Source organism: Pseudoalteromonas sp. GW168-MNA-CIBAN-0100, from assembly GCF_040309225.1.
Lineage (GTDB): Bacteria > Pseudomonadota > Gammaproteobacteria > Enterobacterales > Alteromonadaceae > Pseudoalteromonas > Pseudoalteromonas arctica.
The window spans coordinates 55846-113516 of the sequence record NZ_JBEOOL010000005.1; the positions used below are offsets into that span (position 1 = coordinate 55846).

Sequence of the window (57671 nt, forward strand, 5' to 3'; positions counted from 1 at the left end):
TCGATGGTAAGGGCATTGAAGGCATTGAAAAGCTATACGAAAACGCTTTAACGGGCGAGGAAGGCCGCCGTACCATTCGTAAAGACGCACAAGGGCGTGAGGTAGAAGTACTTGACGAGCGTGAACGTGTAGAGCCAGAAAGTATAGAACTAAGTATTGATCAACGAATTCAAGCCATTGCGTACAAGGCCGTAAAATCAGCTGTACTGACTTATAAAGCCACATCGGGCTCAGCTATGGTAGTTGATGTTAAAACCGGTGAAGTACTGGCAATGGTAAATAGCCCTTCATTTAATCCAAACAACTTAAGCGATGCTGCACCTCATAAACGTCGTAACCGCGCAATTACAGATTTGTTTGAACCAGGCTCAACTGTTAAGCCTCTAGCCATTTTGGCTGGGCTAGACTACGGCGCCATTCAGGCAGATGACACGATTGATACCTACCCAGGTTGGATGCGTTTAGGTGGTAGTTTAGTGAGAGATACCCGTAATCACGGCGAACTAACACTGCGCGAAATACTAAAGTACTCCTCAAACATGGGAGTTGCGAAGGTTACTCAGTTAGTGCCTAAAGATTACCTTGTTGGTTTATACCAAAAAGTAGGCTTTGGTAGTGATACTGGAACAGGCATGGTCGGTGAAAGCAGCGGTTTGTTTTATCCAAATCGTCGTTGGTCTGACTTTGAAATTGCCACTTTATCATTTGGTTATGCGATTTCGGTAAGTACTGCGCAAATGGCGCGCTTTTATACCATGTTAGGCGCTGGTGGAGTTAATCGACCACTGACTATTTTAAAGCAAGACAATATACCTGAAGGCGAACGTATTTTTAAACAAAAAGACGTAGAAGCCGTAGTGCACATGATGGAAAGTGTATTTGAAAAAGACGGTACTGCTCGCAACATAAAAGTTGATGGGTATCGTGCAGCTGGTAAAACAGGTACATCTAAAAAAGCCGTAGCAGGTGGTTATGGTGATGAATATGTAGGTTATTTTGCAGGTGTAGCGCCGGCAAGTAATCCTCGTTTAGCCGTGGTAGTTATGATTAATGAACCAGGTGGTGATGTGTACTATGGAGGTGCCACCGCTGGCCCTGCATTTGCAGAAATCATCTCTAACGCATTAAGAATATTAAACGTAGCGCCTGACAAGGAAGAGGTTGCGTACGTACAAGGTAAAGATAACGATGCGTGATTTAAAGGATATTTTAAAATACATCGAAATAGATGCGCCCTCGCAACTGGTAAAACATTTACGCCTTGATAGCCGTGAAGTAACGCCAGGTGATGTATTTGTTGCTATTAAAGGCCATGCACTTGATGGCGGTCAATTTATTAATAAAGCAATTGAAAATGGCGCAACAGCTATTATTGCTGACAGATTATGTGAATTTGAAACAAGTTTTGAGCCACTATATTTAGTTTCGGAGCTTGATAAAAAGCTTCCAGAATTAGCAAGTCGCTTTTATAGCCAGCCAAGTCAGGCTCTTGATTTAATTGGTGTGACAGGTACAAACGGTAAATCGACAACCACAGCAATGATTGCCCACTTAGCGCAGTTTTGCAGTACTGATTCGGCTATTATTGGCACTTTGGGTTATGGTCATCCTGATAACTTAATTCCACTGATTAATACCACACCTTCAACGGTTGATTTACAGCATATTTTGAGCGATTTAAATTCGCAGCATAAAAAGCTGGTAGCCATGGAAGTGTCATCTCATGGGTTAGTGCAGCAGCGTGTTGCTAAATGCGCGTTTAAAGCGGCTGTGTTTACTAATCTTTCGCGCGATCACTTAGATTACCATGGTGATATGGCAAGTTACGGTGATGCGAAACTAATGCTTTTCCGTGATTTTGAGCCGCAAGTTGTAGTGCTTAATCAAGATGATTCTCAAGCTGAGCAATGGCTTGAAAAGTATGATTTTAATAACCTAATCTGTTATGGCCGCAAAAACTTAGCCCCTAAGAATGCTCAGTACGTTTATTTTTCTGATGTTGAATATTCAAGTGAAGGTATTTCGGCGCAGTTGTCGACTAGTTGGGGTGATATGTCGATTAAATCGCCTCTGTTTGGCGAATTTAATTTATATAACTTAACGGCCGCGATCGCTACATTACTAGGGCTTGGTTATCCGCTTGAGCAATTAGTTTCAGGTTGTGCGCAGTTACAGCCAGTAGCTGGGCGAATGCAAGCATTTAGCCAAGCAGGCATGCCGACGTGTGTTGTTGATTACGCACATACACCCGATGCACTTGCACTTGCATTACAAGCATTACAGCTGCATGTGCCAGGTGGTGTAAGTTGTGTATTTGGTTGCGGTGGCGACAGAGATAAAGGTAAGCGTGCATTGATGGCGCAAGCTGCAGAGCAAAACGCTAATAAAGTTATTATTACCAGTGATAACCCTCGCTCAGAAAACCCTGATGACATTATTGCAGATGTAGCAGGCGGTTTAACCCATCCTCAAAATGCACATTTAGAGGCTGATAGAGCAACTGCAATTCGTTTTGCTATAGAAAATGCTACAGCTGATGACGTTATTTTGATTGCAGGTAAAGGCCACGAAGATTATCAAATTATAGGCGATAAGCGAATCGACTTTTGCGATCGCCGGTATGTACAAGAACAACTAAAAAAAGCAGTAAGAGGGATAACACAATGATCCCAATGGATTTTGATTGGTTAGCTAATGTGCTAACAACCGATTATCAAGGTGATAATCAACACGTGCTTAATATAAATACTGATACTCGTACAGTGTGCGATGGTGAAGTGTTTTTAGCACTGAAAGGGCCAAATTTTGATGGTCATAAATTTATAGCTGAGGCTAAACAAAAGGGCGCTATTGGCGTTATTGTTCAGCACAAAGTTGATGTAGATATTCCACAATTTATAGTAAGCGATACACGTATTGCACTAGGTGCAATTGGCACCGCTGTTATGGCACAAGTGGCGCCTAAAACAATTGCAATTACAGGGAGTGTAGGCAAAACCACCGTAAAAGAAATGTGTGCGGCAATTTTGTCGGTTCACGGTGATGTATTAGCTACTAAAGGTAATTTTAATAACGATATTGGCGTCCCACTTACGTTATTGCGCTTAGAGCCTCAACATCGTTTTGCGGTTATTGAACTGGGTGCAAATCACTTAGGTGAAATTGCTTACACCACTGCAATGACAAAACCAGATGTAGCCGTTGTATGTAATGTTGCAGCAGCCCACTTAGAAGGTTTTGGTAGTTTAATGGGCGTCGCAAAAGCTAAAGGTGAGATTTTTGATGGCCTTAAAGATGATGGCGTTGCGATTGTTAACTGCGATAGTGAATTTAGCCAATATTGGTTAGATAAGCTTGAAGGGCGTAATGTTAAACGTTTTTCTACAACTGAAAAACTAGATATTTGGGCAGAGAACATCACGCTTGATGCCAATGCGCGTGCAAGCTTTACGCTTTGCACTAAAAACAAGCAAGTACCTGTTACCTTGGCACTTCCGGGTAAGCACAATATTAGTAATGCACTTATCGCTGCTGCACTGACCAGTGAATTTAACGTAACCCTTGAAGAAATAGCCAATGCACTTGCCACAATGGCTGATGTAAAAGGGCGCGTTAATTTAATTGAAGTGTCTGATTTACTCACCGTGGTTGATGATACCTATAATGCCAATGTTAAGTCTGTAAAGGCTGCGATTGACTTGTTAAGTGATATGCAAGGTCACCGCATTTTAGCACTTGGAGACATGGGTGAGCTAGGTGAAGATGCACGTAAGTACCATCAAGAAGTTGGCGAGTATGCACTTGAGCAAGGTATTGATGAGTTATTTACATTAGGTGTATTAAGTAAATACGCAAGTGATGTGTTTGAACTACCTAATCGCCACTTTTCGAGCCGCGAACAGATGCAGCAAAAAATTCAAGAAAGTATTAATAAAGTGAATACTAAAACAACAATAGTAGTGAAAGGATCGCGCAGTTCTCGCATGGAATTATTAGTAACCGATTTAGTTAATGGCCAGCAACAAGCCATCAATGGAGTATCATAATGTTAGTTTGGCTGGCAGAGTATTTAACACAGTATTTTAGTGGTTTTCATGTTTTTTCGTATTTAACGCTACGTGCCATTTTAGGTATTTTAACTGCGCTAATTATGTCTCTTTATTTAGGACCTAAGTTAATTCGTGGTTTGCAACGTATGCAAATAGGCCAAACAGTTCGAGACGACGGTCCGCAATCGCATTTGTCTAAGTCGGGTACACCGACTATGGGCGGCTTACTTATTTTAGCGGCCATTTTTACCAGCACGCTACTTTGGGCCGATTTATCAAATAAATACGTATGGGCAACACTGTTTGTAATTGGCTCTTTAGGTATTGTTGGCTTTGTTGATGATTACCGTAAAGTTATTCGTAAAGATCCAAAAGGCTTAATTGCTAAGTGGAAGTACTTTTGGCAGTCGGTCATTGCATTAGTTGTAGCTACTGCTTTGTATTTTACCAGTGCACAAGCATCTGAAACATCACTTGTTGTTCCATTTTTTAAAGACGTATTACCGCAATTAGGTTTGTTTTATATCGTGCTTACGTATTTTGCCATAGTAGGTACATCAAACGCGGTAAACCTGACCGATGGTTTAGATGGCTTGGCGATTGTGCCAATTATTTTAGTGGCTTCGGCATTGGCAATTATTGCTTACTTAACAGGTAATATTAACTTTTCGGCTTACTTACATATTCCACATTTACCGCTGGCGAGTGAGCTTGTGGTTGTATGTACTGCCATTGTGGGCGCAGGGCTTGGCTTTTTATGGTTTAACACTTACCCAGCACAAGTATTTATGGGCGATGTGGGTTCATTAGCACTTGGTGGCGCATTAGGTATTATTGCTGTTTTAGTACGCCAAGAGTTACTGCTTATTATTATGGGCGGTGTATTTGTAATGGAAGCGCTATCGGTAATATTACAAGTGGGGTCGTATAAATTACGCGGACAACGCATTTTTAGAATGGCGCCGATTCATCATCATTATGAATTAAAAGGTTGGCCAGAGCCTCGCGTTATTGTGCGCTTTTGGATTATTTCTGTTGTGCTAGTGCTTGCTGGCTTAGCTACTTTAAAGATTCGATAAATGCAGTATTTAAACGAGATAAAAAACAAACAAATAACAGTGCTCGGACTCGGTGTAACCGGTCTGGGCATTGTGCGTTTTCTATTATCTCATGGCCTAACACCAAAGGTCGTTGATAGCCGAGTAACCCCGCCGGGGATTGATTGGTTAAAAGAGCACGCGCCAACTCTAGATACCCACTTCGGTAATTTGGATGACGTAGAGCTTTGTTCAAGCGATATGATTATTATAAGCCCTGGGCTTAGCTTAAAAATACCAGCTGTTGCAGATGCAATTAACGTAGGTGTTGAAGTGATTGGCGACGTTGAGTTATTTGCACGTATTAATTCAAAACCTGTTGTTGCAGTAACGGGCTCTAACGGTAAATCAACCGTGGTTACGCTCGCTTATGAAGTGTTAAAAGAAGCCGGCTATAAAGTTGCTTTGGGTGGGAATATTGGCACAGCGGTACTTGATTTACTCAATGATGATTTTGATGTGTATGTGCTTGAGTTATCGAGTTTTCAGTTAGATACCACAACGAGTTTAAAACCAGTAAGTGCAACGGTATTAAATGTGTCAGAAGATCACCTTGACCGCTACGACAGTTACCAAGCTTATATAGACTCAAAGCTAAGTATTTATAATTTCGCAGAGCTTATTGTTGTCAACGCAGACGATAGTCAAACACATCCAGTTGAACGCGGTACAACCCCTTTAATTAGCTTTGGTGCTCAACAAGGTGATTACCATTTAGCGCAGCACAATGGCGAAACTCACTTTATGGTTAAAGGCGATGCCTTTTTACCTGTTGATACGCTTGCGGTAGTGGGTAAGCACAATTATTTAAATGCGCTTGCAGTAATGGCGCTCTTAAGTCCGTTTGAAGTCAGCAAAGAGCAATATAAAAATGCGTTAGATCAATTTAATGGATTGGCTCATCGCTGCCAATTTGTAGCTGAGCTTAACGGTGTAAAGTATTTTAACGATTCAAAGGCAACTAATGTTGGAGCGACCATTGCTGCAATAGATAGTTTAGCTAGTGACGGTGAAAATCTGATTGTTATTGCTGGTGGCGATGCCAAAGGTGCTGATTTAAATGCGCTTAAACCCTACATAGAACAGCATGTAAAAGCATTAATTTGTTTTGGTAAAGATGCAAGTGACTTAGCTGCGATTACCAATAAGAGTTATTTAACTAACAATATGGAAGAAGCCGTTACTTTGGCCAAAGTACTTAGTAGTACAGGCAATATTGTTTTATTAGCACCCGCATGTGCCAGCATTGATATGTATAACAACTATATGCAACGCGGTGATGACTTTGTTCAGTGTGTAATGGCAGGGGCGTTATGATTGCTTTTGCCGATATAAGAGACGCATTAACACCTAAGCCTTCGGCGCAGTTATACGATGTACCGCTATTGTACTGCGTAATAATGCTAATTGGTGTTGGTTTTATCATGGTGACCAGCGCATCAATGCCTACCGCAGAGCGGTTATTTGATGACCCGTACCATATTACCATTCGCCACAGCATGTTTTTAGCAATGGCTTTTGTGCTTTTTTGGATAAGCGTTTGTGTGCCAATGGAGTGGTGGAAACGATCAAACCCTTATCTATTAATACTAGGCATGGTGCTATTAATAGCGGTATTGATTATTGGGCGTGAAGTAAACGGCGCTAAACGATGGATACCTATTGGACCTGTTGGTTTTCAGGTGGCTGAGGCCGCTAAGTTGTACTTTTTTAGTTATATTGCGGGTTATTTGGTAAGAAAACGCGAAGAAGTACAAGAAAATATTAAAGGCTTTGCAAAGCCAATTGCTGTATTTGCAGTGTATGCACTGCTTATTCTGCTGCAGCCAGATTTAGGCACAGTGGTTGTTATGTTTGTAACAACGGTTGGTTTACTGTTTTTAGCTGGCGCTAAATTATGGCAGTTCTTTGTACTTATTCTAACTGGCGTCGGTTTGGTTGTATTACTGATTATTGTTGAACCATATCGAATGGCGCGTGTTGTCGGCTTTTTAGACCCTTGGGATGATCCTTTTGGAAAGGGTTACCAATTGGTTCAATCGCTAATGGCTTATAGCCAAGGTGGTTGGTTTGGTCAAGGCTTAGGTAACAGTGTACAAAAACTACAATATTTACCTGAAGCACATAACGATTTTATTTTTGCCGTTATAGGTGAAGAACTTGGCTTAATAGGCGTTGTAAGTATTTTAACGGTATTAGCTACTTTAGTATTTAGAGCCTTATTAATAGGCCAACAAGCCCTTAAGTGCGGCAAGGAATACGAAGGCTACTTTTCATTTGCCATTGGTATTTGGTTTGCATTTCAAACCATGGTGAATGTAGGTGCGAGCGCGGGTATTTTACCGACGAAGGGTTTAACCCTGCCGTTTATTTCTTATGGCGGCTCAAGCTTATTAATTATGACTATTGCCACGGGTATTTTATTACGCGTAGATTTTGAAACCAAAATGGCAACCAAACAAGCCACCTCACGCGGAGGTAAGCGATGAGTAAAAAATTAGTAGTAGTGGCTGGTGGAACTGGCGGACACATTTTTCCCGGTATTGCAGTGGCCGATTATTTAAAACAGCAGGGCTGGCAAGTTAGCTGGATCGGCACACCAGATCGAATGGAAGCGAGCGTTGTACCTAAGCACAATATAGATATTGATTTTATTAACGTTAAAGGTGTTCGTGGTAACGGATTAAAGCGTCTTATTAAAGCCCCATTCATGGTAATTAATGCAGTATTGCAGGCGCGTAAGGTATTGAAAGAGCAGCGTCCTGATGTAGTACTTGCAATGGGCGGTTATGTTACGGGTCCAACGGGAATTGCAGCAAAAAGTTTAGGTATCCCGCTGGTTATTCACGAGCAAAACGCTGTAGCGGGTATGAGCAATAAACTGCTAGCCAAGGTGGCTACACGAGTATTAGCTGCATTTCCAAATGCTTTTGCACAGGGTCAAGCCGAGCTAGTAGGTAACCCAGTTCGCCAAAGCGTTATGAATATAGCCAAACGCGATGTATCAAGCCCTATTAATATTTTAGTAGTGGGCGGCTCGCTTGGTGCACAAGTGCTTAATCAAACATTACCAGAAGCATTTAAAGTACTAAATAATACAGCTCCAATAAGTATATGGCATCAAACAGGTAAGGGTCATTTAACTACCGTAGAAGCAGCTTATAAAATGCATGCTTTTACAGGCAGTAATACAAAAATAGCTGAATTTATTGATGATATGGACGCAGCGTATAGCTGGGCTGACATTGTTGTTTGCCGTGCTGGTGCGTTAACTGTTAGCGAAATTGCAGCGGCAGGTAAAATGGCCGTTTTTGTTCCGTTTCCACATGCCGTGGACGACCATCAAACAGCGAACGCACAATATTTAGTGATGGCTAATGGCGCATTATTAATGCCACAAGGGCAGTTTAATAAACAATCAATTGTTGAACTATTAAGCCCGTATTTAGCCCAACCTTCATTAATTACTGAAATGGCTACAAATGCAAAAAAACAAGCCATTTTAGATGCCACAGCAAGCGTAGCAACGCACTGTGAGCAAGTAACAAATAAGAGAAAATAAGTGAAAGAAACGTCAGTACAAGAAAAACACACACGCCCTGCAATGCGCCGAATAGAAACCATTCACTTTATTGGTATTGGTGGAGCAGGTATGGGCGGTATTGCTGAAGTACTCGCTTTTGAAGGCTACCGTATTACAGGTTCTGACATTGCCCATAGCGCTATGACAGATCGTTTAATTAAAGCCGGTGCAGAAGTATTTATAGGCCATCATGAAAATAACGTGAAAGATGCCAATGTAGTCGTTGTTTCAAGTGCGATTGATGAAACAAATCCTGAAATTATTGCAGCTAAAGCCGCAAGAGTTCCTGTTGTTCGCCGCGCAGAAATGTTGGCTGAATTAATGCGTTTTCGCCACGGTATAGCCATTGCGGGTACGCATGGTAAAACAACGACAACAAGCTTAATTGCGAGTATTTATGGACAAGCAGGGCTTGATCCAACCTTTATTATTGGTGGCTTGTTAAATAGCGCAGGTAGTAACGCAAAAGTAGGCAAAAGTGATTTCTTAATTGCAGAAGCTGATGAAAGCGACGCGTCGTTTTTACACTTACAGCCAATGGTATCAGTGATCACAAATATTGAAGAAGATCACATGGATACTTATGGCGGCAGTCTTGAAAAAATGAAAGACACGTATGTAGATTTCATCCATAACTTGCCGTTTTATGGTTTAGCTGTTGTATGTATTGATTCTGAAGTTGCTGCTGAACTTATCCCGCGCTTTGGTCGCCCAGTTATTACGTATGGCGAATCGAAGGATGCTGATTATCGCATGAGCGACTTTAGCCAATCAGCTAATACATGCACATTTACAGTAACTAACAAGCAAGGTGAGTGTTTAACTGCCACGTTGAATATGCCAGGTAGACACAACGCACTTAATGCAACCGCTGCGATTGCTGTGGCAAAAGATCAAAATATTGCGAATCATGCAATTTTAGAAGCGCTGCAGAAGTTTGAAGGTATTGGTCGTCGTTTTCAACACTATGGTGAATTCGAAAACGAGCGTGGCAATGTCATGTTAGTTGATGATTACGGGCATCATCCTTCAGAAGTTGCAGCAACAATTGCAGCAGTACGTGAAGGTTGGCCTGATAAGCGTTTAGTAATGGTATATCAACCTCATAGATTTTCCCGTACACGCGACTTATACGAAGATTTTGTAAAAGTACTTGCTGATGTAGATCAGTTGCTACTGCTTGATGTGTATAGCGCTGGTGAAGATCCTATTGTTGGCGCAGACAGCAAAAGCTTATGCCGTAGCCTTCGTCAACGTGGCAAAGAGCCGCTGCATGTAGCAACAAATGCAGAGCTTGCAGGCGTTTTGGCCGCAAATTTACAAAATAATGATTTAGTATTAACCCAAGGCGCTGGTAATATAGGTCAGTTAGTTAAAACATTAGCTGCGACGGGTATGTCGATAGAAAAACTTAAGCAAGGTGAAGTATGACTCAGGTAAACACACAATTTGGTAAAGTAGCGGTACTGCTAGGTGGTAACTCAGCAGAACGTGAAGTGTCTTTACGATCGGGTCAGGCTGTTTTAAATGCGCTGCAAAATAGTGGCATTGATGCAATTGCATTTGACCCGCAAAGTCGTTCTTTGTGGGAGTTAAAAGAATTAAATGTAGAGCGCGTTTTTATTGCTTTGCATGGTCGTGGTGGCGAAGACGGAACTGTACAAGGTGCGCTTGAATTTATGAACCTGCCTTACACGGGCAGTAATGTACTGGGTTCAGCACTTGCTATGGATAAAGTACGTTGTAAGCACTTATTTAAATCAGCGGGTTTAAGCACTGCACCTTATGCCGTAGTTGACGCTAAAAAAGGCTTTGATGCTGCAGCTATTATGGGTGAGTTTAAAAAGGTAATGGTTAAGCCATCGCACGAAGGCTCAAGCATAGGTATGGCGCAAGCAAGTACAGCACAAGAACTTGAAGACGCACTAGCTAATGCATTTAAATTTGATAATCAAGTGCTTGTAGAGCAGTGGATCACGGGACGTGAATTCACAGTTACAGTGCTTGGCGACGAAGTACAACCAGTCATTGAGATGACTACACCTAATGGTTTTTACGATTACCAAGCTAAGTATCAATCAAATACAACGCAGTATCATTGCCCTGCAGATTTATCAGAGCAAGATACTAAGTACTTACAAGCTATATCGCTAGATGCATTTGATTTAGTGGGCGCAAGTGGTTGGGGCCGTGTTGATGCGATGCAAGACGAGCAAGGTAACTTTTACCTGCTTGAAGTAAATACAGTACCAGGCATGACTGAAAAGTCGTTAGTGCCAATGGCGGCAAAAGCGAATGGGGCAACTTTTGAACAATTAGTTGTTCGCATTTTAGAGCAAACGCTTTAATATGCATCCCCTTTTAGAAAAAGCTCAGGAAATCAAACTGAAACTTAATTGGTCTCTGATTTTTGGTGTGAGCTTTTTTCTGATAGTTGTAATTGGCTTAGTGCAAATTACAACAGGTGTATCGGATTGGTTAGTTGAAAACAAAGATGCTCAAATTAAGCACCTTACAGTGCAAGGGCAGCCTAAATACACAGATGAAACGGCAATTATAAAAGCGATTAAAAAAGCCGATTTAAGTAGTTTTTTTGAACTCGATGTCAAGCATGTGCAGCAGCTAGTTCAAGACTTACCCTGGGTTGCTACCGCTTCGGTGCGTAAACAATGGCCTGATACTATACAAGTATATGTTGTTGAACATGAAGTAGTAGCACATTGGAATAGCGACTTATTGCTCAACCAAAGTGGTCAGGCATTTCAAGCCAGCAGCGATAAGTTAGATCATGACTTACCGCAGTTATACGGCCCAGAAGGCAGCGAAGAAGAAGCGTGGATTGCTTTTAAGCAATTTGATGAAATGCTAAAAGTTAACGGCTTAACGTTAACAAGTTTGGCATTGTCGGAGCGCTTTTCGTGGCAACTATGGTTAGATAACGGAATACGTTTAAATTTAGGACGTAAAGATAAAGCCAAGCGTGTACAACGTTTTATAGACGTTTATCCACGAATGGAACAACGTGCAGATGCACAAGTAGATACAATAGATTTACGGTATGATACCGGCCTTGCAGTCAGCTTTAAGCCAGTGCAAGAAGAACAATTACAAAATAAGAGTAAGGCATGACTAAGTCAGCAGAAAGAAACCTAGTAATAGGGTTAGACGTTGGCACCTCGAAAGTGGTTGCCACGGTAGGTGAAATCACCGCAGATAACAAGCTCAGCATTGTTGGTGTGGGCAGCCAAGTATCTCATGGTATGGATAAAGGCGGCGTTAACGATTTAAACTTAGTGTCTGAGTCTATTCGCCGAGCAATAGACGAAGCCGAGTTAATGGCTGATTGTCGTATTAGCTCTGTGTATTTGGGTATTTCTGGCAAACATATACAGTGCCAAAACGAAAGTGGCGTGGTGGCAATTAATAATACCGAAGTCACTGACGAAGACATTGAAAATGTAATTCATATTGCGCGTTCTGTGCCTATTTCGGCAGAGCGTAAAATGCTGCATGCATTGCCGCAAGAATACAGTATCGACATGCAAGAGGGCATTAAAAACCCACTTGGTATGAGTGGTGTTCGTATGGAAGCGCGTGCACACATTATTACGTGCTCAAACGATATGGCAAAAAATATCGAGAAATGCGTAGAGCGCTGTGGTCTTGAAGTCGATCAACTTATCTTTACTGCATTAGCGTCATGTTATTCTGTACTAACAGATGACGAAAAAGAGCTAGGTGTTGCAGTACTTGATATTGGTGGCGGCACTATGGATATCACCATTTATATTAATGGCGCACTTCGTCACTCTGCGGTTATTCCAGTGGCGGGTAACCAAGTTACTGGTGATATTGCAAAAATATTTCGCACACCTATATCACATGCCGAGTCACTCAAAGTACAATACGCATGTGCTAGTAGCCAAATGGCAAGTAGCGAAGACACAATTGAAGTACCAAGTGTAGGCGGACGACCAGCAAGGTTAATGTCGCGCCATACATTATCTGAGGTGGTAGAGCCTCGTTTTAGAGAATTATTTGAGCTTGCGATGGAAGAAATTCGTCGTTCAGGCTTAGAAGACCAAATTGCGGCAGGTCTCGTTATTACAGGCGGAACTGCTAAAATGACTGGCGCGATGGAGGTGGCAGAAGACATCTTCCAAATGCCAGTAAGAATAGGCAAGCCAATCGGGATGGTTGGTTTGACAGACTATGTAGATGATCCTTCGTACGCAACCGCTGTTGGTTTGTTACAATACGGGCGTACCATGCAATCGATGAATGCACAAAAGTCGAAAGCAGAGGATAACAATAATTGGTGGAACCGCATTACTAAATGGTTCCAAGGCGAGTTTTAAGACTCAAGTCGGAGAGTAAACATGTTTGATATAATGGAACAACACAGCGAAGAAGCTGTAATAAAAGTAATCGGCGTGGGCGGTGGTGGCGGTAACGCTGTTGAGCACATGGTTAAACAACAAATAGAAGGCGTGCGTTTTATAGCCGCTAATACGGATGCGCAAGCATTACGTAACTCTGCTGCCGATATTACAGTTCAGCTAGGCACGCAAATAACCTCTGGGTTGGGTGCGGGCGCAAACCCTGAAGTAGGCCGTAAGTCGGCTGAAGAAGATGCAGATACAATTCGTGCCAGCCTTGAAGGCGCCGATATGGTATTTATTGCAGCCGGTATGGGCGGAGGTACAGGTACTGGTGCAGCACCGGTAGTTGCTAAAATTGCTAAAGAACTCGGTATTTTAACCGTTGCAGTTGTAACACGTCCTTTTGATTTTGAAGGTAAAAAACGTGCAGCAGCCGCTGAACAAGGTATTAACGAATTGTCAGAAATTGTAGATTCACTTATTACAATTCCGAACAATAAATTGCTTAAAGTTTTAGGAAAAGGGACTACACTTCTAGATGCCTTCGCTAAAGCTAATGACGTATTATTTGGTGCGGTACAAGGTATAGCAGAGCTAATTACACGTTCTGGTTTAATTAACGTGGATTTCGCCGATGTTAGAACTGTAATGTCTGCAATGGGTACTGCAATGATGGGAACGGCGTCCGCGTCAGGTCCTGATCGTGCACAAGAAGCAGCAGAAGCGGCTATCTCAAGCCCACTACTAGAAGACGTTGATTTAACAGGTGCTAAAGGTATCTTAGTTAATATCACCGCAGGTATGGACATTGCGATTGAAGAATTTGAAATTGTTGGTAATCACGTTAAAGCACTTGCGTCAGAAAACGCAACGGTTGTTGTTGGTGCGGTAATCGACCCAGAAATGACTGATGAGCTACGTGTAACGGTTGTTGCAACTGGCTTAGGCGGCGATCGTCGTCCACAGTTTGGTATTGTTGATAACGGCTTTAAAAAAGCATCAGGTTCTGATGTTGCAAGCACATCAAACCAAACGAGCAGTATGTACGTACCAAGCTTTGCAAGCCAAGATACAAACACTGAAGAAAACACTGCTAAAGCGCAAACGCAAAGCAAAGAAAAAGCGCCTACAACTAGTTCAAGCAGTGCATCAAGCTCTTCAGCACAAAATAGTAAAAAAGCGGATAAATCAGAAGGTGGTGATTATTTTGATATCCCCGCTTTTTTACGTAAGCAGGCTGATTAACATTTAATAATACTTTTGTTTGAAATATGTACAAATATTGAAAGACAAAAGGATTTATGTTAAAATCCGCCATATAACTGTAACTGATTTAAAAGTGAGCATACCTATGATTAAACAGCGTACGATTGCAGAAGTAGTCAAAGCCATAGGAATTGGACTTCATAAAGGTGAGAAGGTCACAATAACTCTCCGACCTGCGAGCGCAAATACTGGGATTGTATTTCGTCGTGTCGACCTTGATCCGGTTGTTGATTTTGAAACAACACCTGAAGCCGTTGGTGATACGCAGTTGTGTACCTGTTTAATTAACAAAGATGGTGTTCGCTTATCGACTACTGAGCATCTTATTGCAGCTGTTGCTGCAATGGGAATTGATAATCTAATTGTAGAATTAGATAGCTCAGAAGTGCCGATTATGGATGGTAGTGCATTACCATTCATATATCTGTTACAAAAAGGCGGAATTGAAGAGCAAAACGTTGCTAAACGCTTTATCCGTATTAAAGAAAAAGTACGCATTGAAGAAGGTGATAAGTGGGCTGAAGTTGAACCATATGATGGTTTTCATATCGACTTTGAGATTGCATTTAACCACCCAGCTATCAATGAAAGTCGCCAACGTATTGGGTTGGATATAACAACGCAAAGCTTTATTGAAGAAATTAGCCGTGCGCGTACTTTTGGATTTATGAAAGATATTGAATACATGCATGCAAACAACCTAGCGCTAGGTGGTAGCATGGATAGTGCTGTGGTACTTGATGAGTTCAAAGTTTTAAATCCTAACGGTTTACGTTATAGCGACGAGTTTGTTAAGCACAAGATATTAGACTGTGTTGGTGACATGTTTATGACAGGCCATAACCTTTTAGGTAAAGTAACTGCATTTAAATCGGGTCATGATTTAAATAATAAATTACTTCGTAAAATTATGGCTACAGAGTCAGCATGGGAGTGGGCAACATTTGAAACGCCTGTGACGATGCCTGCACCCGGTCTTGAGTTAGCTCCAGCCTAAAAGCAGTAAAAGAGCAGCTCGAAAAACAGTTATAAAAAATGACGCTAATTAGCGTCATTTTTTTGCGTGAAATTTAATAGCTCTATACTTTATTATAACTCCAAAAGAGCTTGTAACTGATTTAAACTAGCTACGGTATAGGTTGGCTTTATTCCGTCGGCTAATTGCTCACCAGGGTGCTGTAACCAGCAAGTATCAATACCAACATTGTTGCCGCCAAGTATGTCACTTGCAGCAGTATCACCTACCATAAGTATCTCGCTTTTATCTGGGTTACCCATTAGCTCAAATGTGTGCTCGAAAATCGCTTTATTCGGTTTTGCTATACCTACAAGTTCAGATATAACTAACCATTCAAACATATCTTTTAAGCCAGTATGCTCAAGGCGTACGGTTTGTAAGCGGGCAAATCCGTTAGTAATAATACCTAATCTAGCATTTGGCTTAAGTTTATTTAAAAGCTCAATAGCACCAGGTAATGGCTCGCAAATTTGCGCCATAGAATCTAAAAAAGCATCGTTTAGCTCTTTTGCTGGCACATTAAGTTTTGAAGCCCACTCATTAAAGCGTGTTACTTGTAAGTAATCTGCGCTAATAGTGCCATTTTGATAATCAACCCACAGCTGCTTATTGGTTTTTTGATAATGAATATAATCGTCTTGGCTAAAATCTACGTTGTAAGCTTTAAACATGCGAGTCATGCCCGCTAAAATATCAAACCTAAATAAGGTTTCGTCTGCATCAAACAATACATAGTTATACTTCATTAAACTTCCTAAATTAATTTGTTTGGCCGTATAGCTCAGGGTGTAAAAAAGGCGCCATAGCTAAAGTGAGTGCTTGTGTATAGGTACTTTCGCGCGTGGCATGATTGTTGGTAAGTAGACCAATAGCGCCACCTTTTTGTTTAACGTTGGTGGTATTAAATGCTTTGTCCATTACATCGCCAAGTTCTTCACCTTTAAGTAATGCATTATAAAGTACTTGGGGTAGAGGAAGGTTGCTGCTACGCCCTACAACTTGATTTAAGGCATTATCAATAACAACGTAAGCAAAGGTTGCTGCACCATAGCTAAATTGCTCTGCACCGCCTTCCATTGCAACGTAATAGTGAGCTTGGTGGTGCTTTTTGCAATAATTAACACGGTTTTGCGCGCCAATACGTGTTTCGTCTTCGCCAATAGGCTGATCGGGCACGCCTGAGGGAGCATTCACACCTTCACAGTCAATGATACATTCTGGAAAATACATAGTAAAAATATGTTTAGCGGCATTTATTTTTACAGGATTTTTAGAACCGACAATAATTTTTAATTGTTGTGACATGCTGATCTCACCTTGAGCAAAATCAGCAGTGTACGTGAGTTAGCTTTAACAAAAAAGAGTCGGTAATCAAATAGGTAAATCGAGTGGTGCTAGGTTTTCCAGTGCACGCTTTTTCAAAATAATATCTTTAATTAATGGGGTAAGTACAAGCTCCATAGCTAAGCCCATTTTACCGCCTGGTACTACAAGTGTATTTATACGAGACATAAAACTGCCTTCGATCATCCGTAAATAATAAGGAAAATCAACATCATCAATACCCCTAAAGCGAATAACTACAAAGCTTTCATCAAGAGATGGAATATCTTTGGCGCTAAATGGGTTTGATGTATCAACAGTAGGCACGCGTTGAAAATTAATATGGGTACGAGAAAACTGCGGGGTAATATGATTTATATAGTCATCCATACTGCGCACAATAGAGCCCATAACCGCTTCGCGAGAATGGCCTCGTTCGGATGTGTCGCGTATTAATTTTTGAATCCACTCAAGGTTAATAATTGGAACCATGCCTATTAATAAATCGACATGCTTTGCTACGTCTACATCTTGATCAACTACGCCGCCGTGTAACCCTTCATAGAACAATATATCAGTATTACTATCAAGGTCTTGCCAAGGAGTAAATGTACCCGGTAATTGATTATATGGGACGGCTTCATCAAAGGTGTGTAAGTATCGGCGTAACTTACCTTGGCCTGTTTCACTATAGTTTTCAAACAACGCTTCTAAAGCACCAAAGTCATTTGCTTCTCGGCCAAAGTAACTAATGTGTTTATTTTCTTGTTGTGCTTCACGTACTTTTTTATCCATTTCAGGGCGAGTGTAACGATGAAAGCTATCTCCTTCGATAAAAGCCGCTTCAATATTAAGGCTACGGAAAATATGTTTAATTGCATTGGTTGTGGTGGTTGTACCCGCACCAGAGGAACCCGTAATCGCAATAATAGGATTTTTAGCTGACATGTTAATTCTCTTTTTTAGGACCAGGTTTTATAACCAGACTAAACTTAACATTATTTTAAGCCGTTTGGGTATCTTAAGAGTTGACTGATTTAGCTCAAGTGACGTCATCAGCAAATAACGTTATCATGAGGTGCTTAAAATTAAAACGAGAGAAAGCATGAAACTTATTAAACCATTACTTGGGATATTTTCTATAGCAGCGCTTAGCCCAATTATGGCACAGGCTAGCATGCCAAAAAGCCAAGTATTACTTGCTGATTTAAATACGCCTTATGGGGTACAAGTTAATATAGTGAGTGATAAAAACAGTTATAACAACCAACCGTACTTAACAAGTACAGGTTTATACTTTACTCATGAGGTGATTGCAGATGAGCAGAGCCAAACCGATATTGCTTATTATGATTTAACATCAAAAAAAGTTATTAATATCAGTAACTCTCCCGTAAGCGAATATTCACCAACGATTGTGCCAAGTGGTGATGCAGTATCAGCGATTGTTGTAGAGGTAGATGGTAAGCAAAAACTGTGGCAATACCCACTCAAAAGCGAAGATGCGCCAAGTCGTATTTTTGATTGGATTGAACCTGTTGGGTACCATGCTTGGGGCGTTCAAAATGATTTAGTGATGTTTATTTTAGGAAAGCCTCATACTCTTCAATATACTTCTGTTGCACAAGCGAAGGGAAAAATAGCTGCCAGCAATATTGGCCGAACGCTTATTTATAACAACTCTACGGCTGCATTTTTATTTAGTTACACTAAAAACGAGCAACATATTTTAGCGAGTTTTAATCCACAAGATAAACAAGTTGAAGACCTACTAAGGTTACCTGCTCAAGTTCAAGATTTTATTTTGAAAGATGATGCAACTATCGCTTATGCTATTAAAAACCGCGTTTATCAGCGTAAACTTGATGGAAGTGATGAAGTATCGCAATGGCTTAATTTAAGCACCTACTGCGAAACAAATATAACAAGAATGAGTTACAACAATGAAAAACTCGCTTTTGTATGTGATATAACTCAGTAAAGCAGACAAATAAATTCAGATTTTATTGTGTGTATGCGTTAATCTAATACGCAAATTAACTAATAGGGATTACACGTGGCTTATAGTGCAGACGAGCTGACAGAACAGCTCATTAAATTACAGTGCAGAAGTAATTTTAAGATTAAAAATATTGCAGAGTACATGTTAGTAAACTCTAAAGAAGCATTTTATACCCACAGCGAAAGCGGCAAGGGTAAAATAGTAATTCGCCCAGCATTTGAGGTGTTTAGCGATGACTTTAGTGATATTGATGGCGTAACTCGTGCGCAAGGGTACTTCCATAGCAGTGAGATGACACGCTTTCCTACGCGCATTTTTAAAAGCGCCCAACCTATTCACTATGGTGTTGCGTTTAAAATAAATTCTGAACAAGCAGCCAAAGATTTTATAGCTAAACTTACGATGATTATTGGTAATTAAATAAAGCAAAAATATAAACGTAAACATAAACGTAAAAAGCCGCTGAATTTATATTCAGCGGCTTTTGTGTTTTTATAGCTCAATAAGCCTAATAATTATTTACTTTTTAAGAAGCTATTAACCGATTCTAGTTCACGTGTTTTAAGCGCGATACAATCGTTTGTGCTTTCTTCAAGCTTACTTAATGTACGCGCGTAGCCTGCTACATCAGCTACTTTTTCGTTAAAAAAGGTCTTTGTTTTAGCTAAGCTTTCTGCATTACAACTCGCCGTTGTAAAGTACGGCAAGTTAGGAATAAAGAAAGGCGGTAAGCTTGCTGTTACTTTATCGTAGTTACTGTAAACCCAGTCAATAAATAACGCTTGGCGCTCATCTGTATAACTTTGACCTGACAAAATAGTACGCATGTCAGATGCAGTTACTTCATCCGTTAAGCTATAAGCTAATACCGCTTTTTGTAATTCAGGTTTGCCAAAAAAGCCCATTGCAGCAAGCATGTTAGTGCGTACTTGTGGATCTTTCGTTGTTTTAAACGTTGTCATGAATTGATCAAGCAGCGCTTTGTCACCATGAAAAGCAGCAAGAGTTAAGTACGTACCGGCTAAGTAAGGGTCTACTTTTTGTGGATCATTTAAATAAACTTGTGTTTGTTCTTTCGCTTTACTGATTACGTTTTGATCTTCACCATCAAAACCTAAGCGTGATACAACGGCCGCACGAAGTTGTGCAATAGCTCCGTTTTCTCTCGCTTTAGCTTCTAAACCATATTTTTTAGCTGCAGGCGTTACTGCACCGCGAATAAATTCAGGCCATAGGTCTTTATTGCTATCGTCTTTAAAAGTACGTTGTTGCGATACTAAGTAACCTAGCGCGGTATTTGCTACGCGAGGGTGGCTATCGCTTACGAACACTTCAAGTGTTTGCATTAACTTAGCAGCAGATATAACACCAGCGTCAAGTAGTGCATCAGTAGCCGATAATAACGCTAAGCGTTCACGGTCACTCAGTACGCTTGGCGCCTTTTTAACAAGTGCGCTAAATTGTGCGTCATCCATTACCCAGCGGTAGTAGCCTAGTGCACCCTGATCTGGATAAATCCATTCTGGTTCAAAGTCTAAGTCTAGTGTTTGGCTTTGTTTATTAAGTAATACATTTGCTGTTTTTACTTTATCGCCAGCACCATATTTAATTGCAACCGGTACATTCCATAACTGCTCTGGCGCATCAACGCCTGCATTTACAAAGCGGCTTTGTGAAATAGTTACTTTGCTACCTTGTTGAGTTACTTTAACTAGTGGGAAAGAAGACTGTTCAATAAACGATTTTAAAACACTCGCTACGTCTTTATTTGATGCTTTACCAAGTGCTTCCCATAAGTCGGCCGCTTCAGCATTTTTATATGAAAACTCTTTTAAGTAGCTTTGAATACCTTTTTGGAATGCATCTTCGCCAATCCAGTTTTCAACCATAGCAAGTACTGAGCTGCCTTTACTGTAAGCTAGACCTAAACCGTCCATAATGTCGGCTTCGGTTTTAATTGGCTTACGAATAGGCTTGGTGCTTAGGCGTGCATCAAGTGCCATTACGTTATTTTGCGGCAGGTCTAAGTGCGATTCAAACTCAGGGTTAAGCTGCTTAGTAATTTTTGCAGCCATCCAGCTAGCAAACGCTTCGTTTAACCATAAGTCGTTCCACCATTTCATGGTTACTAAGTTACCGTACCATTGGTGAGCAAGTTCGTGAGCAATAATTGATACATTACGTTGTTTCTTATTGCGTGTTGCGGCAGCTAAATCAACCAATAAAATATCTTCTCTGTAGGTCACTAAGCCTGAGTTTTCCATTGCGCCAAATGGAAATTCTGGTACAGCTACTGAGTCTAATTTTTTGTAAACGTAAGGGATACCAAAATACGCTTCAAGTGCGCCCAGTACTTTTGGCATATTTTCTTTTGCGTATTGGGCTAAGTGAATTTTACCTTGAGGGGTAATTACACGACCAGGAATTGGCATGCCTTTAATTTCTAATTCTTCAAACGGGCCAACAGCCATCGCTACTAGGTATGAAGGGATTGGCGGTGTTTTATCAAAAAAGTGTGTGGTCATATCGCCATTAACTGTTGTTTTTAACTCTGGCGTATTTGAATATACTTTTTGTGATGTAGGCGCAGTAATCGTTAGCTGAAATGGAATTTTGTAACTTGGCTCGTCAAAAACAGGAAATGCACGGCGTGCATCACTCATTTCAAATTGAGTAAATAAGTAAGGAGTGCCTTGGTCTAATGTTTTGTATAAACCAACACTTTGACGGTTATATGGCGCTGAAAAATCAACTTTAAGTGTGTATTTACCTGGTTGAATTTGCTCATCACAGCTAAATTTTACTTTACCTGTTTTAAGCATTTCATTGTTTAAATCACAGTTTTCATCACCAAGCAGTTGCGCCATTTTAACAGCGTAAGCTACGCCATTTAACTCAATGTATTTTGTTGGTTTTAGTACTTCTAGGGCAATCTCAGTCATCCCTGTGAATGTATCTTGGCTCGGGTCGAGTGTTAACGACACCTGTTGTGAACTTGGTTTTGCGAGTTTTTCAATAACGAATTCGTTAGCGTTTGCAGCACCCATTGCCAAAGCAACGCTCACTGTTAAGAGGCTTTTAAGAAACATAGTGATCCCTAGATTGTTGTTGTTAGAAACTACCCTAAATAGGCTTTTTTATGCTCATATAATTAGGGGGTTAGATATCCTAACAGTTTTTTTAAATAGAGTAATTGATTATAACGGTGACTTTAAGGGGAAATAGTAACAAAGTTTGTCAGTGGCTTTCGCGCGTTATAAAACGCTGCCAATGCAGGTGTGAGTTAATAATACGTATTTGTTGGACAACGGTATTTAATAAGTGGGTATCGCTAAACACATCGTGTGGATACTCGTTAAAACCCATCAAGTAATTAAAGGCGTCTTTAGAGTTAGCTTGTAGGGCGTATATACGCACTTGTTGCTCAAAGTTAAGACGAAGACTGCTTATTGCTGTTTTCATACCGAGTTGATCTACGTTTGGTATATCACATTTTTGCAGATAACCGGCTCGCTCACCTTCGCCTGAAAACCAAATGCGGACTTTTTCACTGTACCTGCCAGTTTTAGCCGGTAAGTCGAACATTAATCGGTGTTGGTTTTGCGATTTGATGAACGTTATATATTCATTAAATCCAGCATTTATAAGTGCTTGATGTACAGGAACTAAGCGAGGTTTTATTTTACCGTGGGTATGAAAATTAAAGCATAAGACGTTTTTTTCAAGGGACAGATCGTCAAGCGTTAAATAACCAATCTCATCGCTATAAGCACCACTATAATATGCAATTAAAGGGAGCCAAAAATGCCAGTGTTTTGGTTGCTCTCGTGCAACTTTAAAATCACCGTATATATATCCATTATAAAGAGTGTGCAGTTCCATGGCTGAAAAGGGCCGGCGACCAAGATGGGTTTTCAACGTAATACCTTGAAAATAATGATGTGTTTTATTTTATACCCAACTAGCAGTAGATGCTAGTCGGGTTTTATCCGCTTTTAGAGTAAAGCGTATAAAGTATTATTCACTCAATGCGCGAGCTAAACCTGTAGGTTCAATTTCTGCACATACTTGGTCGTCATTCCAATTGATACCAACAAGTGCGTTATCTTCATTTAAGTCTTCAACCCATGCATCTAAAAATTCATCAAGGTTGATTTCTACTGGGCTGTAATCTTTCCACTCTTCTTTACACTGTGCTTTAGCTGCTGCTTCACTTTCCCAAAGCAGTAGTACGTCAGTTTCGTCAAATTGGTTAGAATCGCACACTACAAAGCCATTATCTTCTGCACCAAGTGCCCAAATTACTTCGCTAACACGTACTTTTTCTACGAAGTTAACTAGTTGTGATTCAATTTCGATATCGCTCATGTGTTTACCCTTTTAAATTAGTGACGAGGATTGGTGTCTATTGCTGCTTGGCGCTCGTCATATTGCTTATGAAAAGCAACAAGCGCTGAATGCTGACTAAAGTCAGCTAATTCGCGAAAGCAAATCCAATCAAGCAGGCAGTATAAACTGATGTTGAGGTATTCACAGCTTTTAAATTCTTCATCGCTTAAATGGGTATTTAAAAAGCTTAATGTTTGTTCAATACGTTCGTTTTGCAGATTAAAAAATAATTTATCGCTTTTGGTGTCAAATCCAGAACGTTTACATAACACCATTTCTACTAACGAATCGTTACAAGCATTTATAGTCGTAAGTAAGTGCTCTTGAGGCCACGTTAGTTTTGGCTGACCTGTTTTTTCAAGTAAATAACGCAATATAGAATTAGAGTCACTAAGAGTTAAGTCGCCATCTACCAGTATTGGGATTTTTCGAGCTGGATTTTTACTGGCCATAGTAGGGCGATCTTGCTCAGAAAATATATCGAGACTTACAAGCTCTAGTTTGCAGCTGTTTTGTTGTGCCCAAATTCTAATGCGGCGCACGTAAGGTGAAGGTACAGAACCAATTAATTGCATAATTACTCCATAAAAAAGCCGCATAAGCGGCTTTTATCAAATGTTACTTACAGTACAGTTAAATTTATTCTGAACGGCTAGTAACTTCAAGTAAATGATAACCAAATTGAGTTTGCACAGGGCCTTGTACTTGATTAATTGGTGCAGAAAACACAACTTTATCAAACTCTGGAACCATCATACCAGGGCCAAACTCACCAAGAGCACCGCCATCCTGACCTGAAGGACAATTAGAATGTGCTTTTGCTAGTTCAGCAAAGTCTTCGCCTTGCTCAATTTTTGTTTTTAAGTCTAAGCATTGTGCTTCACTGTCTACAAGTATATGTCGTGCGCTTGCTACTGTCATAAAATCTCCCGAGTATAGTGTGGTGTTTTTTTAACCGAATTGAAATATCATTCTAGTTAGTTTCAACTAATTGTACCAGTATAAACTTATTTATCAGAAAACGCAGTTTCAATTGCAGTAATCATTTGCTCTGAATTAGGTGCCACTTTGCTGTTAAACCGTAAAACTGTTTTACGATCAGCAGACACTAAGTATTTATAAAAGTTCCAATTTGGAGAGCTAGTTTGCTCATTCAAATATTTAAAAATTGGATTTGCTTCGCTACCACGAACTTTGCTGGTGGCAAACATGGGAAAAGTTACACCATAATTTACAAAGCATACTTTCGCTGTTTCTTTTTCATTGTCTTCTTCTTGAAAAAAGTCATCAGAGGGGAACCCTAATACGACTAAACCTTGCTCTTTGTATTGTTGATATAGCGCTTCAAGGCCTTTAAATTGATATGTAAAACCACAATTACTTGCCGTGTTTACTATTAACAAAGGTTTATTTTTAAATTGGCACAAGTTAATAGATTCTTTTGAGCGAAGCTTTCGTATATCTACATTGGTAAAATCTTGGCAGTCCTGTGTAGAGGTTTTATTTATGATTGATGGTGTTTGAGCTTGAAGGGGAGCATTAATAAGTAAAGCCGTTAAACCTATTATAATTATTTTAAGCATTACATTACCTAAACTTTACGATTGTTTGATTGGATAATCATACGCTAATATGGAACAAATTGATCAACCCTCTAATGACCTATGACAATCCGTTTAGCAACTATTAATGATCTTAATGAAATTGTAGCCATTTATAACGAAACTATTGCAGGGCGAATGGTAACTGCAGATACGCAAGAAGTGAGCGTTGACGAAAAGCGTGACTGGTTTAATAGCCACAACGATAAAAGGCCTATTTACGTTTACTGCGAAAATAACCAAGTACTTGCTTGGGTAAGTTATAAATCGTTTTATGGGCGCCCAGCTTACGACGGCACAGTAGAAATGAGCATTTACATTACCAGTAAAGCGCAAGGTAAAGGGCTTGGTAAAAAGCTAATGATATTTGCTCAAACACAAGCTAAGCAATTAAATATTAAAGTATTACTCGGCTTTATTTTTAGTCATAACTTACCGAGTGTTAAATTGTTTAAGCATTTTGATTTTGCAATATGGGGTGAGTTGCCAAGCGTTGCCATAATGGATGATAAGGCGTATAGCCTTACTATTTTTGGAAAACATCTGGAATAAATTATTTTTCATAATGTTGTAATATTTTTTTACAAAATAAGACGAAGGGTTTATGCCAATTAAATAAAAATAGTCTACGCTATTAACATATTAAGTTTATTAATTTGAAGTGTAGCTTGATGATTCGAAAAATATTAATTGTTGATAGTAGCAGTGTCATCGCAATGCGTGTGAAAGTGCTTTTAGAATTAATAGGATGTGAAGTCGAATTAATTCATTTCAGCATGCTAGACATGTATACCAATATAGGCGACTACGACTTAGTTGTTGTTGCCCATGGTGTGCCTGTTGATTCTATAAAACCGCTTGTTAGCCAAGTAGCGCAAGAGCGTTTTATGCTGCTTGCTCCAAAAGCACAAAGTGGTGAGCAACTAACTGCGTTTAGTGAGCTAAATCATGTTGCGCCTGACGCAACCGTGATATATCCATTTTTTTCTAATAAAGAAATTACTTCTCTTTTAGAGAGCCTACTAGAATTAGGCTCTAATCATATTTTGCAATTACCCGCTATTTTACTCGTCGATCATGTTCCTGAGCGCCTCGAAAAAATGAAAAGCAGCTTGATCGGTGCTCATATCGAGACCCATACAGCAACCACCTCTGCAGAAGCTTTAGAAATTACGAAAGAAAAGCAAATCGATATACTAATAAGTGATTTTGTTTTAGATGACGGAACCGGTTTAGAAATTTTTTCAAACTTAAAAATAATGCAACCACATTGCCGTTGCTTATTATTTACCTCACGTCCCGATCAAGTTTCAATGATTGAAGCTATTCGTCAAGGTGTAGAAGACGTACTTATTAAGCCATTGAACGACAGCTCATTATTACAATCAATACATAAACTGTGGCAAACAGAGCTATTAAAACGCCATAACGCAGAACTTGTCGAAAGGCTACAAGATACAGTTGATGCCCTGATTGAAAAAGACAGCCTACTTCAGGTTATTTATAAGCATACGCCCGATGCAATTATGTTGTTTGAGAAATGCGGTAGAGTGATAGAAGCTAATGATGCTTGTTTAAAACTATTTAACTTACCGTTTAACGAACTAGAAGGTAAATCAGTATTTAGCTTTTTAGATGATGATTCAACGTTAGGTATTAAAAATAAAATTTCGACATTAAATAGTAATCGCCAATTTAGCTGCGACTTACGTTTATCTAAAACTGCAGGGGGCTATATACCGTTAGTGGGATCTTTTAATGAGATAGATCACCATGGTGAAATAGCACTTGCCGTAATATTTAAAAATGTAACCCACCTTAAGCAAAAAGAAGATTTACTACTTGAAGCAAAAGATATCCTTGAAGAGCAAGTAAGAGCGCGTACTTCACAGCTTGAACATGCAAAAAATATTGCTGAAGCTGCAAATTTAAGTAAATCAGAATTTTTAGCAAATATGTCGCATGAACTTCGCACACCAATGCATTCGATTTTAAGTTTTTCACGTTTTGGTTTAAGCAAATTAGAAACTGGAGATTTTGCAAAAGAGAAACTAATTAAATACCTATCGCGAATAGAGAGTAGTGGTGAGCGTTTACTGTCGTTACTAAATAATTTACTCGACCTATCTAAGCTAGATGTGGGTAAGTTTCCATTTAATCCTCGTCCATATAATTTAGCGAACATTATAAAAACAAGTATTGATGATGTATCTGGTACGGCAATGGAAAAAGAAATTGAGGTTGTATTCACCGCGCAGCCGCTACCTGTAATTTCGCAGTGTGATGAAGAGCAAATAAACCAATTACTTCGAAACGTATTAGGTAATGCACTCAAATTTAGTGAACCAAAAAGTAAAATACAGATAAATTTAGAGTCAGATAGTCGATTTGCTACCATAGAGGTTACCGATAGTGGGGTCGGTATACCAGAAGATGAGCTGGAACATATTTTTACTAAGTTTGTACAAAGCAGCAAAACAAATAGCGGTGCCGGTGGTACCGGATTGGGCCTTGCATTGTGTAGAGAGTTTGTGTCTTTACATCAAGGTGAGATCACTGCACGTAACAACGAAAATGGTGGTGCAACTATATCTATACAGGTGCCATTAGAAATAAATCTAGATGATCATTTGGCTGAAGATCAATTAATACAACACAGTAATTAATTGTTTTTTGGCAAGCCAAGTAACTTTTTGAGAATTTGAATGGATGATAAATTATGGCCTTAACTAAAATACTTGCCGTTGATGACGAACCCTTTAACCTTGAAATTATTGAGGAAATTTTAGAGGATCTTGATTTTGAATTACAAGTAGCAACGAGTGGTCCTGAGTGTTTAAACATGGTTGAGGGCTATATGCCTCAGGTTATATTGCTCGACGTAAGTATGCCGCAAATGAACGGCTATGAAGTATGTAAGGCACTTAAAGCAAACCCAAATACAGCACACATTATTGTTATGTTTGTGTCTGCTCGTGGCACAGTTGAAGAGCGCATGGAAGGCTACTCGGTTGGTGCAGAAGACTATATTGTAAAACCCTTTGGCCATGATGAACTTAAGTCAAAGCTTAAAAATTTAAACCAAGTACTTGTTGAAAAACAAAGCCTTGAAAAGCAAGTTGAAGATGCTACATCAACTGCATTTAATGCCATGGCTAACAGCAGTGAAATGGGGCAGATAGTTAACTACGTTGAAAACATAGGCTTTATTAACGACCCTCAAGAGCTAGGTAAAGCGCTTATAGATTGCCTACAATCTTTTGATTTGCAAAGTAATGTTGAGTTTAGAGAGAACGATGAAATTAGTCACTTTGCATTAAGTGGCGTGTGTTCACCTATTGTGGTGGAGCTATTTGAAATGCTTAAAAACAAAGGGCGTTTACATGAATTTTCGCATCGAATTTTAGTTAACTATGAATTGATTAGCTTACTTATTTTAAATATGCCTGATCACGATCCAGATAAGCACGGGCGTATACGCGACCACGTATGTTTTATTGTCAGTGTTACCGAGCAGCAGCTACGCGCCATCATGACTAAGAAAATGCTTGAATCACAACAAGCAAAACTTAATGCCGTAGCAAGTACAGTTCACAGTAAGTTTCATGGCTTAATTAGCTTATTGAATGACAACCGTCAAAACAACGAAAAAGTGTTTAAACAGTTACAAGAAGAGCTCGAAGAACGTATCCCATCAATGGGATTAGATGAAGATCAGGAGGTGTTTATTTATAAAAAAGTAGATGAAACTATCCAAAACTCAGTGGCCAGAGAGGAGTCTGTTAAAAAGGTAAAAGCAGCTTTTGCTGAAATTGAGCAAGACCTGTCATTGCTTTTAAAGAGCTAAATATACTTAATCAAATAATGTTACTTTAAGGCTTACTCCAACTGCATTATGCATCTCTGGGTAAGCCTTTTTCTACGATTCTGATTAACCTAGCCGTTTTACGAATTTGTAATCGTTGTTTATCGTTTTGTTGAGCAAGCGCCCATTCAATATGTTCTAAAACAAGCTCGCTGCATATTTGGCTTTTATCTTGTAAGGCATGAATAATAGCCGGGCTAAACTCTGCATTACCTAAACCGACCGCTATATTACGTAACCAACGTTCGTGACCTATGCGGCGAATAGGGCTGCCTTCGGTATTTTTTAAAAATGTAGGCTCATCCCAAGCAAATAGCTCAAGTAAATCTTTATTTTTTAATTGAGTACGGGGATGAAAGTCATTTTCATCCGTTATTTGTCCATAACGATTCCAAGGGCATACCAACTGGCAATCATCACAACCATATATACGGTTGCCTAATAAAGTTCGGTATTGTTCGGGTATGGGGCCTTGGTGTTCTATCGTTAAGTACGATATGCATTTACGTGCATCAACAACGTAAGGCTCTACAATTGCACCTGTTGGGCAAAGAGTGATACAAGCAACACATTTTCCGCAGCCTTCAAACGTGTTCTCTGCATCTATTGGTAGAGGTAAATCAATAAATAGCTCGCCTAAAAAAAACCACGATCCTGCTTCTTGGTTAATTAATAAAGAATGCTTACCACGCCACCCTAAACCGGCTTTTTCGGCAAGTTGACGCTCAAGTACCGGGGCTGAATCTACAAATGGCCTAAAGCCATATTCGCCAATTTCTTGCTCTATTTGTTGGCCAAGTTTTTTTAAACGATTACGCATTAATTTATGGTAATCACGACCCAGTGCATAACGACTTATGTATGCTTTTTCTTTATTTTTTAAGGTTTTTGCAAAGCCAGCATCGGGAGGGAGATAATTCATTTTTACGGATATAACACGCTGTGTACCTGGTACTAATTCAGCAGGGCGAGCGCGTTTCATGCCGTGAGCAGCCATATAATCCATCGAGCCGTGGTAGCCAGCATCAAGCCAGCGTTGCAATTGGGCTTCGTGCTTAGATAGGTCAATATCAGTAATACCTACTTCGCTAAAACCAAGCTCTTGCCCCCAGGTTTTTATTTGTAGGGCTAATTTTTCATAGTCTGGGGTAGGGTTGCTCACACACTTCACACACTTAAATTAATAGCTGCGTAATTTACCATATTTCTCTGAGCCCGAAAACGCTTCTTAGCGCACGAAGCGCTTTAACTGTTGTTGGGTCTGTAAGCTTAACTGTTGAGATTGCTCGCTATCGGCTAATGCCGTATCTATTTGCTGTTTAGCTTGCTCACCTAAAGCTACTATTTGCTCTACCGATTGGTGAGTATTAGTTTGAGTGCCCTCAAGCATATGTACAGCACTGGCTATTTGTTGTAGTTGTTGTTGGTTGTGCTCAAACTCACTAAGCATTTTTGTAAAACCCTCGGAGGTTGCACTAATTGAGCTTTGTGCATTATTGGAGTGAATCATTAATTGCTCTGACTCTTTATTTGTCTCGTTTACCAAATCATTCATCTGATTTATAAAGTCGCTTATTTGCCTAGTTGCGCCACTTACCTTTATTGAAAGTGTGCGTACTTCGTCTGCAACTACGGCAAATCCTCTGCCAGCTTCACCCGCTCTAGCTGCTTCTATTGCGGCGTTAAGGGCTAACAAATTAGTTTGATCAGAAAACTCTTCAACCATTTTTAAAATACTACGAATGTTTTCACTGTTCTCTTTCAGTCCCGCAATTGTATTTGAAAAGCTACCTAGCATATTAGTAATAAGTTTAACCTGCTTTACTAAAGCAGCGAGCTCTGATGCAGATAGTTTTACAAAGTTAAGGTGTTCATTATTAACGTTATGCACGCTATCTGTATTATTTACTATGTTTTGTAAGCTTTGGGTTATTTGCATACTGGCATTAATAATACTGTGGCTTAACTGTATTTGTTGCTCACTTGATTGCTCAGTATTTTTCATCGATTCAGTGACTTGTATATTACTGTGTGCACTAGCTTGAGCACTGTTATATGTTGTGCTGAGTAACTCACTTAAATGGGCAGTAAATATATTATATTGTGAACTTAAATCTTTAAATTCGTCATACGAAAAGTGGGGAAGTTTTGCTGCTAAATTTGCATCTTGTTGGTTTATTTTTATCAAAGTATCGCGCATAGCAGTAACAGGGCGAACAATTAAAAAACGCATATAAAAAAGAGTAAAAATAAAACCAGATATAATAACAAGCGTAAGTAGCCAAAATAGCCCTGTACTTTGCTGTTGTTCGCTTAAGCTCTGATGCAGCCAAAATAACGTAATTGCTTGGAACAATAATACAAAACTCAAATTACCGACTATTTTACGCGTTAACGTAAAAAAGAATGTTTGCTCTATATAGTTATAAATTTTCATAAAACTACTCATTATGCTTAAGCCCTACGATTCTTATTTTAGTTAGGGAGGTGTAAGTTAGCTTCTTTGTAACGATAACAAGTAAGCTTTGGTTCGCGCTGGGTAATTTGTAAAAATTCCGTCTATGCCATACTCAAGCATTAGCGCTATATCTTGTTCTCTATCGACCGTATAAGCATAAATCTTTAAGCCTCTTTTTTTTGCATCATCAGCAAAAGCCTTATTTATAAAGGTTTTATCTGCATGTACGCTATAAGCGTTTAAATCACTTGCAAACTTTGCATAGTTAATTGGAATAGAAGAAGTAAGGGCGCCTATTTTAAGCCATGGTAGCTTGCTTTTAAGCCACTGTAGTTGATGATGATCAAACGATGATACTAAAATATTCGCTTTCGATATTTTGTTAGCTTCAATGTTTTCTTCAAGTTGAGCCACAAATCTTTCTAGTTCAAACGTATGTTTAAGCTCAATATTTAATAAAGATTTATTGTTATTCCAATCAAACAGCTGCTGAAGAGTGGGAATTTTTTCACCATTTCCAGCATCAAGTTTAGAGAGTTCATGTGCCGTAAAGTTACTCACCCTACCTTTACCGCTGGTGGTTCTATCGAGCCATGAGTCGTGTATTACCATGTAATCATCTAAGGAACTTTGAATATCTACTTCAATACCATCAACACCTACTTTTAACGCTTCTAAAATAGCGCTTTCGGTGTTTTCAGGAAAATCCCCACTGGCACCACGGTGTGCAAATACTTTCATTGTCGAGCCTTTTTAGTGATTGACCACGTTTCAAAACAAGCGGCACTAACTATGAGTGCTCCACCAACTAACGTCATAACAGTAGGACGTTCATGAATAATTACTATAGCCAGTATGGTGCCATAAAGTGGTTGTAAGCAAGAAATTAACCCCGCAGTTGCCGCTGATAAATGCTTTAAACTTGCTGCAAATAATGAATGAGGTGTAGCTGTAAAAATAACACCCGCTATGGCAATTAAAATTAGGTCGTGATTACTAACCTCATATACCGGCACTTCTATAAATGCGCACAGCATAATGCTTGCCACTAAGGTTTGATAAAACATAGTTTGCGGGCCACCATATTGGCTAAAGTAGCGCTTATGGGTAATGTTTCTGATTGAAAAAAACAATGCCGATATAACACCTGTTATTACACCTAAGGTCACATCGTCGCCTAAATTCGCACTTGGGACTAATAAGTAAATACCTAAAACAACCACCGCCGCACTTATTATATCTTTTGCTTTTGGCCTGCTTTTATTAAATAAGGGCTCTAAAAACACCGTCATTACGGGGTAGCTAAAAAACGCCAACATCCCAATTGTTATACCGGCCATTTGCATACCAGCAAAATAGGTAACCCAGTGAATACCCACCGCAACACCTAAAAATAACGCAATAAGGTAGTCTTTAGGTTTGTTGAGTTTAATTTGTTTTTTTTGAAAATACAGCATGGCTAAAATAGCCATTCCTGCAATTGCAGTTCTGTAAACGGTAATATCTAAAGCATTTAAACCAATAAGCTTGGCAAATAGAGCGGTTCCGCCAAAAAGTAATACCGCTATGTGCAAATAAATTAAACTTTGCTGCTGAGATTGCATTTAATTTCCTTGTTGTACTTTTTGAACATATTAACATTGCTTAAAAATTCTTAAGATGAATTTTTTTATCGCATGACAAATGTCATAAAAGTTGATGACACTTCACACTCTTATTATTTTTATACGCTGGCATAGTTACCTTACTCAACAGGGGATAATTATGAATTCTTTAATTTTAATCAGCTTAACTATTAATGAAGTGCTAGAGGCGTTAAGTTTTACGATTACGTACGCAGATTGCTTTATGCTGGCATGCATTTTTATGTTATTTATATTTATTAATAAAAATAGTCCTATAAGTAAAAATAATATGCCTGAGGTATTAGTATGAGCTCGCTTAACTCCTTTTCTCAACAAAGTGATAAAGGTTTTTGGAAATATGGGCATTTAATTTTTACAGGCTTTTATTTACTCCCATTAATAATTAATTTTGCGAGCTTTACTGCTAACCAAATAACGATGTCTTTAGCCTTTTATGTTGCTTTTATTCTTTTATATGTAAAAGCAATAAACTGCAAAAGTGCAGGGGTGACCAAGTTGTTTGTAGCCATGCTATTAATTTGTTTTTGCGCCACTTTTTACACCACAGGTACTCCTACTTTATTTGGCTTTGCAGCGTACGTAGCAGGCTATGCATACAGCTACCATCAAAGAATTTATGCTGCACTCGCGATTATATCTACGGTTTTATTAAGCGCATATATTGGTGATATAGGGAAGGTTCAATACTTTTTAGCCGTTGCTTTGATTTTATGTGCAGCCTTATTTAGTTACGGTATTGCAGCAAAGAGAGAAAGCTTATACAAAAAGCGCGAACAAGAAAGCGCTAACCAATTAGAGCAATTAGCAGCAATTGCTGAGCGTGAACGGATAGCCCGCGACTTGCATGATATTTTAGGCCACTCATTGTCATCTATTGCTTTAAAAGCTGAGCTTGCCAATAAATTAAACCAAGGTGAGCGTTACGCTCAAGCAAATAGCGAAATTGCACAAGTGGCCGATCTTGCAAGGCAGTTACTTAGTGATGTAAGAAGCGCCGTTAGTGATTTAAAACAGCTTAACCTTGTTAGCCAAGTAGCACAGTTAAAACAAAGATTAATAGAACAAGACTTTAACGTTTCATTTAATGTGGTTTTAAATACTCTACCCGCTAAAGTCGAGGGCATCGCCGGCCTTATAATTAAAGAAGCCGTTACCAACTTGCTACGCCATAGCAGCACAAAAAATTGCGAAATAAATATAGAACAAACAGCGCAGCAGCTACTCATTACCGTTATTGATCGTGCACCGTGCTCTACATTAAATTCGGGCAATGGCCTAAATGGTATTAAAGAGCGAGCAGAGCAACTCAATGGCAGTGCAACATTTACCTGTGGCGATATTTTTACTTTAAATGTAATGCTACCAATTTTAGCTAAGGATTTACAATGATCAGAGTGTATTTAGTGGAAGATCAAGCGCTTGTGCGCGACGCAGTAGCAGCATTGTTAGGACTCGATTTTAATATTGAGATTATTGGGCAAGCAAGTAACGGGCAATATGCACTTAATGCAATTGAAGCGCTTGATAGTGATTTACATCCCGATATAATTTTAACCGATATAGAAATGCCAACCATGAATGGTATAGAGCTGAGTGAAAAAATAGCCACTAAGTTCCCCGCTATAAAAATGGTTATTATGACCACATTTTCTCGTGCGGGTTATATTAGGCGAGCGCTTACGGCAGGCGTTAAAGGTTTTATTTTAAAAGAAGCACCCAGTGAAGAGCTAATAAATGCGCTTAAAAAAGTAATGCAGGGGCAAAAAGTGATAGACCCAGAGCTTGCTATTAATGCATTAGACGACGCAGATCCACTTACCGATAAAGAACGCAAAGCACTTAAACTTGCAAGCGACGGCCTTAAAACAAGCGACATAGCCAAGCAGTTATTTATAAGTGAAGGTACCACACGTAATTATTTATCAGACGCTATTGCTAAGCTAAACGCCACTAACCGTATAGATGCTGCGCGTATAGCTAAACAAAAAGGATGGCTTTAAATAGTGGGTTTATAAATTATAAGCAAAGTATTACTATGTTATTTAAAAGTAACGAACAGCGCTTAAAGTTAGCTTAAAAAGCGTTAAAAGAGGGTTTAATGGCAAATCTAATAGAACTAACAACTAAAAATAACACCGCTATACTCACCATGAATACCGCTGAAAACCGTCACAATCCAGCGTTTTTGGCTGAGTTTAATTTACACCTTGACCACATTGAAGCAGATCAAAATATTAAGTCAGTTATTTTAACGTCCTCGAGTGACAAAAACTGGTCATTAGGCATAGACCTTCAATGGATGTCTAATCCAAGTATTTTACCTGCAGCTATTTCTGACTTTATGATTCAAATAAGTGACTTGTTTAAGCGCATAGTTACTTTTCCTATGCCTATTATTGCTGCGTTAAACGGGCATACCTATGGCAATGGTGCTGTGCTTGCGTGTGCGTGCGATTTTAGATTTATGAAATCAGACAAAGGCTTCTTTTGTTTTCCTGAAGTGGATGTGATGGTGCCGTTTGTACCGTCGATGTTTCCTATAATTAATAAAGCAATTTCGCAAACATTCTTTAATCGTTTAGCTATGTCAGGAGAGCGTGTTGGTGCACAGCAGTTGCTAGAGAACAAAGTAGTTGAAGCTGTGTTTGCAAATAACGACGAACTACAAGCGGGTGCACTTGAGTTTGCCCAGCAATTTAATAAAAATCGTTGGATTTACGCTCAAAATAAAACACAAATGAATAAGCAAATTTTGCTTACAATGAAAGAGGAAGACCCAAGCTTTATTGATAATATAAGTAAACTGCTGTGGAAAAACCTACAAAAAAAATAGTATAAGAAAAGGTTTTAGCATTACTACGATATGACTAAACACTTTGCAGTTAAGGGGTCGTTAAGCCCCATTGCGCTAGATTTTTAAACTATACAGCAAGATAAACAGCAAGGTAAAAGTGCTTTCTTAAAAGTTTAATCGCTTTTACCTGTCTCATTATAACTATATGGGTTAAAATACCTACATAACCAACTAACAAGATAGTGAATGTCAAACCAAGATCCAAATCTCAGTCGAGAACAAGAAAAGTACGAAAACCCAGTCCCTAGTCGTGAGTTTATACTTACTCACCTTCAAGAGCGTTCAAAACCTGCTAACTACGCGCAATTATGTGAAGAACTAGCAGTAAACGATGACGAACGCCAAATAGCATTTAAACGCCGCCTTCGCGCTATGGAGCGTGACGGACAGCTGTATTTTAATAAATTTAAATGCTATGCCCTAATTGACGAAGCCGGTTTAACCAAAGGCAAAGTAATAGGCCACAGAGACGGTTTTGGCTTTTTAGAAGTTGAAGGCGAGAGTAAAGATTGGTTTATTGCTAAGCACCAAATGAATATGGTGTTACATGGCGACATTGTACTAGCTAAAGGCACTAAACGTGGCTCTGGCTCAAAATGCGATGCACGTATTATAAAAGTGCTTACTAACGAGCGCGCGCCAATTGTTGGCCGTTACTTTGTTGAGCATGGTGTTGCCGTTGTGGTAGCTGAAGACCCGCGCATAACGCAAGATATAATGATTTTACCAGGCAACGAAAACGGTGCCCGCCATAACCAAATGGTGCAGGTTAAAATCACTCAAAATCCAAGCCGTAACATGAACGCGGTAGGTAAAATTATTGATGTACTTGGTGAGCATTTAGCCCCAGGTATGGAAATCGAAGTCGCACTGCGCAATCACGATATTCCACATGTATGGCCAGAAGAAGTTGAAGCACAAGTTGCTCACCTAGGTGAGTTTGTTGAAGACGCTGACAAACAAGGCCGCGTAGATTTACGTGACTTACCACTTGTAACTATTGATGGCGAAGACGCTCGCGACTTTGATGACGCCGTATACTGTGAACCTAAAAAATCGGGTGGCTGGCGCTTATGGGTTGCCATTGCCGATGTATCGCATTACGTAGGAATGAACACGCCGCTTAACAAAGAAGCAATTTTGCGTGGTAACTCAGTGTATTTCCCTGAGCAAGTAATTCCGATGCTACCAAAAGTGCTTTCTAACGGATTATGTTCGCTTAATCCAAAAGTAGATCGCTTATGTATGGTTGCCGAAATGACCGTATCGAGCGCGGGTAAACTTTCGGGCTATAAGTTTTACGAAGCGATAATGAACTCGCATGCACGTTTAACTTACACCAAAGTAAATGCCATTTTACAAAACGACGAAAAACTACGCGAAGAATACTCAGCCGTAGTGCCACATTTAACTGACTTACAGCAAATGTATATGGCACTTAAAGCTGCACGCCAAGACCGTGGTGCCATTGAGTTTGAAACCCTAGAAACACGTTTTGTATTTAACGCTCAGCGTAAAATAGAATCAATAGTGCCTGTTATTCGTAACGATGCGCACAAACTCATTGAAGAATGTATGATTTTAGCCAACGTATCGGCGGCTAAAATTCTTGAAAAGCACGAAGCAAGCGCGCTTTATCGTGTGCATGACGAACCAGACAGCGAAAAACTAGGTAACTTTACTAAGTTTTTAGGCGAGTTAGGTATCGAAAGCACATTAAGCGACGAGCCAACACCAAAAGAAATAACCCAAGTATTAGCGCGACTAGGTGACCGCCCAGAAGCCGAGCTTATTCAAACTATGCTACTGCGTTCAATGAAACAAGCTGTATATCAGCCAGATAACATTGGTCACTTTGGTTTAGCGTTATCGGCTTATGCGCACTTTACATCGCCAATACGTCGTTACCCAGATTTAGTAGTACATCGTGCTATTAAAGCAGTTATAAAAGCACAAGGTCAGCAAACGTCTGGCGAATACGCTTATACCGACGACGAAGTTGATCAACTTGGTGAGCAGTGTTCTACCACAGAGCGCCGCGCCGATGATGCAACTCGCGAAGTAGCCGACTGGCTTAAATGTGAGTTTATGCAAGATCATGTAGGTGACGAGTTTGACGGTGTTATTTCATCGGTCACTAACTTTGGTTTGTTTATTCGTTTAGACGATTTACAAATTGATGGGCTTATTCATGTTACTAATTTAGGCGACGAATTTTTTGCACATGACGCTGCAAAACACACCCTAATAGGTGAGCACTCTCACAAAGTTTATCGCCTTGGCGATAAAGTAACAGTAAAAGTTGCGTCGGTTAGTTTAGACGATCGCCGTATCAACTTAACGCTTAAAGGCGATGTTGCACAAGACAGATACTCACGTCGTCGTGCGCCAAAAAAAGGTTCAGGTAAATCTGAGCATGCGCCAGCAAGTGTGCGTTCGCAATTAAAAGCAGGCAAAGTACCGGGTAAAAAGTCGCACAGCGATGACAAACCAAAAGGTAAAAAAAAGCCAGCAAATAAAGATAAAGGCAAGCCTGCAAATAAGTCTGCAACTAAACCCGCAGATAAAAAAGCAGCAGACACTGCCGTAAAGAAAAAGCCGAAGAAGAAGGCAGTTAAAAAGCCTAAAAGAGCTGGCAAAAATGCCCGTAAAAGTACTAGCCCAGGAGCAGATAATACGTGAGTAATGAATTAATTTTTGGCTTTCACTCTGTTGAAGCAATTTTAGAAAGCGAACCAGAGCGCTTTGTAGAAATTTACGCCCTTAAGGGTCGTGACGACAAACGCTCAACTCCGATTATTGATGAAGCACGTAAGTTTGGTATTTCAGTACAGTTTATGCAGCGTAAAGCCCTTGATAGCAAATCAAAGGGTGAGCAGCATCAAGGTATTATTGCCAACGTAAAAGCAGCGCCAACGTTTAACGAAAAAGATCTTGATGCAATAATCGCTCGTGAAGACACACCGTTTTTACTTGTGCTTGATGGTATTACCGATCCGCATAACTTAGGCGCATGCCTACGTAGTGCAGACGCTGCTGGTGTTCACGCTATAATTGTACCTAAAGATCGCTCTGCCAAGCTTAACGGCACAGCACGTAAAGTTGCTTGTGGCGCAGCCGAAACAGTACCGCTTATTCAAGTGACTAACCTTGCACGCACGCTTCGCGAAATTAAAGATGCAGGCGTATGGGTTGTAGGCACTGCTGGCGAAACTGATAACCACGTATTTGATGCAAGCTTAACGGGGCCAATGGCGATTGTTATGGGCGCAGAAGGCGAGGGCATGCGACGCTTAACGCGTGAGCATTGCGATATGCTCGTTAAAATCCCAATGGCGGGTACTGTTTCAAGCTTAAACGTATCGGTAGCCACGGGTATTTGTTTGTTTGAAGTATTGCGCCAACGTAACGCAAATAACTAATATATAAAACGATAAGTTTTATGTATTAAAAAGCCGAGATTGAAATTCAATCTCGGCTTTTTTGTATCTGTAACTTACGCTTTAACTTTGCACCAATTGTACTGAATTGATGCTCTATCATAGCGATAGGAAAATAACCCTATAGCAAGGCAAAAATAACGAAATATAGTTGTTCTTATATCAGTTATTTTTAACGTAGCTAGTGAACCATTTCTCCTATACAAAGCGCAGGTAAACGGTTTAATAACAAGGCAATAATTTAGATGTGTAGTGTTCTTACATAAAAAATTATCAACGCTGTTAGTGAACCGTTTAACCAGCTTTCAATTTAGAATGAGTAAGTGTAGCCCATCTGTACAGTACGTGGCTTACCTGGTTGAATGCCACCGTTTGAACGGTTAGCAACGTATGTTTTATCAAACAAATTATCAACGCTTAGGTATACTTTTTGATTCTCATCGATTAAGTATTTAGCAGCTAAATCCCATACTACGCGGCTATCAATTGCGTTTAAGCCCGACTGCGTTAAGTTAGCATGCGCATCAGATACGTAACGTATTTGGCTGTTAACTACAAACGCAGAAAACTCAGCACCTAACGATAACGCTACTTGGTTTTCTGGTACGTAAGGCATTGCATCGCCTTTTTCTACCGTGCCCCAAATTTCTGAATCAAAATCGTTTTTAAACTCAGAGTCTGTGTAGGTATACGTTAATTTAACTGGGAACATAGCTGTATCAGTTGCAAACGTACGTGCTGCACTAAATTCAAAGCCCGCTACTTCTACTTCACCGTAGTTGTATTGGTCGCCAATGTTGTCGTCGCTACAACCAACCGCTGCAGTACAGTTACCGTGCATGTTGCTGTAGTCAGAGTAAAACGCAATTACTTCACCGCTAAAGCCATCCATATTAAAGCGAGAGCCAAACTCAATGTTTACACTTTCTTCTTCTTCTTGGTCAGCATTACCAGGTGCTGCTGGTGCATAACCTTTTTGAATGCCCGCAAGTAGCGTTACGTTTTCGTTAAGCGTGTAAGTAGCACCTAGTGACGGCACTAAAATTTCAGTGTCGTTCGACACATCTTTAGTTAAACCGTTGCTGCGTGTTGGATCTGATTTAGACCACTCTTCACGCGTAATAGTAATGTCTTCATAACGAAGACCTGCACTTACTACTAATGCATCAATTGTCCACTCGTCTTGAATAAACAATGTACTTGCTTCTGCGCTATCTACACGGTTGCTGTCAGAGCCCGGAACGCCTTGCTCTGTAAGCGTTAAGCTTAGGTCTTGATTAAGTGTGTATTTGTCTTCCCATTGAAAACGATCCATTTCGTCTTCGTGGTAACGTACGCCAACAGTTACATAGTGATCGCCTGCAGGAATATGTAATTCAGACTGAATACCTTTAGCTTGGTAATCGCGGTTATTAGCTTTAATACCAATACCTTCAATACCTTCGCTTGTCGGGTTTGCTTCAAATTCACTGTATTGCTCAAGGTAGCTTTCGCTTACTTTGCTGGCTTTATACCAGTTACGATGAAAATCGTTTAAGTAAGCCGTAGCTAAAAATTCATAGCCATCACCAAAACGGTACGCGTAGTTAAGTTGGTATGCGTTATGGCGAGTATTCATTTCATCGTTTTGCGATGCAGCATAACGACGGTAAGGACTTTCTTGATAGTCTTCGTCAGTTAAGCCCATGTATGTTTCGTCTGATGTTTCGTCAGAGTACTTAATTTTTAGCTCAAGATTATGCGCATCGTTTTGACCAAACGTATGGCCAAACTTTAATAGTAAATCTGTTTTTTCAAAGCCGGTGTTGTCATTACCTACTGGCAGCTCTTTAAAGCCGTCTGCGCCGTAAGTAAATACTTCAATTAAGCCTGCTGTGTTGTTTTTTTCTTTACCGAAGTAAGCGTGACCTTTGTAGTAACCATCACCACCAAGGGCTGCATCTACCATACCCTTTGAGCTATTTGGCTCCGTAGGTAAGCTGCGCGAAAGTAAGTTTAAAACACCGCCCGTAGTACGCGGGCCATACTTAACTGATGCCGCGCCTTTTAATACTTCAATAGACTCCATACGACCCGTAGTAGGGAAGTAGTAAGCAGATGGTGCTGAATATGGTGCTGGTGCAACCAATACACCGTCTTCCATTACTGATATTTTATCGTTACGGCCAGTACCTGTACCGCGCATACCAATATTAGGACGAAGGCCGTAGCCGTCTTCTTCTTGCACGTAAACGCCCGGAACAGACGCTAAAACGCGAGAAATATCAGTAAATTTGAATTTTTGAAGTTCTTCATCAGAAATAAACGTAGCCGAACCAGGAATATCGTTAATTGCTTGTTCTGAGCCAATAACGGTAATTTGTTCAAAGCGTTGTTCTTTATTGCTGGTGTTTTTTGCTATTGCAGTAGCACTAAAAGACAAAGCAACCGCAGTTGCCAGGGTAGATACTAAAAATTTAGGGTTCATTGTGTTCCTAATCATGTCAATTATCTTAATTGGCGTAATTTGAACACGTTAACGAATACGAATCAATGTTATTAAGTATTTAATTATTCAGTTTAATAGAACTAAAAGCACCTACTTATGCAACTTTTTTAACTAAATTGTTTCTTTTGTATTATCTATAATTAGCTAGCTAGTTATAAAGTTTTGATTAGCTATAACCTAAACGTAGCGCTATAAACTCCGCGAGCTTATCTACTGCATGATCAGATTCACCCGAACTTTTAATTAAACTAATACCAATATTACCAAGAGTGGGTAAATGTTTGGTTTGAACTTGATAGTTAAGCTCACTCGGTACTGTGCTTTTAGCAAGTACCGTAATACCTAAGCCTTCTTTTAACGCGGCAATAAGGCCGGTTAAATCGGCGTTGCTATATACAATTCGGTATTTTATGCCCGCACTTTTTAATGCATCAATTGCACGGCGACGATAAATACACCCCTCTGGTGCGGTAACTAGCGTAACCACGTCGTTTTGCGCAAGTGACAGGTCGCCCACCCACACTAACTCGTCTTGCATAAAAATAGGAAACTTATCGGAGTTAAGTCGCTCATTTAGCGCAAGTACTAAATCGAACTGATCTTGGCGAGAAGCCGAAAGTAAATGTTTACTTAAACGCGACTTAACTTCTAACGACACCTCAGGGTAGAGCGCCACAAAGTCGCCAATAATAGAAGGTAAAATACGCGCAGCAAATTCGCTCGGAATACCCAAGCGCACTTTACCTGCAATGTTTTCTGATGTGAACTGCTGCAAAATAGCATCGTTGTGTTGCATCATTTGTTTTGCCATAGGCAATAATAGCTCGCCGTACTGGTTTAATACTTGGCGCTGTCCTTGTTTTTTAAATAGTTTATATCCGAGCACGTCTTCTAGGCGCTTTATTTGCAAACTTACAGCAGGTTGCGACAGGCCAAGTAAATCGCCTGCTTTAGCAAAGCCGCCTATTTCAACTACCATTACAAAAGTACGTAAACCGTCTGTTGATATGTTTTTCATATTTAAAATTACAATTTATATAGCTATATATATAAGTATTATTTATCAATTGATAAAAAATTACAATTTGTTGTTGGTAGGCGTGGGCAATATACTTTTATAATCGAAAATACACAGGTGTTTGTTATGACTTTTAACCCAATAATGTTTGCCCGCCACAGCAACGCAAGTAGTGCGGTTACTAACGCTTTGCAAACTAACAACAATCACGTTGTAATGGATTTTAGCGGCACCGAAACCAGTGTATTTTTAAGCACTATTTTAGGCCTTGATTTAACTAAGCTTACCGCCAGTGGTTTAGGCTTAAAAGGCACGCTTGATGGCGACTATAATTCTGACTACAGCTTTGCTGTTTATTACTTTAGCGAAACCGCCTTTAGATTCGTACTGCCACACAACGCAAGCCTTCAACTACAAGCACTTATAAACGAGCAACAACTACGTTTTGATATTGATTATGTAGTACGCACCGACCTAGCAAGCTTTATTTTAAGTGGCGACAACGCGTTTGATACTCTAGTAAATGCTTTTAAATTAACACCAGGTTTGCGCCTTTCTGACGCGCAACTATGCTACGGTGCGCAAAGTGGTGATGTATTTATTACCGCCATTGATAAAAACGACGAACAACACTTTGTATTAGTCGCTAAACAACAAGAATTACAAAAATGGCAAAGCTACATGCAAGCGCAAGGTTTTGCACTTATGCATAGTGAAGCCGCATAACGAATACAAACAACAGGTGAACATAACAATGTTTACCTGTTTTTAATTGCGATTAAGCAATTAAAGTCTATTTAAGCCACGCCCTAAACAGGGTTAATTTAAACGTGAAGGAATGTTATGACTTCTAAAACTGTACTACATGCTAAGCACCTAGAAGCGGGCGCTAAAATGGTTGATTTTCATGGCTGGGAAATGCCAATCAACTACGGCTCACAAATAGAAGAACACAATAGCGTGCGTACCGACGCAGGTATGTTTGACGTATCACACATGACTATTGTTGATATTGAAGGGCCTCAAGCACAAGCATTTTTACGTAAGCTAGTAGCTAACGACGTTGCAAAATTAACCGTACCAGGTAAAGCGCTTTACACAGGCATGCTTAACGAGCAAGGCGGTGTAATAGACGACTTAATTATTTATTTCTTTAGCGAAACCTTTTACCGCCTAGTTGTTAACTCAGCAACGCGCGAAAAAGACCTAGCGCATTTAGCTAACGTATCGAGCGACTTTGACGTAACTGTTACAGAGCGCCCTGAGTTTGCAATGATTGCAGTACAAGGCCCTAACGCTAAAGCAAAAACAGCCACTCTTTTAAATGCCGAGCAACAAGCAGCTGTTGAAGGTATGAAGCCGTTTTTTGGTGTTCAAGTAGGTGATTTATTTATTGCCACAACGGGTTATACTGGCGAAGACGGTTACGAAATAGTAGTACCGAACGACCAAGCAGCCGATTTATGGCAGCAACTGCTAGACGCAGGTGTTAAGCCTGCTGGTTTAGGTGCACGCGACACGCTACGTTTAGAAGCAGGTATGAACCTTTACGGCCTAGATATGGACGAAAGCGTATCACCACTTGCAGCTAACATGGCATGGACCATTGCATGGGAACCAGAAGATCGCGACTTTATTGGCCGTGACGTACTTGTTAAGCAACGCGCAGAAAAAAGCACTGACAAACTAGTTGGCTTAGTGTTTGAAGAAAAAGGCGTTTTGCGTAGCGGTTCTAAAGTAATTGTTGACGGTGGGATAGGTATCATTACATCAGGTACTTTTTCACCAACACTTGGTTTTAGTGTAGCCCTTGCACGTGTACCACGTTCAACAGGCGATACAGCTCAAGTAGAAATGCGTAAAAAATTAGTAAACGTTAAAGTAGTAAAGCCTAGCTTTGTACGTAACGGTAAATCAATAATTTAAATAATTTGGTTATACCAATCACAATAATTATTGCGATTGGTATCCTCCCAATATAAACCAAAGGACAAATAAAATGAGCAATATTCCTAGCGAGTTAAAATACGCACCTTCACACGAGTGGGTTCGCAGTGAAGGCGACGGTACATTTACTGTTGGTATTTCTGAGCATGCACAAGAACTTCTTGGCGACATGGTATTTGTTGAATTACCAGAAGTTGGCGACGAAGTAGACGCTGGCGAAGACTGTGCAGTAGCAGAGTCAGTTAAAGCAGCATCAGACATTTACGCACCTATCAGTGGCGAAATTGTTGCAATTAACGAAGAGCTTGAAGATTCACCTGAAACAGTAAACAACGACGCTTACGGCGACGGTTGGTTATTCCGTATTAAAGCATCTGACGAGTCTGAGCTAGACAACTTATTAGACGCTGAAGGTTACTCGCACACTATCGACGAAGAATAATCATTTTTTGAAGATAACTAAAAGCCCCGTTTAATGTATAAAAATGGGGCTTTTATGATTTTACAGCTCACCACCCCATACTGAGTGAACTGTTAAATCGTCAAATATTTTAATTAATGCTAGTTACCCATTAGCATTTAGGATCATAGGAATCTGGATTCATGTCAAACGCCAAATCTCTTGAAGAACTAGAGCAAAAGCAAGATTTTATTCGCCGCCATATTGGGCCAAGCCCAGCACAAGTAAGCGATATGCTAAGTGCTTTAGAAGTATCGAGTGTGCAAGAGCTCATTGACCAAACTGTACCGGCTAGCATTCGTCTAGAACAACCGCTAACAGTTGGACAAAGCCGTACTGAAGTTGAAACACTAAGCTACCTAAAATCAGTAGCCAGCAAAAATAAAGTTTTCAAATCGTACATTGGCCAAGGCTACCACCCAACTAACGTACCGCACGTAATTTTACGTAACGTACTAGAAAATCCAGGTTGGTATACAGCGTACACACCGTATCAGCCAGAGATTGCTCAAGGGCGTTTAGAATCATTATTAAACTTCCAAACTATGACCCTAGATTTAACCGGTCTTGATTTAGCAAGCGCATCACTACTTGACGAATCAACAGCGGCTGCAGAGGCTATGGGCCTTGCAAAACGCGTATCAAAAGCTAAAAAAGCCAATGCCTTTTTTATCGCTGACGACGTACACACACAAACAATCGACGTAGTAACAACGCGTGCCGAGCAGTTTGGTTTTGAAATAATTGTAGGTAAAGCAGAAGATGCCGTTAACTTTGATATTTTTGGCGCATTGTTCCAATACCCAACTACATCAGGCGAAGTGGTCGACATAACTGACCTAATTGCTGGCGTACAAAGCAAAAAGGCCATTGCCTGTGTTGCTGCCGACATAATGAGTTTATTACTATTAAAAGCACCGGGTAAATTAGGCGCAGATGTAGTACTTGGTTCGGCTCAGCGTTTTGGCGTACCTATGGGTTATGGCGGTCCACACGCTGCATTTTTTGCAACACGTGACGCATACAAACGTTCATTACCAGGTCGTATTATTGGTGTATCTAAAGACCGTTTAGGTAACGACGCACTACGTATGGCAATGCAAACGCGCGAACAACACATTCGTCGCGACAAAGCCAACTCAAACATTTGTACAGCGCAAGTATTACTTGCCAACATGGCAGCGTTTTACGCGGTGTACCACGGTCCACAAGGCTTAAAAACTATCGCGCAGCGTATACATCGCTTTGCTGATATTTTAGCAAGTGGTCTTAAAGCTAAAGGCATCGCACTTAAGCACAGCACATGGTTTGATACCCTTACAGTAGTAAGCGACAATAAAAACGACGTAACAGCACGTGCAATTGCAAAAGGCGTAAACTTTGCAACAAACCACGAAGGCGAGTACTCAATTTCGGTATCAGAGACAACAACACGCGCCGATATTACTGAGTTATTCGATATTATTTTAGGCGAAGGCCATGGCCTAAGTGTTGACGCTATTGCAGCCGACGTTGAAGCAAATGGCAGCGAGTCTATCCCTGCAAGTTTAGTACGTGATGACGAAGTACTAACGCATCCAAACTTTAACAGCTATCACAGTGAAACAGACATGCTTCGCTATATTAAGCGACTAGAAAGCAAAGACTTATCGCTTAATCACTCAATGATCTCGTTAGGCTCATGTACCATGAAACTAAACGCGACCGCAGAGATGATCCCAATTACGTGGCCTGAGTTTGCAAACCTTCACCCATTCTGCCCGCTAGATCAAGCAGAAGGTTATCAAATAATGATTGGCGAGCTACACGACTGGCTAGTAAACATTACCGGTTACGATGCAGTATCACTACAGCCAAACTCTGGTGCACAAGGTGAATACGCAGGCTTAATCGCGATTCGTAAATACCACGAGTCACGCGGTGACGCACACCGTAATGTATGTTTAATCCCAAGCTCTGCGCACGGTACTAACCCTGCATCAGCGCAAATGGCAAGCATGAAAATTGTGGTAGTTAACTGCGATAAAAACGGTAACGTAGACATGGTTGACCTTAAAGCGAAAGCTGAGGAAGTGTCTGAAAACTTATCGTGCATCATGATCACATACCCGTCTACGCATGGCGTATACGAAGAAACAATTCGTGAAATTTGTGACATTATTCATGAGCACGGCGGCCAAGTTTACATGGACGGCGCAAACATGAACGCGCAAGTTGGCGTAACAAGCCCAGGCTTTATTGGTTCAGACGTATCGCACTTAAACTTGCATAAAACGTTTTGTATTCCACACGGTGGCGGCGGTCCAGGTGTTGGCCCAATTGGTGTTAAATCGCACCTTGCGCCATTTATGCCAAACCACAGCGTAATTAACGTACCAGGTACTAACATCGGTAACGGTGCGGTATCGGCAGCGCCTTATGGCTCAGCCGCTATTTTACCTATTTCATGGGCTTACATTACCATGATGGGTTCAGAGGGCTTAAAACAAGCCACTGAAATGGCAATTGTTAATGCTAACTACTTAACGCATGAGCTAAGCAAGCACTTCCCAATTTTATACCGTGGTCGTAACAACCGTGTTGCTCACGAATGTATTGTTGACTTACGCCCACTTAAAGAGCTATCAGGCATTACTGAAATGGACGTAGCTAAGCGCTTGCAAGATTACGGCTTCCATTCACCAACTATGTCGTTCCCAGTAGCTGGCACATTAATGATTGAGCCAACTGAGTCTGAATCAAAAGGTGAAATTGACCGCTTTATCGAAGCAATGGTGTCGATTAAAGGCGAAATTGAAAAAGTAATCTCTGGCGAATGGTCAATCGAAAACAACCCGCTAGTGTTTGCACCGCATACACAAGGCGACGTGTTAGGTAACGAATGGGACCGTGCATACGACCGTTTTTACGCTGCATTCCCAGTGCCTGCAGTGGCTAAAAACAAGTTTTGGCCAACCGTTACACGTATTGATGACGTATACGGCGACCGTAACTTAGTATGTTCATGCCCAGCGGTAGAGACATACCGCGACTAATTTTTTGAAATGTTCATGATAAATAAGTTTGCGAACGTGTATAAATAAGTTTGCGAATGAACAAAGAAGGTGAGCTTTTATAGCTCACCTTTTTTATTGTTGAATGTAGCTCTCGTATAAAGAATGAAACTATCTGAATTAAGTTTGTCATTGGTACCTGTATTTCTTTATCTAAATAAAAACATTTAAATTTATAATTATTATTTAAACCGATAATTATTTATCTAAATTCACAGTTACAGTCGCAATTACTTATAGCTAAAGCTTGAGATAATACAGCGCTCCTGCAAAGCTCTTTTTTAAAGTTAATTCAATACTATTTATGTGTGCTTACTTTATGGATTAATTAGCCCTAACAATCATTGGAAGCAAAAGTTAGCTAGTTTAATTGATACTTATAATGTAGACGTAACAGAAATGGGCTTTCCAGATAATTGGCAAGAGTTACCTATCTGGAATAGTATTAAATAACTAGGCTCTAATTAGGCTACAACTAGCTGTAATATCGCTTTATTTAGTTTTTATTTTGCACAGTAATAATTTTCTTTGGTAGTATCGATTGATACACATATGGATTAGTTAGGCTGTTAAGATGGGAAGCGATTTTAGTAACTTTGATTTTTTAAAACACCACGACGAATTACTACTTCGTTTAGCTCAAACGGCTGAACGCTGTTTTGCCCCAGACCCAAATACAACCCTAGTTAAAATGCGCCAGTTAGGTGAAGCTTTGGCTCAAAATGTCGCTGCGCGAGTTGGCGTCGATTTTGGCCACGATGTTAAGCAAGTGGATCTATTAAGAGAGCTCGATTACACCCTAAAGCTAGATGAACGAATTAAAGATGCCTTCCATGTTATTCGCAAATTAGGTAATACTGCTAACCACGATTTCACCTCAAGTAGCCACCGAGATGCCCTAAAGTCTATGCAGTTAGGTCATGCTTTATCCGTGTGGTATCACAAGCTGTATGGTGATAAAACAGCAAAAGGCTTTGTATTTACGCCATTCGTTAAACCTCAAGATCCATCTATAGAAGTAAGAGAGCTTGAAGAGAAGCTACATGAACTTGAAGTTGAACGTCAAAGGTCAACCGAACGTCTAAAAATTGCAGAGCAGTTAAAGCAAATCGAAGCTGAAAAAGCCGCTGCCGAGCGAAAGCGTTCTGAGCAAATGCTTGCAGATAGTCAAACGTGGGAACAAATAGCCACCGAGCAGGAAGCATTGCTAGCTGAATATAAAGATAAAATGGTTAAAGCCAATATCATGTATATGGCTCAGTTTAATGCTAAAGACAAACAAGCACAGCAGCAAGAAATTCAACGAGTCGAAAAGTCAGCGTTTCAATTAAATGAAAGTGAAACGCGTGTACTTATCGATGAGCAGTTAGCTGCGGCTGGTTGGCTGGTGGATAGTGTTAACCTAAAATATTCAAAAGGCGCAAGGCCAGTTGTAAACGAGAATAGAGCAATTGCAGAATGGCCAACTAAATCAGGGCCTGCTGATTATATTTTATTTATGGGCCTTACACCTGTGGCTGTTGTAGAGGCTAAAAAGTCAGCTAAAAACGTCTACGGTGCAATTGACCAAGCAAAGCGCTATGCCAAAGATTTAGAGCCAAATCCATCATTCGAATTAGATGCTATATGGGGCGATTTTAAAGTGCCTCTTACGTTTGCTACTAATGGGCGATCTTATTTAAAGCAATTAGAACAAGAAAGCGGTATTTGGTTTTTAGATGTGCGAGATAACGCTCATAGGCGTAAAGCACTTAAAGGCTGGTATTCACCGCATGAAATAAAAGGCTATTTAAAGCAAACCACTCAGCAAGCAGAGCAAAAGCTTGATGCGATGGACTTTGATTACGACCTTAAATTAAGAGACTACCAAGTTGATGCCATTCAAGCTGTAGAGCAAATAATTAAAGAAGGAAAGGATCGCGCGTTGGTTGCTATGGCAACAGGTACAGGTAAAACAAAAACCTGTATAGCCTTAGTTTATAGATTGCTTAAAGCTGAGCGCTTTCGTCGCGTGCTATTTTTAGTTGACCGCTCAGCATTAGGTGAGCAAGCTGCAACTGACTTTAAAGAAGTGAGAATGGAGCAACTCCAAACATTTGCTGATACCTTCGAGCTTATGGATCTAGGTGATAAAAAACCAGATGACGGAACCAAAGTGCATGTTGCAACGGTGCAAGGTTTAGTTAAACGTATTTTATATCCGAGCGATAACGATACCAAGCCCGGCGTAGGTCAGTACGATTGTATAGTAGTGGATGAATGCCATCGTGGTTACTTGCTTGATAGAGAGCTCAGCGATACAGAGTTATTATTCAGAGACCAAAAAGATTACCAATCTAAATACCGCTCAGTCATTGATTACTTTGATGCATTTAAAATAGGCCTAACAGCAACGCCTGCGCTACATACAGTAGACATATTTGGTGAACCCGTATTTAGTTATAGCTATACAGAGGCAGTACTTGACGGGCATCTGAATGATCATTTACCGCCTGTACGTATCAATACCAAGCTTTCTGAGATGGGAATTCATTATAAAATTAATGAAGAAGTTAAAGTATATGATGCTGAAAATAGCGATATAAAAACCTTTAACACCCCTGATGAACTTGATTTTGAAGTGGCAGAGTTCAACCGTAAAGTAATAGCCCCCAGCTTCACTAAAACAGTCACAAAATGGCTTGTCGAAAGCGATTCAATCGACCCTTACTCAGAGGCTAAAACATTAGTATTTTGTGTAACAGATAAACACGCAGACGAAGTGGTCGAAGCTTTTAAGCAGGCATGTGAAGATTATCACGGTGAAGTTGAAGACGATGCCATTCAAAAAATTACAGGCGCTACAGATAAGCCGCTTGATAAAATCCGCTCATTTAAAAACGATCGCCTGCCTAATATAGCCGTAACGGTAGATTTACTAACCACAGGTGTAGATGTGCCAAAAATATGTAATTTGGTCTTTTTACGTCGTGTAAATAGCCGTATTTTATTTGAACAAATGCTTGGCCGCGCTACACGCTTATGCCCCGAAATAAGTAAAGGCCCGTTTAAAATTTATGATGCGGTAGACATCTACAAGCAGTTAGAAAAAGTAAACAGTATGAAGCCCGTTGTCACTAATGTAGATATTACCTTTAGTGAGCTAGAGCAAGAAATGGCACACAGCAAAAGTGAAGACTTACAAGCATTAGCCAAAAATCAGTTTATCGCTAAATTACAAGTTAAGCGCCGCCACTTAACGCCTGAACAAAGTGACAAGTTCGAGACCATAACCGGGCAATCACCACAACCGTTCATTAAAGACTTAAAAGCACTACCTGCCGATCAAGTAGCTAAATGGTTTACAGAGCATCCCGGTTTAGGTGAAATTCTTGATAGTAAAATTCAAGGCGTAGCTGGTGGCACTAAACCTGTGTATATATCTGATCACGAAGATGAGTTTACAAACATCACTACGGGCTATGGTGATGGGCAAAAACCCGACGATTATTTGCGTGCCTTTAACGACTTTGTAAATGCTAACAGTAACCGCTTGCTTGCTATTCAAACAGTTGTGCAAGCACCATGGGAATTAACTCGCCAAAACCTAAAAGAACTTGCTTTAGTGCTTGAACAAAACCACTTTAGAGAACAAGATCTACAAGTGGCGTGGAGCGAAGTTAAAAACGAAGATATTGCCGCACGTATTATCGGGTTTATTAGGCAAGCGGCTATAGGCGAAGCGCTTATTCCATTTGAACAACGTGTTGATAACGCGCTAGCTAAAATATTAGCTAGCCAAAGTTGGAAAACACCACAAATACAATGGCTCAATACCATAGCTAAACAAATGAAAGCCACCACCATTGTAGATGAAGCGGCGCTCGACCAAGGTATTTTTAAACACCAAGGCGGTATAAAGCGCGCTAATAAATTATTTGAACAACCCATTGCTGAAGTACTACATATGTTTAATCAAACATTGTGGCAAACCACTAATCAATCAGCCTAGTAGTAGGTTGATCACTTAAGCAATCACTCTTTTAGCAGTATTAACTTAATTAGGTAAAAACATGAGCACTCAAGACTTAGTCGCAAAACTATGGAATCTATGTAACTTACTCCGAGACGACGGCGTTACATACCATGAATATATTAATGAGCTCACGTATTTAGTGTTTCTTAAAATGGTTGACGAAACAGGCACCGATAACAATATTCCCAAAGGCTACCGTTGGGCCGACTTAGAGCATTATGACAGTGCAACAAGGCTAGAAGAGTATAAAAAATTATTGATCCACTTAGGCTCGCACGGCACCACAATAACTAAAGCTATTTATGCTAATGCCAGTACTGTAATACGTAAGCCTGTCACACTTAATAAGCTAGTAAGCGAAATTGATAAGCTTGATTGGTACAGTGCTAAAACCGAAGGCCTTGGCGATATGTACGAAGGCTTGCTAGAAATAAACGCAGGCGAGAAAAAATCAGGTGCAGGGCAATACTTTACGCCTCGCGTGCTTATTAACGCCATGGTTGAGCTGATGAAGCCAACCCTTGACGACGTTATTGTTGACCCAACAGCCGGTACTGGCGGCTTTTTGATTAGCGCCCATCATTATTTAAAACAACATAACGATATAGAAGTTCTAGAGCCCGACGCATACGATAAATACCAGCATAAAACCTTTTATGGTATGGAGTTAGTACCTGATACTCGTCGCTTAGCAATGATGAACTTAATGCTACACGACCTCGCGGTAGACGATGATAGTTCAGGCATCTTGTATGGTGACACCCTATCAAACGAAGGTAAAGCACTGCCACCAGCAAGCCTTATTTTAGCTAACCCACCATTTGGTACAAAACAAGGGGGCGGCGTACCAACGCGAGACGATTTAATCACTTACACCAGTAACAAACAGCTCGCCTTTTTGCACCTAATGTACTTGCGTATGCTTAAACCGGGTGGCCGTGCAGCTGTTGTATTACCTGATAATGTCTTATTTGAAGGCCCTACAGGGCAAACAATACGTAAAGACTTAATGGAAAAGTGTAATTTACACACCATTTTACGCTTACCAACAGGCATTTTTTACGCGGCAGGCGTAAAAACTAATGTGTTGTTTTTTTCAAAGCCAACTGATGTAAAACAAGATAAAGGCCAAACCAAAAATGTATGGGTGTACGACATGCGTTCAAACATGCCACAGTTTGGTAAACGCACAGTATTAACTCAAGCGCATTTTGATGAGTTCTATCAAGCGGTTGGTAGCGATTTAACGCAAGTTGATGAAGCTGCGCGCCACTTGTTTATTAAAAACCATCAACACGGTAGTGAAATTGGCAATATTGATACTTGCCGCCTACGTTGTTTTAGTCGCGAGGAAATCGCTAAAAAAGATGACGCACTCGATTTAGCATGGATCAGAGATGATAAAAGTGAAGATAGCACTAACTTACCAGAGCCTGATGTATTGATAAACGAAGCTATAGAAGAAATGGCGGGAGCGATGACAGAGCTAAAATCTATTTTGGTAGAGTTAGGTGTGGCAGAAGAAGGTGATGAGGTGATTTTGTGAAGGATTTACCTAAAGGGTGGATAAGCGCAAGTTTAGGTGACATTGCGAATGTACAAAGCGGGGTAGGTTTTCCCAAAAAATACCAAGGCGTCCTCGATGCTGAATATCCTGTATATAAAGTAGGAGATGTATCTAGGGCTTATCTTAAAAATAAAGCGAATTTATATATAGCCGAAAACACTGTTTCTGAAGAAACTGCGAATTTATTGAAAGGTAAGATTTTTAATGAAGGCTCGGTGTTGTTTGCAAAAATTGGAGAAGCCTTAAAATTAAATCGTAGAGTTATAGTCACAAAAAGTGGATTAGCTGATAATAATGTCATGGGTGTTACAGCTAAATTAAAAGAGTCCGAAAAGTATATATATAGATTTTTACAATATTTTGATGTGGCGTCACTTTCAAGATCTACAACTGTTCCGTCTATTAGGAAAAGTGACGTTGAAGAGATTCTAATTCCTTTTCCCCCACTAAACGAACAAATCCGTATAGCCGATAAACTTGATTCAATCTTAGCTAAAGTAAATAAAGCCCAATCACGACTAGATAAAATTCCAGCAATCCTAAAACGCTTCCGACAATCAGTTCTTGCTGCGGCTACATCAGGTGAGTTAACTAAAGAGTGGCGTGAATTCAACAAGGTAGATAAAGGTTCATGGCAACAATTCTCCATTGATGAATTATCTTCTCGGGCTTTTGATGGACCGTTTGGTTCTAAACTAAAAACAGCTGACTATACTGAGTTTGGCGTTAAGGTTGTTAGGTTGGAGAATATTGGCCATTTAACGTTTAAAGGTGATAAAGAGACATTTATTAGCGAAAAAAAGTATCAAGATCTAATAAAAAATACTCTAGAGCATAATGATATATTATTTTCTTCGTTTGTTGATGAGGAAATCCGAACGTGTTTATTTGAGGCAAGGGATAATACATATATCAATAAAGCAGATTGCTTTTGTATAAGAGTTAGTGGGGAGAAGATATCTCCGAAGTTTTTAATGTATAACCTCGGTTGCAAACACACTTTCGATAAAATAAAAAAGCAAGTTCATGGTGTAACTCGCCCAAGAATTAACTTACGTTTTTTAAAATCATTTGAGGTTAGCGTACCTACTATAGAAGAACAAATTAGAATAGTTGAAATTATAGATGCTCTTTTTCACAAAGCAGCCAAGGTCGAAGCTCAATTTCTAGAAACAAAATCAAAATTAGATCGTTTGACTCAGTCTATTTTAGCAAAAGCTTTTAGAGGAGAGCTTGTCTCACAGAGTGATAAAGATGAATCAGCTGAAGCATTATTAAAAAGAATCAAAGTTGAAAGCCCGAAAGTGAAGAGCAATAAATAATGAGATTAAATAGGATAAGACTTACAGGCCACTATAAGTCTATAACAGGGACGGTTGAAGAACCATTTATTTATAGATTTAAACAAAGTGAAGGCGGTTATTCACCACTATGTTTAGTTGGCTTAAATGGTTCGGGTAAGTCTAATTTTATAGAACTAATAGCTGATATTTTTGGCTATGCGGATAGGTACTTCAACCCGCAATTTAAATGTACTGAAGACCTAAGTTACGACTTTGAAATTGATTATGAGATTTTAGTAGCCAGCACTAAACGATTCATTAAATTAGAAAGCCAGAAATCAAAGCTAACAATGCGCTATTTTGATGGCCCAAGGTCAACCCCTTACTATTACGATAAGCGACAAGGTTTTGCATCAGACTCATTTGGAGGGCTCGTAGAAGTATGGCGCGATGTACTTAGTGAAGAGCATGAAATGCTACCTTCAAATATCATTGCTTACTCTTCTGGCCATAATCAAGGGTTGAGTTCGGTTTTTGCTAAAACAGAACTTCAATATTTTGATGTGATTAGAAAGCAGGGCGTGTTTTATCGGGAGTATAAACCCCGTTACGATAAAGCAATGGAGGCGCAAGATGCTGAAGATGATAGCGTATGGGAAGGATTATCTGCTTATGTGCAAAGTACTTATAAAAATAGTAATGGTTTATTTTCAGTTCCGCGCAGCTATCAAAATGATTTAGAATCCTATTTAAAATTTCCAGAAGAGCCTCTTGAGCCACATGAGGCAAAGTTACCGATAGGCCTATTTACAGACCATTCTTTGAATAATGTTTTTTTCATCTACTTAATTGCCTGCCGTGGAGTTAATAAAGTAGCTTCTCATAAGTTTAGAAAGTTTTTATCTGAGCATGTCAATCTGATTGGTATTTGTAGCTTTGATATTGATTTAAGACTTTCAGAATACAAAGAGTTTGAAACTGTAAGCAATATAGTTAGAAGGCTTACTGAACTAAGTTGTGAATCACAAAACCTACCTTTACCCGACATTAATGAAGAAATTAGCTATTCCCCCAAGCTTCATTTTAAAATTGGTAAGCATTTTTTAAAGGCGATGAAGCGTCTTTATCTAGATGAAACTGTATTTTTAGAACACTTACTAAAGCTTCATCATTTAACCGCCAAAAGATGGAGTCGTGACGAAAAGCGAACGCTAAAAAGTAGTAAGTACGAACGTAATGTACCGAATGTCTCTGGTGGTTTGATGCCGATGCGAGTGCAAAATATTAAAGTTATGCTCCGCGAGCCAAATGTAGAAACACTCTATGACAGACTAAGTGATGGTGAGCACCAACTTATTCAGATATTAGGTAGCTTGATGTTATTTGACCACCAGCAAACGTTATTTATTCTTGATGAGCCGGAAAGCCATTTTAATCCAGAGTGGCGTACAGAGTTTATTGAGTTGATTAATAAGTATGTGGATTTAAATAATCTCGAACTGATAATTTCCACTCATTCACCATTTGTACTTTCTGCATGTAAATCTGAAAGAGTGTTGCAGTTTGAAAAGAATGAGATGGGCAAAGTGTTATTAAAGCCCGTTGATATTGAAACATATGGAGCATCATTTGATTCGCTACTCACTTCTGTTTTTGATTTAAATGTTTTAATTTCTCAAAAACCGTTAACTGAAATTAGAGCGGGCTTAAGGGCTTATGATGAAGAGCTTATGGATGGTGAGGAAACATTAAAATGGCTTGAATTATATGGAGATTCGTTTGAGGTCAATTTACGTAGAAGTCAGATTAAACGACTCCTTTCTGCCAAAAATAGAGAAGAACATTAATGTTATGGTCAGTTACTAAACCACCTCAAAGTGCGATTTACTGGCTAGATGATGTCCATAAAGGCTTTTATCGTTCTATGTTAGTAGAAAGTATATTTAATAATTGTTTTCCAAATAGTTTTGTTGATGTACTTGATCGAAGTGGAAAAACAAAAGAGCTATTTCAAGATGTTTTTGACGCATATCAACCGTTAACCCCCGATTTAAAACGAGAGCTTAGCGCTCTTTTTTATAACCAAATTAACTGGGTTCAGGCACTAGGTAACACGAATCAATCAGTTTTGGCGCCTAGTGCAGGGCTTAAAAATATTTGGGAATTAGTCAAAAAGTTAGGTGGTTATCTTTACTCAACGACTCTAGATCTTAAGTGTTTTAAAAATGCATCTACTAACCCTAATGACTGTATAGGCTCACACTTTGAAGATTTCAAAGACGAAAATGGTGTTATTTGTTGTTTTTGTGGGACAGAAGATATGATGGAAGAACGGATTATAGAGCCAGAAGAGGGAGCACTAAATGAAGATGAGAAACAATGGAGAGCTTCATACGATCATTATTTACCTAAAAAACTTTATCCATTTCTAGCTGTAGATTTCAATAATCTGATTCCGTGCTGTCAAAAATGTAATGAAAAAGCGAAAGGTGAGCTCGATATTTTGCATTGTGACGGAGTGAGAACTTTAGCATTTAACCCATACACAGATCCTAGACCTGTTTCTTTGGAAGCAAAATACGAAAGTTATAATGGAACTTTTGTTATGAAGGTTGAAATTCAGGATACTGCAAATCAGCTTTTAGAGAAAGCAGATACGTGGAACAGAACATTTTCTGTATTGCCTAGAGTTAATCAACGTTTGAAGCGATTTAACTCTTCATGGTTAAGCCCTATTTTAAATGGGACTATTAATGTTGCTTCTGCAAAAACACGTCTAAATGACGAAGTATTGCGTTGTAATAATGCAAAGACATTTGAAAGAGAAGCTTATTATAAGTCACTTTGTTTTGATGTAATAAAAAATA

Annotated in this window: 47 protein-coding genes (2 of these 47 only partly in view); 32 read left to right on the forward strand and 15 right to left on the reverse strand. The window is 39.7% G+C overall.

Features of this window, described 5'->3' with window-relative positions:
* The 13 genes from AAEY62_RS04185 to lpxC form a co-directional block, all read left to right on the forward strand.
* On the forward strand, positions 1–1196 hold the 3' portion of the coding sequence (locus tag AAEY62_RS04185) for a peptidoglycan glycosyltransferase FtsI (protein ID WP_010554293.1). The gene continues 622 nt to the left of window position 1, outside the view; 1196 of the gene's 1818 nt are visible here — the last part of the coding sequence; the start codon falls outside the window, past its left edge; the stop codon is at positions 1194–1196.
* Positions 1189–2667 carry a UDP-N-acetylmuramoyl-L-alanyl-D-glutamate--2,6-diaminopimelate ligase gene (murE, locus tag AAEY62_RS04190; protein ID WP_350634627.1) on the forward strand — a complete coding sequence of 493 codons (1479 nt, stop codon included), beginning with the start codon at positions 1189–1191 and terminating at the stop codon, positions 2665–2667. Before AAEY62_RS04185 ends, murE begins: the two co-directional genes overlap by 8 nt.
* Entirely contained in the window at positions 2664–4046 is a 1383-nt protein-coding gene (locus tag AAEY62_RS04195) for a UDP-N-acetylmuramoyl-tripeptide--D-alanyl-D-alanine ligase (protein ID WP_342879352.1), read from the forward strand. The genes murE and AAEY62_RS04195 overlap by 4 nt, the downstream gene beginning before the upstream one ends.
* Complete coding sequence (mraY, locus tag AAEY62_RS04200; protein WP_007582922.1) at positions 4046–5128, forward strand: phospho-N-acetylmuramoyl-pentapeptide-transferase; 1083 nt, start codon at positions 4046–4048, stop codon at positions 5126–5128. Before AAEY62_RS04195 ends, mraY begins: the two co-directional genes overlap by 1 nt.
* The gene (gene murD / locus AAEY62_RS04205) at positions 5129–6463 is read left to right on the forward strand and encodes a UDP-N-acetylmuramoyl-L-alanine--D-glutamate ligase (protein ID WP_350634629.1); all 1335 of its coding nucleotides are present in this window, start codon (positions 5129–5131) and stop codon (positions 6461–6463) included.
* Complete coding sequence (gene ftsW / locus AAEY62_RS04210) at positions 6460–7635, forward strand: cell division protein FtsW (protein ID WP_007582927.1); 1176 nt, start codon at positions 6460–6462, stop codon at positions 7633–7635. Before murD ends, ftsW begins: the two co-directional genes overlap by 4 nt.
* Positions 7632–8708: an undecaprenyldiphospho-muramoylpentapeptide beta-N-acetylglucosaminyltransferase gene (gene murG / locus AAEY62_RS04215; RefSeq protein ID WP_024590212.1), complete on the forward strand. Its 1077-nt coding sequence runs from the start codon at positions 7632–7634 to the stop codon at positions 8706–8708. The genes ftsW and murG overlap by 4 nt, the downstream gene beginning before the upstream one ends.
* The gene (gene murC / locus AAEY62_RS04220) at positions 8709–10160 is read left to right on the forward strand and encodes a UDP-N-acetylmuramate--L-alanine ligase (RefSeq protein ID WP_002957994.1); all 1452 of its coding nucleotides are present in this window, start codon (positions 8709–8711) and stop codon (positions 10158–10160) included.
* Positions 10157–11077: a D-alanine--D-alanine ligase gene (locus AAEY62_RS04225; protein WP_010554298.1), complete on the forward strand. Its 921-nt coding sequence runs from the start codon at positions 10157–10159 to the stop codon at positions 11075–11077. The genes murC and AAEY62_RS04225 overlap by 4 nt, the downstream gene beginning before the upstream one ends.
* Before the next feature lies 1 nt (position 11078).
* Positions 11079–11858, forward strand: a complete 780-nt coding sequence (locus tag AAEY62_RS04230; protein ID WP_024590214.1) for a cell division protein FtsQ/DivIB — start codon at positions 11079–11081, stop codon at positions 11856–11858.
* Positions 11855–13087, forward strand: a complete 1233-nt coding sequence (ftsA, locus tag AAEY62_RS04235) for a cell division protein FtsA (RefSeq protein ID WP_007582937.1) — start codon at positions 11855–11857, stop codon at positions 13085–13087. The genes AAEY62_RS04230 and ftsA overlap by 4 nt, the downstream gene beginning before the upstream one ends.
* Before the next feature lie 21 nt (positions 13088–13108).
* Positions 13109–14356, forward strand: a complete 1248-nt coding sequence (gene ftsZ / locus AAEY62_RS04240; RefSeq protein ID WP_007582938.1) for a cell division protein FtsZ — start codon at positions 13109–13111, stop codon at positions 14354–14356.
* A gap of 106 nt (positions 14357–14462) precedes the next feature.
* Complete coding sequence (gene lpxC / locus AAEY62_RS04245; protein WP_007582940.1) at positions 14463–15374, forward strand: UDP-3-O-acyl-N-acetylglucosamine deacetylase; 912 nt, start codon at positions 14463–14465, stop codon at positions 15372–15374.
* A gap of 92 nt (positions 15375–15466) precedes the next feature.
* Here the strand turns inward: lpxC and yjjG are convergent, their stop codons facing one another.
* The 3 genes from yjjG to AAEY62_RS04260 form a co-directional block, all read right to left on the reverse strand.
* On the reverse strand, positions 15467–16141 hold the full coding sequence (gene yjjG / locus AAEY62_RS04250; RefSeq protein ID WP_165724736.1) for a pyrimidine 5'-nucleotidase: 675 nt from the start codon (positions 16139–16141) through the stop codon (positions 15467–15469).
* Between the two features lie 13 nt (positions 16142–16154).
* Complete coding sequence (gene yjjX, locus AAEY62_RS04255) at positions 16155–16700, reverse strand: inosine/xanthosine triphosphatase (RefSeq protein WP_007579903.1); 546 nt, start codon at positions 16698–16700, stop codon at positions 16155–16157.
* Between the two features lie 66 nt (positions 16701–16766).
* Positions 16767–17666, reverse strand: coding sequence for a phosphoribulokinase (locus AAEY62_RS04260; protein ID WP_007579904.1), 900 nt, complete (start codon positions 17664–17666; stop codon positions 16767–16769).
* Between the two features lie 157 nt (positions 17667–17823).
* Here AAEY62_RS04260 and AAEY62_RS04265 point away from each other — a divergent pair, with 157 nt between their 5' ends.
* Positions 17824–18699 (forward strand): TolB-like translocation protein, encoded by an 876-nt coding sequence (locus tag AAEY62_RS04265; protein WP_350634630.1) that lies wholly within the window; start codon positions 17824–17826, stop codon positions 18697–18699.
* A 75-nt stretch (positions 18700–18774) separates the two neighbouring features.
* A complete protein-coding gene (locus AAEY62_RS04270; protein WP_007579906.1) occupies positions 18775–19140 on the forward strand; it encodes a hypothetical protein in 366 nt (121 codons plus the stop codon).
* Positions 19141–19235: 95 nt separating this feature from the next.
* On the opposite strand, the gene AAEY62_RS04275 is transcribed toward AAEY62_RS04270, so the two are convergent.
* The 6 genes from AAEY62_RS04275 to AAEY62_RS04300 all read right to left on the reverse strand — a co-directional run bounded on the left by AAEY62_RS04275 (position 19236) and on the right by AAEY62_RS04300 (position 24692).
* Positions 19236–21809, reverse strand: a complete 2574-nt coding sequence (locus tag AAEY62_RS04275) for a M1 family metallopeptidase (protein WP_350634631.1) — start codon at positions 21807–21809, stop codon at positions 19236–19238.
* A gap of 148 nt (positions 21810–21957) precedes the next feature.
* Positions 21958–22638 (reverse strand): site-specific integrase, encoded by a 681-nt coding sequence (locus AAEY62_RS04280; RefSeq protein WP_024590219.1) that lies wholly within the window; start codon positions 22636–22638, stop codon positions 21958–21960.
* Between the two features lie 99 nt (positions 22639–22737).
* The gene (locus AAEY62_RS04285; protein ID WP_007579911.1) at positions 22738–23088 is read right to left on the reverse strand and encodes a DUF2750 domain-containing protein; all 351 of its coding nucleotides are present in this window, start codon (positions 23086–23088) and stop codon (positions 22738–22740) included.
* A gap of 17 nt (positions 23089–23105) precedes the next feature.
* Positions 23106–23684, reverse strand: coding sequence for a glutathione S-transferase family protein (locus AAEY62_RS04290; RefSeq protein ID WP_007579913.1), 579 nt, complete (start codon positions 23682–23684; stop codon positions 23106–23108).
* Positions 23685–23748: 64 nt separating this feature from the next.
* The gene (locus tag AAEY62_RS04295; protein ID WP_002958009.1) at positions 23749–24030 is read right to left on the reverse strand and encodes a peptidylprolyl isomerase; all 282 of its coding nucleotides are present in this window, start codon (positions 24028–24030) and stop codon (positions 23749–23751) included.
* 86 nt (positions 24031–24116) lie between these two features.
* Positions 24117–24692, reverse strand: a complete 576-nt coding sequence (locus AAEY62_RS04300) for a glutathione peroxidase (protein WP_024590220.1) — start codon at positions 24690–24692, stop codon at positions 24117–24119.
* Positions 24693–24773: 81 nt separating this feature from the next.
* On the opposite strand from AAEY62_RS04300, the gene AAEY62_RS04305 reads away from it, so the two are divergent.
* The 3 genes from AAEY62_RS04305 to AAEY62_RS04315 all read left to right on the forward strand — a co-directional run bounded on the left by AAEY62_RS04305 (position 24774) and on the right by AAEY62_RS04315 (position 28557).
* The gene (locus AAEY62_RS04305) at positions 24774–25262 is read left to right on the forward strand and encodes a GNAT family N-acetyltransferase (RefSeq protein ID WP_007579917.1); all 489 of its coding nucleotides are present in this window, start codon (positions 24774–24776) and stop codon (positions 25260–25262) included.
* A gap of 119 nt (positions 25263–25381) precedes the next feature.
* Positions 25382–27376 carry a hybrid sensor histidine kinase/response regulator gene (locus AAEY62_RS04310; RefSeq protein WP_024590221.1) on the forward strand — a complete coding sequence of 665 codons (1995 nt, stop codon included), beginning with the start codon at positions 25382–25384 and terminating at the stop codon, positions 27374–27376.
* Positions 27377–27429: 53 nt separating this feature from the next.
* Positions 27430–28557 (forward strand): response regulator, encoded by a 1128-nt coding sequence (locus AAEY62_RS04315; protein ID WP_024590222.1) that lies wholly within the window; start codon positions 27430–27432, stop codon positions 28555–28557.
* A gap of 46 nt (positions 28558–28603) precedes the next feature.
* Here the strand turns inward: AAEY62_RS04315 and queG are convergent, their stop codons facing one another.
* From queG to AAEY62_RS04335, 4 genes are all read right to left on the reverse strand, one after another.
* Positions 28604–29737 carry a tRNA epoxyqueuosine(34) reductase QueG gene (queG, locus tag AAEY62_RS04320; RefSeq protein WP_024590223.1) on the reverse strand — a complete coding sequence of 378 codons (1134 nt, stop codon included), beginning with the start codon at positions 29735–29737 and terminating at the stop codon, positions 28604–28606.
* 66 nt (positions 29738–29803) lie between these two features.
* Entirely contained in the window at positions 29804–31024 is a 1221-nt protein-coding gene (locus AAEY62_RS04325) for a methyl-accepting chemotaxis protein (protein ID WP_024590224.1), read from the reverse strand.
* A 45-nt stretch (positions 31025–31069) separates the two neighbouring features.
* Complete coding sequence (locus AAEY62_RS04330; RefSeq protein ID WP_024590225.1) at positions 31070–31774, reverse strand: glycerophosphodiester phosphodiesterase; 705 nt, start codon at positions 31772–31774, stop codon at positions 31070–31072.
* Positions 31771–32637: a DMT family transporter gene (locus tag AAEY62_RS04335; protein WP_007579930.1), complete on the reverse strand. Its 867-nt coding sequence runs from the start codon at positions 32635–32637 to the stop codon at positions 31771–31773. Before AAEY62_RS04335 ends, AAEY62_RS04330 begins: the two co-directional genes overlap by 4 nt.
* A gap of 327 nt (positions 32638–32964) precedes the next feature.
* On the opposite strand from AAEY62_RS04335, the gene AAEY62_RS04340 reads away from it, so the two are divergent.
* The 5 genes from AAEY62_RS04340 to rlmB all read left to right on the forward strand — a co-directional run bounded on the left by AAEY62_RS04340 (position 32965) and on the right by rlmB (position 38955).
* The gene (locus AAEY62_RS04340; RefSeq protein ID WP_197236755.1) at positions 32965–34068 is read left to right on the forward strand and encodes a sensor histidine kinase; all 1104 of its coding nucleotides are present in this window, start codon (positions 32965–32967) and stop codon (positions 34066–34068) included.
* Positions 34065–34679 carry a response regulator transcription factor gene (locus tag AAEY62_RS04345; protein ID WP_024609138.1) on the forward strand — a complete coding sequence of 205 codons (615 nt, stop codon included), beginning with the start codon at positions 34065–34067 and terminating at the stop codon, positions 34677–34679. The genes AAEY62_RS04340 and AAEY62_RS04345 overlap by 4 nt, the downstream gene beginning before the upstream one ends.
* A 98-nt stretch (positions 34680–34777) precedes the next feature.
* Positions 34778–35512, forward strand: coding sequence for an enoyl-CoA hydratase/isomerase family protein (locus AAEY62_RS04350; protein WP_024609139.1), 735 nt, complete (start codon positions 34778–34780; stop codon positions 35510–35512).
* Positions 35513–35719: 207 nt separating this feature from the next.
* Complete coding sequence (gene rnr, locus AAEY62_RS04355) at positions 35720–38215, forward strand: ribonuclease R (RefSeq protein WP_197112341.1); 2496 nt, start codon at positions 35720–35722, stop codon at positions 38213–38215.
* On the forward strand, positions 38212–38955 hold the full coding sequence (gene rlmB, locus AAEY62_RS04360) for a 23S rRNA (guanosine(2251)-2'-O)-methyltransferase RlmB (protein ID WP_007378377.1): 744 nt from the start codon (positions 38212–38214) through the stop codon (positions 38953–38955). The genes rnr and rlmB overlap by 4 nt, the downstream gene beginning before the upstream one ends.
* 328 nt (positions 38956–39283) lie before the next feature.
* Here the strand turns inward: rlmB and AAEY62_RS04365 are convergent, their stop codons facing one another.
* Together AAEY62_RS04365 and AAEY62_RS04370 are read right to left on the reverse strand one after the other, a co-directional pair.
* Positions 39284–41440 carry a TonB-dependent receptor family protein gene (locus AAEY62_RS04365; RefSeq protein WP_197236753.1) on the reverse strand — a complete coding sequence of 719 codons (2157 nt, stop codon included), beginning with the start codon at positions 41438–41440 and terminating at the stop codon, positions 39284–39286.
* A 187-nt stretch (positions 41441–41627) separates the two neighbouring features.
* The gene (locus AAEY62_RS04370; RefSeq protein ID WP_007579940.1) at positions 41628–42479 is read right to left on the reverse strand and encodes a LysR family transcriptional regulator; all 852 of its coding nucleotides are present in this window, start codon (positions 42477–42479) and stop codon (positions 41628–41630) included.
* Positions 42480–42605: 126 nt separating this feature from the next.
* On the opposite strand from AAEY62_RS04370, the gene AAEY62_RS04375 reads away from it, so the two are divergent.
* The 9 genes from AAEY62_RS04375 to AAEY62_RS04415 form a co-directional block, all read left to right on the forward strand.
* Positions 42606–43205 carry a hypothetical protein gene (locus tag AAEY62_RS04375; RefSeq protein WP_002958026.1) on the forward strand — a complete coding sequence of 200 codons (600 nt, stop codon included), beginning with the start codon at positions 42606–42608 and terminating at the stop codon, positions 43203–43205.
* A 117-nt stretch (positions 43206–43322) separates the two neighbouring features.
* Entirely contained in the window at positions 43323–44405 is a 1083-nt protein-coding gene (gene gcvT, locus AAEY62_RS04380; protein ID WP_121955113.1) for a glycine cleavage system aminomethyltransferase GcvT, read from the forward strand.
* Between the two features lie 73 nt (positions 44406–44478).
* The gene (gene gcvH, locus AAEY62_RS04385; protein ID WP_024590231.1) at positions 44479–44868 is read left to right on the forward strand and encodes a glycine cleavage system protein GcvH; all 390 of its coding nucleotides are present in this window, start codon (positions 44479–44481) and stop codon (positions 44866–44868) included.
* A 161-nt stretch (positions 44869–45029) separates the two neighbouring features.
* Positions 45030–47921 (forward strand): aminomethyl-transferring glycine dehydrogenase, encoded by a 2892-nt coding sequence (gene gcvP / locus AAEY62_RS04390; RefSeq protein ID WP_350634632.1) that lies wholly within the window; start codon positions 45030–45032, stop codon positions 47919–47921.
* 592 nt (positions 47922–48513) lie between these two features.
* The gene (gene hsdR / locus AAEY62_RS04395) at positions 48514–51930 is read left to right on the forward strand and encodes a type I restriction-modification system endonuclease (RefSeq protein ID WP_350634633.1); all 3417 of its coding nucleotides are present in this window, start codon (positions 48514–48516) and stop codon (positions 51928–51930) included.
* Between the two features lie 61 nt (positions 51931–51991).
* On the forward strand, positions 51992–53500 hold the full coding sequence (locus AAEY62_RS04400; RefSeq protein ID WP_350634634.1) for a class I SAM-dependent DNA methyltransferase: 1509 nt from the start codon (positions 51992–51994) through the stop codon (positions 53498–53500).
* On the forward strand, positions 53497–54843 hold the full coding sequence (locus AAEY62_RS04405) for a restriction endonuclease subunit S (protein ID WP_350634635.1): 1347 nt from the start codon (positions 53497–53499) through the stop codon (positions 54841–54843). Before AAEY62_RS04400 ends, AAEY62_RS04405 begins: the two co-directional genes overlap by 4 nt.
* Positions 54843–56651: an AAA family ATPase gene (locus tag AAEY62_RS04410; protein WP_350634636.1), complete on the forward strand. Its 1809-nt coding sequence runs from the start codon at positions 54843–54845 to the stop codon at positions 56649–56651. Before AAEY62_RS04405 ends, AAEY62_RS04410 begins: the two co-directional genes overlap by 1 nt.
* Positions 56651–57671 carry the 5' portion of a hypothetical protein gene (locus AAEY62_RS04415; RefSeq protein ID WP_350634637.1) on the forward strand. The gene runs 68 nt beyond the window's last position, so only the first 1021 of its 1089 coding nucleotides appear in the window; the start codon lies at positions 56651–56653; its stop codon lies off the right edge, out of view. The genes AAEY62_RS04410 and AAEY62_RS04415 overlap by 1 nt, the downstream gene beginning before the upstream one ends.

What these genes read in the sequence shown, in the direction of transcription:
- yjjX (WP_007579903.1), bottom strand. Translation starts at nt 16,700, where the DNA reads ATGTCACAACAATTAAAAATTATTGTCGGTTCTAAAAATCCTGTAAAA.
- AAEY62_RS04290 (WP_007579913.1), bottom strand. Translation starts at nt 23,684, where the DNA reads ATGCAATTAATTGGTTCTGTACCTTCACCTTACGTGCGCCGCATTAGA.
- AAEY62_RS04310 (WP_024590221.1), top strand. Translation starts at nt 25,382, where the DNA reads ATGATTCGAAAAATATTAATTGTTGATAGTAGCAGTGTCATCGCAATG.
- gcvH (WP_024590231.1), top strand. Translation starts at nt 44,479, where the DNA reads ATGAGCAATATTCCTAGCGAGTTAAAATACGCACCTTCACACGAGTGG.
- AAEY62_RS04330 (WP_024590225.1), bottom strand. Translation starts at nt 31,774, where the DNA reads ATGAAAGTATTTGCACACCGTGGTGCCAGTGGGGATTTTCCTGAAAAC.
- AAEY62_RS04285 (WP_007579911.1), bottom strand. Translation starts at nt 23,088, where the DNA reads ATGAGCGATATCGAAATTGAATCACAACTAGTTAACTTCGTAGAAAAA.
- AAEY62_RS04230 (WP_024590214.1), top strand. Translation starts at nt 11,079, where the DNA reads ATGCATCCCCTTTTAGAAAAAGCTCAGGAAATCAAACTGAAACTTAAT.
- lpxC (WP_007582940.1), top strand. Translation starts at nt 14,463, where the DNA reads ATGATTAAACAGCGTACGATTGCAGAAGTAGTCAAAGCCATAGGAATT.
- AAEY62_RS04300 (WP_024590220.1), bottom strand. Translation starts at nt 24,692, where the DNA reads ATGCTTAAAATAATTATAATAGGTTTAACGGCTTTACTTATTAATGCT.
- AAEY62_RS04370 (WP_007579940.1), bottom strand. Translation starts at nt 42,479, where the DNA reads ATGAAAAACATATCAACAGACGGTTTACGTACTTTTGTAATGGTAGTT.
- ftsZ (WP_007582938.1), top strand. Translation starts at nt 13,109, where the DNA reads ATGTTTGATATAATGGAACAACACAGCGAAGAAGCTGTAATAAAAGTA.
- murG (WP_024590212.1), top strand. Translation starts at nt 7,632, where the DNA reads ATGAGTAAAAAATTAGTAGTAGTGGCTGGTGGAACTGGCGGACACATT.
- AAEY62_RS04340 (WP_197236755.1), top strand. Translation starts at nt 32,965, where the DNA reads ATGAGCTCGCTTAACTCCTTTTCTCAACAAAGTGATAAAGGTTTTTGG.
- AAEY62_RS04225 (WP_010554298.1), top strand. Translation starts at nt 10,157, where the DNA reads ATGACTCAGGTAAACACACAATTTGGTAAAGTAGCGGTACTGCTAGGT.
- AAEY62_RS04295 (WP_002958009.1), bottom strand. Translation starts at nt 24,030, where the DNA reads ATGACAGTAGCAAGCGCACGACATATACTTGTAGACAGTGAAGCACAA.
- AAEY62_RS04315 (WP_024590222.1), top strand. Translation starts at nt 27,430, where the DNA reads ATGGCCTTAACTAAAATACTTGCCGTTGATGACGAACCCTTTAACCTT.
- AAEY62_RS04365 (WP_197236753.1), bottom strand. Translation starts at nt 41,440, where the DNA reads ATGAACCCTAAATTTTTAGTATCTACCCTGGCAACTGCGGTTGCTTTG.
- gcvP (WP_350634632.1), top strand. Translation starts at nt 45,030, where the DNA reads ATGTCAAACGCCAAATCTCTTGAAGAACTAGAGCAAAAGCAAGATTTT.
- yjjG (WP_165724736.1), bottom strand. Translation starts at nt 16,141, where the DNA reads ATGAAGTATAACTATGTATTGTTTGATGCAGACGAAACCTTATTTAGG.
- AAEY62_RS04265 (WP_350634630.1), top strand. Translation starts at nt 17,824, where the DNA reads ATGAAACTTATTAAACCATTACTTGGGATATTTTCTATAGCAGCGCTT.
- hsdR (WP_350634633.1), top strand. Translation starts at nt 48,514, where the DNA reads ATGGGAAGCGATTTTAGTAACTTTGATTTTTTAAAACACCACGACGAA.
- rnr (WP_197112341.1), top strand. Translation starts at nt 35,720, where the DNA reads ATGTCAAACCAAGATCCAAATCTCAGTCGAGAACAAGAAAAGTACGAA.
- AAEY62_RS04325 (WP_024590224.1), bottom strand. Translation starts at nt 31,024, where the DNA reads ATGAGTAGTTTTATGAAAATTTATAACTATATAGAGCAAACATTCTTT.
- AAEY62_RS04305 (WP_007579917.1), top strand. Translation starts at nt 24,774, where the DNA reads ATGACAATCCGTTTAGCAACTATTAATGATCTTAATGAAATTGTAGCC.
- murD (WP_350634629.1), top strand. Translation starts at nt 5,129, where the DNA reads ATGCAGTATTTAAACGAGATAAAAAACAAACAAATAACAGTGCTCGGA.
- AAEY62_RS04335 (WP_007579930.1), bottom strand. Translation starts at nt 32,637, where the DNA reads ATGCAATCTCAGCAGCAAAGTTTAATTTATTTGCACATAGCGGTATTA.
- ftsW (WP_007582927.1), top strand. Translation starts at nt 6,460, where the DNA reads ATGATTGCTTTTGCCGATATAAGAGACGCATTAACACCTAAGCCTTCG.
- gcvT (WP_121955113.1), top strand. Translation starts at nt 43,323, where the DNA reads ATGACTTCTAAAACTGTACTACATGCTAAGCACCTAGAAGCGGGCGCT.
- AAEY62_RS04275 (WP_350634631.1), bottom strand. Translation starts at nt 21,809, where the DNA reads ATGTTTCTTAAAAGCCTCTTAACAGTGAGCGTTGCTTTGGCAATGGGT.
- AAEY62_RS04410 (WP_350634636.1), top strand. Translation starts at nt 54,843, where the DNA reads ATGAGATTAAATAGGATAAGACTTACAGGCCACTATAAGTCTATAACA.
- AAEY62_RS04345 (WP_024609138.1), top strand. Translation starts at nt 34,065, where the DNA reads ATGATCAGAGTGTATTTAGTGGAAGATCAAGCGCTTGTGCGCGACGCA.
- murE (WP_350634627.1), top strand. Translation starts at nt 1,189, where the DNA reads ATGCGTGATTTAAAGGATATTTTAAAATACATCGAAATAGATGCGCCC.
- mraY (WP_007582922.1), top strand. Translation starts at nt 4,046, where the DNA reads ATGTTAGTTTGGCTGGCAGAGTATTTAACACAGTATTTTAGTGGTTTT.
- AAEY62_RS04400 (WP_350634634.1), top strand. Translation starts at nt 51,992, where the DNA reads ATGAGCACTCAAGACTTAGTCGCAAAACTATGGAATCTATGTAACTTA.
- ftsA (WP_007582937.1), top strand. Translation starts at nt 11,855, where the DNA reads ATGACTAAGTCAGCAGAAAGAAACCTAGTAATAGGGTTAGACGTTGGC.
- AAEY62_RS04195 (WP_342879352.1), top strand. Translation starts at nt 2,664, where the DNA reads ATGATCCCAATGGATTTTGATTGGTTAGCTAATGTGCTAACAACCGAT.
- AAEY62_RS04260 (WP_007579904.1), bottom strand. Translation starts at nt 17,666, where the DNA reads ATGTCAGCTAAAAATCCTATTATTGCGATTACGGGTTCCTCTGGTGCG.
- AAEY62_RS04350 (WP_024609139.1), top strand. Translation starts at nt 34,778, where the DNA reads ATGGCAAATCTAATAGAACTAACAACTAAAAATAACACCGCTATACTC.
- AAEY62_RS04375 (WP_002958026.1), top strand. Translation starts at nt 42,606, where the DNA reads ATGACTTTTAACCCAATAATGTTTGCCCGCCACAGCAACGCAAGTAGT.